General features: G+C 60.4%; 44 protein-coding genes. 16 read left to right on the top strand and 28 right to left on the bottom strand.

What is annotated here, in order from left to right; all coding sequences use genetic code 11:
* Positions 1–63 precede the first annotated feature (63 nt).
* Positions 64–582, top strand: a complete 519-nt coding sequence (locus ACOYXG_RS26860; protein WP_027610324.1) for a DUF3617 domain-containing protein — start codon at positions 64–66, stop codon at positions 580–582.
* Between the two features lie 82 nt (positions 583–664).
* On the opposite strand, the gene ACOYXG_RS26855 is transcribed toward ACOYXG_RS26860, so the two are convergent.
* The 6 genes from ACOYXG_RS26855 to folE2 are packed head-to-tail and all read right to left on the bottom strand — an operon-like array spanning position 665 to position 5871.
* Entirely contained in the window at positions 665–1996 is a 1332-nt protein-coding gene (locus ACOYXG_RS26855) for a dihydroorotase (RefSeq protein ID WP_183783338.1), read from the bottom strand.
* Positions 1997–1999: 3 nt separating this feature from the next.
* On the bottom strand, positions 2000–2560 hold the full coding sequence (locus ACOYXG_RS26850) for a gamma carbonic anhydrase family protein (protein WP_097090254.1): 561 nt from the start codon (positions 2558–2560) through the stop codon (positions 2000–2002).
* Positions 2557–3432 (bottom strand): metal ABC transporter substrate-binding protein, encoded by an 876-nt coding sequence (locus ACOYXG_RS26845; RefSeq protein ID WP_460354982.1) that lies wholly within the window; start codon positions 3430–3432, stop codon positions 2557–2559. The genes ACOYXG_RS26850 and ACOYXG_RS26845 overlap by 4 nt, the downstream gene beginning before the upstream one ends.
* Positions 3433–3443: 11 nt before the next feature.
* Entirely contained in the window at positions 3444–4310 is an 867-nt protein-coding gene (locus ACOYXG_RS26840; protein ID WP_460354979.1) for a metal ABC transporter permease, read from the bottom strand.
* Positions 4310–4978 carry a metal ABC transporter ATP-binding protein gene (locus tag ACOYXG_RS26835; RefSeq protein WP_285373456.1) on the bottom strand — a complete coding sequence of 223 codons (669 nt, stop codon included), beginning with the start codon at positions 4976–4978 and terminating at the stop codon, positions 4310–4312. Before ACOYXG_RS26835 ends, ACOYXG_RS26840 begins: the two co-directional genes overlap by 1 nt.
* The gene (folE2, locus tag ACOYXG_RS26830; RefSeq protein WP_097090257.1) at positions 4975–5871 is read right to left on the bottom strand and encodes a GTP cyclohydrolase FolE2; all 897 of its coding nucleotides are present in this window, start codon (positions 5869–5871) and stop codon (positions 4975–4977) included. Before folE2 ends, ACOYXG_RS26835 begins: the two co-directional genes overlap by 4 nt.
* An 84-nt stretch (positions 5872–5955) precedes the next feature.
* Here folE2 and ACOYXG_RS26825 point away from each other — a divergent pair, with 84 nt between their 5' ends.
* Positions 5956–7152, top strand: coding sequence for an N-acetylmuramoyl-L-alanine amidase (locus ACOYXG_RS26825; RefSeq protein ID WP_414888681.1), 1197 nt, complete (start codon positions 5956–5958; stop codon positions 7150–7152).
* Here ACOYXG_RS26825 and ACOYXG_RS26820 read toward each other — a convergent pair.
* Entirely contained in the window at positions 7149–7526 is a 378-nt protein-coding gene (locus ACOYXG_RS26820; protein ID WP_103369760.1) for a glutamine synthetase, read from the bottom strand. The genes ACOYXG_RS26825 and ACOYXG_RS26820 overlap by 4 nt on opposite strands.
* Before the next feature lie 233 nt (positions 7527–7759).
* On the opposite strand from ACOYXG_RS26820, the gene zigA reads away from it, so the two are divergent.
* Together zigA and ACOYXG_RS26810 are read left to right on the top strand one after the other, a co-directional pair.
* Positions 7760–8965 carry a zinc metallochaperone GTPase ZigA gene (gene zigA / locus ACOYXG_RS26815; RefSeq protein WP_096795433.1) on the top strand — a complete coding sequence of 402 codons (1206 nt, stop codon included), beginning with the start codon at positions 7760–7762 and terminating at the stop codon, positions 8963–8965.
* Complete coding sequence (locus ACOYXG_RS26810; protein ID WP_115988576.1) at positions 8965–9615, top strand: DUF1826 domain-containing protein; 651 nt, start codon at positions 8965–8967, stop codon at positions 9613–9615. Before zigA ends, ACOYXG_RS26810 begins: the two co-directional genes overlap by 1 nt.
* A gap of 4 nt (positions 9616–9619) precedes the next feature.
* Here the strand turns inward: ACOYXG_RS26810 and ACOYXG_RS26805 are convergent, their stop codons facing one another.
* Positions 9620–9976, bottom strand: coding sequence for an NADH:ubiquinone oxidoreductase (locus ACOYXG_RS26805; protein ID WP_096795431.1), 357 nt, complete (start codon positions 9974–9976; stop codon positions 9620–9622).
* Positions 9977–10004: 28 nt separating this feature from the next.
* On the opposite strand from ACOYXG_RS26805, the gene ACOYXG_RS26800 reads away from it, so the two are divergent.
* The gene (locus ACOYXG_RS26800; RefSeq protein ID WP_460354972.1) at positions 10005–10976 is read left to right on the top strand and encodes a CobW family GTP-binding protein; all 972 of its coding nucleotides are present in this window, start codon (positions 10005–10007) and stop codon (positions 10974–10976) included.
* Position 10977: 1 nt separating this feature from the next.
* Here ACOYXG_RS26800 and ACOYXG_RS26795 read toward each other — a convergent pair whose 3' ends face one another.
* The gene (locus ACOYXG_RS26795; protein ID WP_460354969.1) at positions 10978–11391 is read right to left on the bottom strand and encodes a DUF3301 domain-containing protein; all 414 of its coding nucleotides are present in this window, start codon (positions 11389–11391) and stop codon (positions 10978–10980) included.
* A 117-nt stretch (positions 11392–11508) separates the two neighbouring features.
* Between ACOYXG_RS26795 and pdxY the strand changes: the two genes are divergently transcribed.
* Positions 11509–12381, top strand: coding sequence for a pyridoxal kinase PdxY (gene pdxY, locus ACOYXG_RS26790; RefSeq protein WP_027610337.1), 873 nt, complete (start codon positions 11509–11511; stop codon positions 12379–12381).
* A 135-nt stretch (positions 12382–12516) separates the two neighbouring features.
* Here pdxY and ACOYXG_RS26785 read toward each other — a convergent pair whose 3' ends face one another.
* Positions 12517–12999 carry an acyl-CoA thioesterase gene (locus tag ACOYXG_RS26785; RefSeq protein ID WP_097089417.1) on the bottom strand — a complete coding sequence of 161 codons (483 nt, stop codon included), beginning with the start codon at positions 12997–12999 and terminating at the stop codon, positions 12517–12519.
* A 282-nt stretch (positions 13000–13281) separates the two neighbouring features.
* On the opposite strand from ACOYXG_RS26785, the gene ACOYXG_RS26780 reads away from it, so the two are divergent.
* Entirely contained in the window at positions 13282–15045 is a 1764-nt protein-coding gene (locus ACOYXG_RS26780; RefSeq protein WP_097089419.1) for a cation:proton antiporter, read from the top strand.
* A gap of 21 nt (positions 15046–15066) precedes the next feature.
* Here the strand turns inward: ACOYXG_RS26780 and ACOYXG_RS26775 are convergent, their stop codons facing one another.
* From ACOYXG_RS26775 to uvrD, 4 genes are all read right to left on the bottom strand, one after another.
* On the bottom strand, positions 15067–15474 hold the full coding sequence (locus ACOYXG_RS26775) for an SMI1/KNR4 family protein (protein WP_024164487.1): 408 nt from the start codon (positions 15472–15474) through the stop codon (positions 15067–15069).
* 137 nt (positions 15475–15611) lie between these two features.
* Positions 15612–16487 carry a Tim44 domain-containing protein gene (locus ACOYXG_RS26770; protein WP_064589882.1) on the bottom strand — a complete coding sequence of 292 codons (876 nt, stop codon included), beginning with the start codon at positions 16485–16487 and terminating at the stop codon, positions 15612–15614.
* A 176-nt stretch (positions 16488–16663) separates the two neighbouring features.
* Entirely contained in the window at positions 16664–17104 is a 441-nt protein-coding gene (locus ACOYXG_RS26765; RefSeq protein WP_460354963.1) for an EamA family transporter, read from the bottom strand.
* A gap of 141 nt (positions 17105–17245) precedes the next feature.
* Positions 17246–19429: a DNA helicase II gene (gene uvrD, locus ACOYXG_RS26760; protein ID WP_097089423.1), complete on the bottom strand. Its 2184-nt coding sequence runs from the start codon at positions 19427–19429 to the stop codon at positions 17246–17248.
* Positions 19430–19630: 201 nt separating this feature from the next.
* Here uvrD and ACOYXG_RS26755 point away from each other — a divergent pair, with 201 nt between their 5' ends.
* The 3 genes from ACOYXG_RS26755 to ACOYXG_RS26745 all read left to right on the top strand — a co-directional run bounded on the left by ACOYXG_RS26755 (position 19631) and on the right by ACOYXG_RS26745 (position 24006).
* Positions 19631–22561: a putative bifunctional diguanylate cyclase/phosphodiesterase gene (locus ACOYXG_RS26755; protein WP_460354961.1), complete on the top strand. Its 2931-nt coding sequence runs from the start codon at positions 19631–19633 to the stop codon at positions 22559–22561.
* Positions 22562–22688: 127 nt separating this feature from the next.
* Positions 22689–23555 (top strand): transcriptional regulator HexR, encoded by an 867-nt coding sequence (gene hexR, locus ACOYXG_RS26750; protein WP_007962240.1) that lies wholly within the window; start codon positions 22689–22691, stop codon positions 23553–23555.
* Between the two features lie 238 nt (positions 23556–23793).
* Positions 23794–24006, top strand: a complete 213-nt coding sequence (locus ACOYXG_RS26745; RefSeq protein WP_460354958.1) for a PA3496 family putative envelope integrity protein — start codon at positions 23794–23796, stop codon at positions 24004–24006.
* On the opposite strand, the gene ACOYXG_RS26740 is transcribed toward ACOYXG_RS26745, so the two are convergent.
* Complete coding sequence (locus tag ACOYXG_RS26740; protein ID WP_097089426.1) at positions 23948–24910, bottom strand: LysR family transcriptional regulator; 963 nt, start codon at positions 24908–24910, stop codon at positions 23948–23950. The two genes, ACOYXG_RS26745 and ACOYXG_RS26740, sit on opposite strands and share 59 nt — an antisense overlap.
* Before the next feature lie 190 nt (positions 24911–25100).
* On the opposite strand from ACOYXG_RS26740, the gene ACOYXG_RS26735 reads away from it, so the two are divergent.
* A complete protein-coding gene (locus tag ACOYXG_RS26735; protein WP_460354955.1) occupies positions 25101–26516 on the top strand; it encodes an acetyl-CoA carboxylase biotin carboxylase subunit in 1416 nt (471 codons plus the stop codon).
* 11 nt (positions 26517–26527) lie between these two features.
* A complete protein-coding gene (gene oadA, locus ACOYXG_RS26730; RefSeq protein ID WP_097089427.1) occupies positions 26528–28336 on the top strand; it encodes a sodium-extruding oxaloacetate decarboxylase subunit alpha in 1809 nt (602 codons plus the stop codon).
* A gap of 131 nt (positions 28337–28467) precedes the next feature.
* Here oadA and ACOYXG_RS26725 read toward each other — a convergent pair whose 3' ends face one another.
* Positions 28468–30567: an autotransporter domain-containing protein gene (locus ACOYXG_RS26725; protein ID WP_460354951.1), complete on the bottom strand. Its 2100-nt coding sequence runs from the start codon at positions 30565–30567 to the stop codon at positions 28468–28470.
* 588 nt (positions 30568–31155) lie between these two features.
* Here ACOYXG_RS26725 and ACOYXG_RS26720 point away from each other — a divergent pair.
* Together ACOYXG_RS26720 and ACOYXG_RS26715 are read left to right on the top strand one after the other, a co-directional pair.
* A complete protein-coding gene (locus ACOYXG_RS26720; protein WP_414888684.1) occupies positions 31156–32508 on the top strand; it encodes a HipA domain-containing protein in 1353 nt (450 codons plus the stop codon).
* A complete protein-coding gene (locus ACOYXG_RS26715; protein WP_027610348.1) occupies positions 32505–32783 on the top strand; it encodes a helix-turn-helix domain-containing protein in 279 nt (92 codons plus the stop codon). The genes ACOYXG_RS26720 and ACOYXG_RS26715 overlap by 4 nt, the downstream gene beginning before the upstream one ends.
* A gap of 31 nt (positions 32784–32814) precedes the next feature.
* Here ACOYXG_RS26715 and ACOYXG_RS26710 read toward each other — a convergent pair whose 3' ends face one another.
* Both ACOYXG_RS26710 and ACOYXG_RS26705 read right to left on the bottom strand, forming a co-directional pair.
* A complete protein-coding gene (locus tag ACOYXG_RS26710; RefSeq protein ID WP_095137758.1) occupies positions 32815–33651 on the bottom strand; it encodes an amino acid ABC transporter permease in 837 nt (278 codons plus the stop codon).
* Positions 33648–34469 carry an ABC transporter substrate-binding protein gene (locus ACOYXG_RS26705; RefSeq protein ID WP_027610350.1) on the bottom strand — a complete coding sequence of 274 codons (822 nt, stop codon included), beginning with the start codon at positions 34467–34469 and terminating at the stop codon, positions 33648–33650. The genes ACOYXG_RS26710 and ACOYXG_RS26705 overlap by 4 nt, the downstream gene beginning before the upstream one ends.
* Before the next feature lie 110 nt (positions 34470–34579).
* On the opposite strand from ACOYXG_RS26705, the gene ACOYXG_RS26700 reads away from it, so the two are divergent.
* Complete coding sequence (locus ACOYXG_RS26700) at positions 34580–35479, top strand: homocysteine S-methyltransferase family protein (protein WP_460354945.1); 900 nt, start codon at positions 34580–34582, stop codon at positions 35477–35479.
* 100 nt (positions 35480–35579) lie between these two features.
* Here the strand turns inward: ACOYXG_RS26700 and ACOYXG_RS26695 are convergent, their stop codons facing one another.
* The 3 genes from ACOYXG_RS26695 to ACOYXG_RS26685 are packed head-to-tail and all read right to left on the bottom strand — an operon-like array spanning position 35580 to position 37344.
* Positions 35580–36251: a GNAT family N-acetyltransferase gene (locus tag ACOYXG_RS26695; RefSeq protein ID WP_460354942.1), complete on the bottom strand. Its 672-nt coding sequence runs from the start codon at positions 36249–36251 to the stop codon at positions 35580–35582.
* Positions 36252–36263: 12 nt separating this feature from the next.
* Positions 36264–36710, bottom strand: a complete 447-nt coding sequence (locus ACOYXG_RS26690) for a GNAT family N-acetyltransferase (RefSeq protein WP_460354939.1) — start codon at positions 36708–36710, stop codon at positions 36264–36266.
* A 10-nt stretch (positions 36711–36720) separates the two neighbouring features.
* Complete coding sequence (locus ACOYXG_RS26685; RefSeq protein ID WP_027610354.1) at positions 36721–37344, bottom strand: FMN-binding negative transcriptional regulator; 624 nt, start codon at positions 37342–37344, stop codon at positions 36721–36723.
* A 92-nt stretch (positions 37345–37436) separates the two neighbouring features.
* On the opposite strand from ACOYXG_RS26685, the gene pdxR reads away from it, so the two are divergent.
* Positions 37437–38993: a MocR-like pyridoxine biosynthesis transcription factor PdxR gene (gene pdxR, locus ACOYXG_RS26680; RefSeq protein WP_097089437.1), complete on the top strand. Its 1557-nt coding sequence runs from the start codon at positions 37437–37439 to the stop codon at positions 38991–38993.
* Between the two features lie 33 nt (positions 38994–39026).
* Here the strand turns inward: pdxR and ACOYXG_RS26675 are convergent, their stop codons facing one another.
* The 7 genes from ACOYXG_RS26675 to ACOYXG_RS26645 form a co-directional block, all read right to left on the bottom strand.
* Entirely contained in the window at positions 39027–43580 is a 4554-nt protein-coding gene (locus ACOYXG_RS26675; RefSeq protein ID WP_103368511.1) for a hypothetical protein, read from the bottom strand.
* A 28-nt stretch (positions 43581–43608) separates the two neighbouring features.
* Positions 43609–48183, bottom strand: coding sequence for a hypothetical protein (locus ACOYXG_RS26670; RefSeq protein WP_460354934.1), 4575 nt, complete (start codon positions 48181–48183; stop codon positions 43609–43611).
* 152 nt (positions 48184–48335) lie between these two features.
* Positions 48336–49436 (bottom strand): polyamine ABC transporter substrate-binding protein, encoded by a 1101-nt coding sequence (locus tag ACOYXG_RS26665; RefSeq protein ID WP_096795420.1) that lies wholly within the window; start codon positions 49434–49436, stop codon positions 48336–48338.
* Positions 49433–50458, bottom strand: a complete 1026-nt coding sequence (locus ACOYXG_RS26660; RefSeq protein ID WP_460354932.1) for a histone deacetylase family protein — start codon at positions 50456–50458, stop codon at positions 49433–49435. The genes ACOYXG_RS26665 and ACOYXG_RS26660 overlap by 4 nt, the downstream gene beginning before the upstream one ends.
* A gap of 268 nt (positions 50459–50726) precedes the next feature.
* Positions 50727–51722 carry an AraC family transcriptional regulator gene (locus ACOYXG_RS26655; RefSeq protein WP_460354930.1) on the bottom strand — a complete coding sequence of 332 codons (996 nt, stop codon included), beginning with the start codon at positions 51720–51722 and terminating at the stop codon, positions 50727–50729.
* A gap of 103 nt (positions 51723–51825) precedes the next feature.
* Complete coding sequence (locus ACOYXG_RS26650; protein ID WP_460354928.1) at positions 51826–56442, bottom strand: hypothetical protein; 4617 nt, start codon at positions 56440–56442, stop codon at positions 51826–51828.
* 134 nt (positions 56443–56576) lie between these two features.
* Positions 56577–57581, bottom strand: coding sequence for an asparaginase (locus ACOYXG_RS26645; RefSeq protein ID WP_097089446.1), 1005 nt, complete (start codon positions 57579–57581; stop codon positions 56577–56579).
* Positions 57582–57671 lie beyond the last annotated feature (90 nt).

Genomic DNA, 57671 nt, shown 5'->3' with positions numbered 1-57671 from the left:
TTGGTGCATGAACCGAAGCAATCGGCCGACGTCTAACGGCCACTACTGATCAGGAGTTTTTCGATGAACGTTCGTCTGCTGGGTTTGGCGCTGGGCCTGGGTTTGGCAATGCCGGTGGTTGCGCAGGCGCAAATGCTGCAGCCGGGGCTATGGGAAATGACCTCAAGCAACGTCAAGGTCGATGACCAGCCCATGGATGTGCAATCGATCCTTGGCCAGTTGCAAGGCCAGATGACCCCGCAACAGCGCGCGGCGCTGGAGAAGAACGGCATCAACATCGGCGGCAAGGGCATTCGTGCCTGCCTGACGCCGCAGCAAGTGGCGACCAACGATATTCCGCTGGCCGATCCGCAATCGGGCTGCAAACAGCAGATCACCGAGCGCACCGGCAACCAGTGGAAATTCCGCTTCAGCTGCCCGAAAGCGCAAGGCACCGGGGTTGCCACGTTCCTCAGTGATCGTGAGTTCACCACGGTGGCCAACGGCACGTTCAACGCCATCGGGATCAACCAGAAGGGCAGTCTGGAAACCCGTGCGGTGTGGCTGGGTCAGGATTGCGGCACCGTGAAGCCAAGAGCTTAAAAGCTTCGCGAGCAAGCCCGCTCCCACAGGGGACAGCACAATCCTTGTGGGAGCGGGCTTGCTCGCGAAGGCGTCTTGGTTGTCACCGCATGAATCGCAGCGCCAGCCCCTGACATCCTTCGTTGATACGCTGCTCTCGCCAGGCAATCTGCCCCGACACCAACGTGGTATTCACCCGATAGCGAAAAGTCTTGTCAGCAAACGGCGTCCACCCGCATTGCGACAGAATCGGTTGCCGCGACACTTCAAGAGCCACAGGCTCAACCAGCACCAGATCCGCCCAATACCCCTCGCGCAAATAACCTCGATCCGGAATCGCAAACAGATCCGCCACCCGATGGCTGGTCTTCGCCACCAACGTGGTGATCGGCAGCACGCCATCGGCCACCAGCTCCAGCAGTGCCGGCAAAGCGTGTTGCACCAGCGGTAAACCGGACGGCGCATCGGCATACGGGCGCTGTTTTTCTGCCCAGGTATGTGGCGCGTGATCGCTGCCGATCACATCCAGTCGATTGCTCAACAAGGCCTGACGGAGCGCGTCTCGGTCGGCTTGTGTCTTGATCGCCGGGTTGCATTTGATCAGGTTGCCGAGGGCCGGATAGTCGCGGTCATCGAATAGCAGATGATGAAGGCAGACTTCGGCCGTGATGTGTTTCTGGGCGAGCGGCTTGTCCTCGAACAACTCGAGTTCGCGAGCGGTGGTCAGATGCAAAACGTGCAGGCGGGTGCCGTGACGTCTGGCCAGTTCCACTGCCAACGAAGAGGAGCGGTAGCAAGCCTCGGCATCGCGAATCAGTGCATGGATATTCGCGGGCAGGTGTTCGCCAAGACGTTCGCGCAGACGTGTTGCATTGGCCTCGATGCTCGGCGTGTGTTCGCAATGCGCCAGCAGTATCGTCGGCACTTCGGCGAATAAACGCTCAAGCGTTCTCGGATCGTCCACCAACATATTGCCGGTGGAGGCACCCATGAACACTTTGACCCCGGCCACTTCGCAGGGGTTGAGCGCGGCGACGGTGTCGAGGTTGTCCTGGCTCACGCCAAAGTGAAAGCCGTAGTTGGCCACGGAGTTAATTGCCGCCCGACGCTTTTTATCCGCCATTGCTTCGAGGGTGAGGGTGGGCGGCTGGGTGTTGGGCATGTCCATGAAACTGGTGATGCCGCCCGCCACCGCTGCGCGCGACTCGGTGTGGATGCAGCCCTTGGCCGGCGCCCCCGGCTCGCGAAAATGCACCTGGTCATCAATCATCCCCGGCAACAGCCATTGGCCATTGGCGTCGATTTCCACACGGGCATTTTCACCGTCGATGCTGCGCGCGATCTTGACGATGCGGCCATGGCTGACCAGCAGATCACCGTCGAACTCGCGTCCTTCATTGACCAGTCTGGCGTTGCGAATCAGCACGCTGCTCATGATTCAGAACTCGTTCTGCAAGGCTTTGTAGCCGCGTACCAGATCGACATTGGTGCGTGCCACGTCTTCGGAAAACTCCGAGGCGCTGACACTCACCGGCGGGAACTGCGAGAGGTCGGTATTGGGGCCGATGCGGGTGGTGGAGGGTACGTAGAACGCACCCGGCAAATCGCGGCCATCGACCACCGAGTTGTGCCGCACCACACAGCCGTCACCGACCACGCAATTGAACAGCACGCTGTTGAAGCCGATGAACACCCGGTCGCCGACTACGCACGGGCCGTGCACGATCGAGCGGTGAGCGATCGAGGTGAATTCGCCGATGGTCACCGCGGCGCCGGATTTGGAATGGATCACCACGCCGTCCTGGATGTTCGAATTGGCGCCGATGGTGATCGGCTCCATCGCACCTGAAGCGTCTACTTCATCGGCGCGGATCACTGCGTAGGGGCCGACGAAGACGTTCTCGCCAATGACCACCTTGCCGCAGATGATCGCGGTTTTGTCGACGTAGGCCGACTCGGCAATTTGCGGCAGATCGCCGGAAGGATTCTTGCGGATCATGGTTGGCTCAGTGCGTCGTAAAGGGTGTTGAGGTTGTATTCGAACAGTCCGGTAAAGGTGCTGGCCGGGCCGCTAGCGGCGAGGGCATCGGAGTAAAGGGTGCCGCCGATGTGTGCGCCGCTTTCGTCGGCGATCTGCTTGAGCAGGCGCGCGTCCTTGATGTTTTCCATGAACACCGCTTTGACCTTGGCCTGACGGATTTGGGTAATCAGTGCGGCGACTTCGGCGGCTGACGGTTCACGCTCTGTGGACAGACCTTGCGGCGCCATGAAGTCGATGCCGTAGGCCTGCCCGAGATAACCGAAGGCATCGTGGCTGGTGACGATCTTGCGATTGCCCGGTGGCAGCGAGCCGAGCTTGGCCTTGGCTTCGGCGAGCAGGGCGTAGATCTGTTTCAGGTAGGTCTGGCTGTTGCGTTGGTAGTCGGCCTTGTTCGCCGGATCAGCGGCGATCAGCGCCTTGGTGATGTTGGCGATGTACAGTTCGGTATTGGCCAGGTTGTGCCAGGCGTGCGGGTCGGGAATGGTCTCGCCGTCTTCCACCAGCGAGCGTGGAATTACGCCATGACTGGCACTGATGACGGGGGCTTTGGTCTCGGTGCTGGTCACCAGGCGATCGAGCCATGGCTCGAAACCCAGGCCATTCTTGATAATCAGTTTGGCTTTGAGCAGCGCTTTGGCATCATCAGGCGTCGGTTCATAGGTGTGTGCGTCGGCGTCCGGGCCGACCATGTTGGTGATCTGGATATGCTCGCCACCCACCTGGTGAACCATGTCGGCGAGGATGCTGAAGCTGGTGACCACCGGCAATTTTTCCGCCGCCGATAACGACATCGACAGCAGCAAGCTGAACAACACGAGTAGAGCGCGCATCGGGAAACACCTCATTGGGATGTGAGCAAAGGCGGGCGGCGCAACAAGCCGTGCACCGGCCCGAACACCACGGACAGCAGATAACCGATACCCGCGACCAGCACGATCGCCGGACCGCTCGGCAGCGAGTAGTAGAACGAGATCAACAATCCGCACCACACCGAGAGGCAGCCGATAAGCGCCGAGATGACAATCAGGCTCGGCAGGCGACGACTCCAGAACCGTGATGCGGCGGCGGGCAGCATCATCAGGCCGACCATCATCAAGGCGCCGATGGCCTGGAAACCGATTACCAGATTGAGCACCACCAAGGTCAGGAACACGCCGTGGGCGAGAGGGCCGAGTCGGCTGACGGTTTGCAGGAATAGAGGATCGAGGGTATCGAGCAGTAGTGGTTTGTAAATGAGTGCCATGGCAATCAGGCTAAAGGCCGAGACCCATAGCATGCCGTGAAGAGTAGGGCCGTCGACCGCCAGTGCCGAGCCGAACAAGAGGTGCAGCAAGTCGAGGCGTTTGCCGGCGATGCCAAGAATCAGCACGCCACTGGCGAGCGAGATCGGGTAGATCGCGGCGAGGCTGGCGTCTTCGCGCAGGCCGGTGCGACGGGTAATCCAGGCGGCGAGACCGGCCATGCCCAGGCCGGCGCCCAGACCACCGAAGGTCAACGCGGGCAGACTCAGACCGGCGAGCCAGAAGCCCAATGCCGCGCCGGGAAGGATACCGTGGGCAACGGCGTCACCGATCAGGCTCATGCGCCGCAGGATCAGAAACACGCCAAGTGGCGCTGTGCTGCAGGCCAATACCAGTCCGCCGAACAGCGCTCGGCGCATGAACACGAACTCGCTGAACGGTTGCCAGAGGTGGGCGACGGTGAGCATCAGGCCACCTGCATATTGGGTGTTTGCTGGATCAGTTCGGCACTGGGTCCGAACAGGCATTCGCGGTTTTTGATCAGCAGTGTCTGCGGGATGTGTTGGCGGACGGCGGCGAGGTCATGGCAGACCATCAGCAGTGTTCGTCCTTCGGAGTGCCAGGCATGGATGTGTTGCCAGAGTAACTGCTGGCCCAGTTCATCGAGTGCTGCGTGGGGTTCGTCGAGGAGTAGCAATGGGGCGTCGGTTAGACTCAAACGGGCGAGCAGGGCACGTTGCAACTCGCCACCGGAAAGAGCCATCAGCGGGCGCTTTTCCAATCCGCTCAAGTGCCAATTTTCCAGGGCGTTGACGAGTCGTTGTGCGCGCAGTTGCGTCGACAATCGACGCCCCCAGAAACCCGCGGCTACCAGTTCTTCGAGGCTGATGGGGAACTGCCGGTCGAGGTGTTGCTGTTGCGGCAGGAACGCAAAACCGCCCTGACGTGGAACACCCAGTGCGACCTTTCCCGATAACGGCTTCTGCAATCCGGCGATGACTTTCAACAGGCTGCTCTTACCGCAGCCGTTGGCGCCGATGATGGCGCCGAGGCTGCCGTGTTCCAGCGAGAGGGTCAGTGGCGAAGTCAGTGGTTGGCCGGGTGCGCCCCAACTCAGGGTGTGGCAACGGATCATTGGAGTTCTCGATGCCAGTGGCTTTCGGCGACCGCGTCGTGGGCGTGCAGGCTTTCGGCGTGGATCACTCGCAGGTGGAATCCGCTGACGCCGGGGGAGCGGCGCAGAGCCAGATTAAGTCGTCGCGCGGCGTCTTCGCAGAACATCAGGTTCTGTCCATTGGCCAACGCGAAGGCTTGCTCGTCGGCGCGTTTCACGGCGGTTTGCACGGCGGTGCCGAGCGCCGCTTCGGCGTCATTGATGATCACACTCAGGGGAAGCTCGTCGATGAACTCGTCGAGATACATATGCAATTGCGCGGTGCTGCGTTGGCTGTGCGGGGTGGCGACAATGCCTTGGCTTGATCCTAGCCAAGCCAACACTTCGGCATGTTGCAGTGGCTTGTTGGCGAAATCATCGATGAATTGCTGCTGAATCAACTGTCGCGCCAGCGCTGCTGAGCAGGGGCAAGTTGAGGAGTAGGGCACCTCGATTTTCAGTTCCACGTGGAACACTTGGTTTTTCAGACTCGCTGAAATGCTCACTGGGTAGCTCTTCCAACCCGCTATAGGGCTGACTAACGCAGGCCTTTTCAGCAGCACTTCGCAGTGGATTTTCAGGTAGGCGCTGTTGGATAAACCATCGTGGCTGACCAGAAATTCCTCGAGAACCTGCCGTAATAAGGAGGGTGATAGGTCCTGCCGCTCAAGTGCCGCCAGTGCGAGGTATAGCCGCGACATGTGAATGCCGCGCGCTTCGCCATCATCGAGACTCACGCCTGCATCTACTTTTGCGCTCAGACGTTGGCCTTGCAATAAAACTGGCAGAGCAATGCCGCACATTCCCACCCAATCAAGCGGTAACGCCTGCCGAGCGGCTTGAGTCGCAATATCCGGAAGTGTCAGCGAATTCATGTTCGGAACCGTCGTGTTGATTGAATTAGATGTTACATTATAACAATTCAAATCACGATGCCTTTTTCATGAACAGGCCTTCATATGTACCGACGTCATCTGCTCAACCTGCTTCTGGCCAGCACGGCCTTGGCTTTTCCCTTCACCGTTTCGGCTACGCAAATTCGCAATGCACGCCTCTGGCGTTCGGATGACAAGCTCAGATTGGTATTCGACCTTAGCGGTCCTATGCGCTACAAAACCTTTTCGCTGAGCGCTCCAGAACGCTTGATCATCGACCTTTCCGGGGCGAGTTTGAGTAGCGATCTCAGTCAATTGAAGCTTGCCAATACTGCGATTCGTTCGATTCGAACAGGGCACTTTGGTCAAGGTGATACACGGATCGTTCTCGACCTGCACCATCCGGTGCTATTGAACAGCTTCCTTTTGGCGCCTCAAGATGGTCAAGGACACCGCTTGGTGCTGGATCTGGTAAACGCCAAACAGGCATCCAGTCTGGCAATGGTTCCACGTGAAACACCTCAGACTCACCCCAAGCGCGACATCATCGTTGTCGTTGATCCTGGGCACGGAGGGAAAGATCCAGGTGCAGTCGGCGCCAAGGGTGAGCGGGAAAAAGATGTGGTTCTTGCCATCGCTCAGTTGCTCGCCAAACGCCTGAAAAGGGAGAAAGGCTTCGACGTAAAACTGGTGCGCAATGACGACTTCTTCGTGCCGCTGCGCAAGCGTGTGGACATCGCACGTCAGCACAAGGCCGACATGTTTATTTCGGTGCACGCCGATGCGGCGCCGCGTCTTACCGCGTCGGGAGGATCTGTATATTGCTTGTCTGAAGGTGGTGCGACGTCAGCAACTGCACGCTTCATGGCACAGCGAGAGAATGGCGCGGATCTGCTGGGCGCGACCAGTCTGCTCAACCTTAAGGACAAAGATCCGATGCTCGCCGGCGTGATTCTCGACATGTCGATGAACGCCACCATTGCCGCCAGTTTGCAACTCGGCAGCACCGTTCTCGGCAGTCTGGCGGGCATTACCACGCTGCATCAGAAGCGCGTGGAGCAGGCAGGGTTTGCCGTGCTGAAGTCGCCGGACGTGCCGTCGATTCTGGTGGAAACCGGCTTCATTTCCAACGCCCGTGACAGCCAGCGCCTGGTCACGCCTCGACATCAGCAGGCCGTGGCGGATGGTTTATTCGAAGGGCTGCAGCGTTACTTCCAGAAAAATCCGCCAGTAGATAGCTACATCGCCTGGCAGCAGGAGCAGCAAGAAGCGCAGGTTTAGCAGCCGGTGATCCGACTGCAGGTGAACTTGGCGCTGCTGCCGCCAGAGCTGGAAAAGCGATTGATCGTCGTCCAGCCAACGCGACGGGTGTAGCCAACCCAGGCTTCGCCGTCAGAGGTGAGCCCGGTGAAGAACGTCAGCTGGCCGAAACGACTGTTGGTCTGTGCCCAGTAGCGATTGCCGTGCTTTTCAAAGCCACGCAGGTAAATCGTGCTGCCCACCGTGTTTACGCTGTAGGTATTGCCCTGCGCATCGATGCAGGCCAGCAGATTGGCGCTGCGTGTGCAGTTGGCGGGCGGGGGAATTTTCCCCCAGGCATTGGCCATCGACAGCAATACGAGACTCAGCAGCGAGCATTTCAGGGCAATTTTCATCTCGGTATCCGATGGGCAGCTTGCGTGCAGCTTCCAGCGCTTTATCGGTTCGGGCAAGAGCGGGCTGGCTTATTTATATTGTTATACTATAACATAAATTTGAATTGAGCCTGAGCTCGCCGATTGCAAGCGTCTGCTTCTGCCAAAGCGCTGTTTTGAAGCCCAAGAACGCGGTGCGCTACGCCAAAACACGCCAAAACGCACATCGGCCACAACCTGATGAGGATTATCCAATGTCATCTCCACTTCCCGTGACCGTTCTATCGGGCTTTCTCGGCGCCGGAAAAAGTACACTTTTGAATTACGTACTACGTAATCGAGAGGGTTTGCGCGTTGCGGTCATCGTTAACGATATGAGCGAAATCAACATTGATGGCAGCGAAGTCCAGCGCGATGTCAGCCTTAACCGTGCGGAAGAAAAACTGGTGGAGATGAGCAACGGTTGTATCTGCTGTACGTTACGCGAGGACCTGCTCGAAGAAGTCAGCAAACTCGCCCGCGAAGGAAGATTCGATTACTTGCTCATCGAATCTACCGGTATTTCCGAACCACTGCCGGTAGCCGAGACGTTTACCTTCCGCGATGAACAGGGCCAGAGCCTGGCTGACGTCGCGCGGCTCGACACCATGGTGACGGTAGTCGACGGCGTGAATTTCCTCCTCGACTACCAGGCCGCCGAGAGTCTGGCTTCCCGAGGCGAGACCCTGGGTGATGAAGATGAACGCTCAATCACTGATCTGCTGATCGAACAAATCGAGTTCGCCGATGTACTGCTGATCAGCAAGATCGACCTCATCAGCCGCCAGGAGCGCGAAGAGCTGATGGCCATCCTCAAACGCCTCAACGCCGAGGCGGAGATCATCCCGATGGTGATGGGCGAGGTGCAGCTGGAGAAGATCCTCAACACCGGGCGTTTCGATTTCGAGAAAGCCGCTCAGGCCCCAGGCTGGTTGCAGGAATTGCGCGGTGAGCACGTGCCGGAAACCACGGAATACGGTATCGCCTCGACAGCCTACCGCGCACGCCGTCCGTTCCATCCGCAGCGCTTTTTCGACTTCATCGATCGCCCATGGCCGAACGGCAAACTGCTGCGCTCCAAAGGCTTCTTCTGGCTCGCCAGCAAACCCAGCGACGCGGGCAGTTGGTCGCAGGCCGGTGGTTTGATGCGCCATGGTTTCGCCGGTCGCTGGTGGCGTTTCGTGCCGAAAAACCAATGGCCGCAGGATCAGGAAAGTACAGCAGCGATCATGGAGAACTGGACACCGAGCGTTGGAGATTGTCGTCAGGAGCTGGTATTCATCGGCCAGAACATCGACTTCGTACAGCTCAAGTCGGAGCTCGACGCCTGCCTGCTGACTGATGAAGAAATGGCCATTGGCGCAGATGGTTGGCGCAGGCTGCCGGACCCGTTCGGCCCTTGGCACGAAGAGGCCGCCTGATGCTTGCGCTCAAACTGCAGCAAAACCGGGCGCGCCATCAGCATCAGGGGGTGACGCCGAAAACGCTGACGCGAATCCTCGAAGACGACGTCAATCTCGCGGTCTGGCAGCGCCAACTGCCGCTGCACATCGCCGATTTCGCAGAGTTGCTGCTGTCGCTCAACGAGCCTTTGGCGGAATCACTGTGCATCGAATTGCCGAATGAAGACGCCGACCCTGATCTGCAAGGACTGGCCGCCGGGTTCCGTGATCTGCAAGGCTACGAGGGCTTCATCGCGGACCTGCAATGGCTGGTGAGTGCCTTCGCCTGTCTGCTGAGCGCTCGCCGCATCGGTTTGCGCCTGCGGGTGTTGGACAAAGCCATGTGCCCACGCTTCCATGTCGATCATGTGCCGGTGCGCTTGATTACAACCTACGGCGGGATCGGCAGTCAGTGGCTCAAGGAAGGCGTGATGGATCGCGAGCAATTGGGCCAGGCAAACGCCGAACCACGGGACATCGCGAACATCCAGCAACTGCAGAGCGGTGACGTGGCGTTATTGAAAGGCGAGAAGTGGCACGGCAATGAAGGCTATGGCTTGATTCATCGCTCCCCGCAACCGGCGCCGGGTGAGCGACGTCTGCTGCTCACCCTCGATTGGCTCGGCTGACGGCTCAAGGCTTGAGCCACTTGCCCTGGCTCTGGCCTTCGCAGTACGGCTGCAAATACGCCGCGTCGGAGGCGACGCCGTAATAGTGGATATCCTGGCGATAGGGCATATTGGCGACTTGCGCGTTGCTGCACACGCCGAACGCGCCGCTCGGGCATTGATCGACGTACTGCACCTCGACTTTCTGCCCGGCCAGGGTCGGTTGGCAGAAGCCGTCGCTGAACAGCTTCTCGGGAATATTACGGTTCTGCTGGCAGACTTTGACGTCGAGTCGCTCGCCCTGGCTGTGTACCACGCAAGCCTGGGCCCATGCTTCGCTCGACAGCAGCATCAACAGCAACGACCATCCCATCCAACGCATGTCCAATCCCCTCAGAAAACGCCCAGTCATGTTGCAGAACATTCCTACCCATGTCATCGCCGGCCCTTTGGGCGCCGGCAAGACCAGCCTGATTCGCCAGCTCATGGCCCAACGGCCGGACGGCGAGCGCTGGGCGGTGCTGATCAACGAGTTCGGTCAGATCGGCCTCGATGCCGCGTTGCTGACCCGCGACGCCGATGGTATCGCACTGGGCGAAGTTGCCGGAGGGTGCCTTTGTTGCGTGAACGGTGCGCCGTTTCAAATCGGCCTCGGCCGTTTGCTGCGCAAGGCCAGGCCGGATCGGCTGCTCATCGAGCCGTCCGGACTGGGCCATCCGGCGCAATTGCTCAAGCAGTTGGGCGAGGCGCCGTGGTTGGGTGTGCTGGCGCTGCAGCCCTGCGTGTTAGTGCTGGATGCCCAGGCGCTGGCCGCCGGGAAAGCTTTGCCGACCGCTCAGCAGGAGGCTTTGGCCAGCGCCGGCCTGCTGTTGCTGAACAAGGCAGAAAGTCTGGATGAGGCTGCACGGCAGACCATCGTCGAGCGTTTGCCGGCAGTCAAAATGATCTGGACGCAGCAGGCGCAACTGCCGTTGAGCGAGTTGCCGGGTGTGGCTGCGCAAGCGGGGGCTGCGGTGGATAACCTTGTTGTGCCCGAGGGATCGGGACCGATTCCGGCGATCTGGAGCGACCCGGCATCGCCGATCTGCCTGAGTCAGGCACAGGAGGGCGGTTGGAGCATCGGCTGGCGTTGGCACCCTGGACAGACGTTCGATACGCAACGTCTGAGCCAATGGCTGCAGAGCCTGGACTGGCGGCGGGCCAAACTGGTTATGCACAGCGCCGAGGGCTGGGTGTCGGCCAATGCGGTGGATAACGCCGAACTGGATTGGCAACCGAGTGAGTGGCGACGGGATTCACGTATAGAGCTGATCTTTACCGATGCACAACGTATCGATGCTTTGCAGTCAGGCCTGACGCAATGCCGGGTGCAGGCGGGTTAGCTCAAGACTTCCACTTGTTGTGTTCCTGCCGCCACTGGCTCAGTTCGATCACTTCGGCCCGTGGGCGGGTAACTTCGACCATCGGCGGCGTATCGTCGAACGGCGCCGGGTAGGGCGCCAGTTCGATCTGTGCGCTGTGCGCGCCAAACTGGGTAATGGTGCCGTTGTGCCGGGTTTCGCCGGTCACGGTGAACTCGAAGTTATAGACCCGGGCCAGGCGCCGCCGCCCGCTGGCATCCTTGATCAAACCGATTTTTTTCAACGCGACGTTACCGTCCAGCAGTTCGACGCCGACGTTGATGCAATGCTGCTTGACCCGCTCCAGCGCCCGCTCGCGCAAGCCGTGGTTGTGCCATAACCATGCGCCGGCAGCGGCGAACAGCATCAGCACGAAGATGTTTTCGAGGGTCAGCATCAGCAGGAAACTCCAAAAGATAAGCTCAGCTTAACTGCGTCGCCGGTCTGTCGTACAGGCTGTGTTTCGTCGCATACTGCGCGGCTTGAATTTCAATCGTTTTACGGAATAACCCGAATGAAACGTACGCCTCATCTGCTCGCCATTCAGTCCCATGTGGTCTTCGGCCACGCCGGCAACAGCGCCGCCGTGTTTCCGATGCAGCGGGTCGGGGTGAATGTCTGGCCGCTCAACACCGTGCAGTTTTCCAATCACACCCAGTACGGGCAGTGGGCCGGTGAAGTGCTGGCGCCGCACCAGATCCCCGAACTGGTCGAAGGCATTGCCGCCATTGGCGAGCTGGGCAACTGCGACGCCGTGCTTTCCGGTTATCTGGGCAGCGCGGCGCAGGGCCGGGCGATTCTCAGTGGCGTCGAGCGCATCAAATCGGTCAATCCGAAGGCGTTGTACCTGTGCGACCCGGTGATGGGCCATCCGGAGAAGGGCTGCAGTGTGCCGGCCGAAGTCAGCGATTTCCTGCTGGAAGAAGCAGCAGCCGTGGCGGACATCATGTGCCCGAACCAACTGGAGCTGGACAGCTTCTCCGGGCGCAAGCCGCAGTCGCTGTTCGATTGCCTGGCGATGGCTCGGGCGTTGCTGGCACGTGGGCCGAAAGCGGTGCTGGTCAAGCATCTGGATTATCCGGGCAAGCCGGCGGACGGTTTCGAGATGTTGTTGGTGACCGCTGATGAAAGCTGGCACCTGCGTCGTCCGCTGCTGGCGTTTCCGCGTCAGCCGGTGGGTGTTGGCGATCTGACGTCTGGGCTGTTCCTCGCGCGGGTACTGCTCGGCGACAGTCTGGTGGCGGCGTTTGAGTTCACCGCAGCGGCGGTGCATGAGGTGCTGCTGGAAACCCAGGCGTGTGCCAGTTACGAGCTGCAACTGGTGCGAGCGCAGGACCGGATTGCGCATCCGCGGGTGAAGTTCGAGGCGACGGCGATCAGCCTGTAAGACCGCATTACGTCCATTCGCGAGCAAGCCCGCTCCCACGTTCGACTGCATTCCCATGGGAGGACTGCGATTCAATGTGGGAGCGGGCTTGCTCGCGAAGGCGATCTGTAAAGCGACATCATGCCAAAGGGCTGATCAGGCGTCGCCCTTGATCTCCTGATAACGCTTCTCCAGCTCCTGGCGAATCTGCCGGCGCTGCTGGGCCTGCATATAACGACGCTTGTCTTCGCTGTTCTGCGGTTGCAGCGGCGGCACGGTGGCCGGTTTGCGCTGGTCATCCACCGCGACCATGGTGAAGAAGCAGCTGTTGGTGTGACGCACCGAGCGCTCGCGGATGTTCTCGGTCACCACTTTGATGCCGACTTCCATCGAGGTGTTGCCGGTGTAGTTGACCGACGCGAGGAAGGTCACCAGTTCGCCGACATGGATCGGCTCGCGGAAAATCACCTGATCCACCGACAGCGTTACCACGTAGCGGCCGGCATAGCGGCTCGCACAGGCGTAGGCCACTTCGTCGAGGTATTTGAGCAGGGTACCGCCGTGGACATTGCCAGAGAAGTTGGCCATGTCGGGGGTCATCAATACCGTCATCGACAGTTGGGCGTTTCCGGGTTCCATAACGTTCTCACGGATCAAGGCTGGATGGCTGGACGCACCTCTGCGGGTGCCTGGTGGCTTTTTCAAAAGCACCGTTATCGGGACGCCAGACGACTGGCTGCCGTCACGCCGCGACCGATCTGTTTCCTTATATTGCACCGCCTTCCAGCCGGAAGTCGCGGTGTTAACCTGCAAAAGGCCCTGCCCAAGGGCAATTCCTACACGAAAAGCGGATTTTTACCCAACTCGCTCAGACCTTTCTGATGTCTGACGGCGGGTCACGTCATACAAGGAGCCCACACCATGCATGCCATCAGCTTTATTCAGGACCTGGCAGTGATCATGTTGGTCGCAGGTGTGGTCACCGTGCTGTTTCACCGCTTCAAGCAGCCGGTGGTGCTCGGCTACATCGTCGCCGGTTTCATCATTGGCCCGCACACACCGCCGTTCGGCCTGATCCACGACGAAGAAACCATCAAGACCCTCGCCGAACTGGGGGTGATCTTCCTGATGTTCTGTCTCGGCCTGGAATTTAGCCTGCGCAAGTTGTTCAAGGTCGGGGCCACGGCGTTTATTGCGGCGTTCCTCGAAATCGTCCTGATGATCTGGATCGGCTACGAAATCGGCCGCTGGTTCGACTGGAACACCATGGACTCGCTGTTCCTCGGCGCAATCCTCGCCATCTCCTCAACCACCATCATCGTCAAGGCGCTCAACGACCTGAAGATGAAGAACGAGCGCTTTGCGCAACTGATCTTCGGCGTACTGATCGTCGAGGACATCCTCGGCATCGGCATCATCGCCTTACTGTCGAGTATCGCCGTCAGCGGCACGGTCAGCTCCGGCGAAGTGTTCTCCACGGTCGGCAAACTGTCGCTGTTCATGATCGTCGCGCTGGTGGTCGGCATTCTGCTGGTGCCGCGTCTGCTGGCGTATGTCGCCAAATTCGAAAGCAACGAGATGCTGCTGATTACCGTGCTGGGCTTGTGTTTCGGTTTCTGCCTATTGGTGGTCAAGCTCGAATACAGCATGGTGCTCGGCGCCTTCCTGATCGGCGCGATCATGGCCGAGTCGCGACAGTTGCTGAAGATCGAACGCCTGATCGAACCGGTTCGCGACCTGTTCAGTGCAATCTTCTTCGTCGCCATCGGCCTGATGCTCGATCCGATGATCCTGCTGCAATACGCCTGGCCGATTGCAGTCATTACCGTGGCGGTGGTGCTCGGCAAGATGTTGTCCTGCGGCCTCGGGGCGTTTATCGCCGGCAATGACGGACGCACCTCACTGCGTGTGGGGATGGGGCTGTCACAGATTGGCGAATTTTCCTTCATCATCGCCGCGCTCGGGATGACGCTGCAGGTCACCAGCAACTTCCTTTATCCCGTTGCGGTGGCGGTGTCGGTGATCACCACGCTGCTGACGCCGTATCTGATCCGCGCGGCCGATCCGCTGTCGATCAAGCTCTCGGCAGCGGTGCCCAAACGCCTGGGCCGGGTATTCGGCATGTATGGAGAATGGCTGCGCAGCATTCAGCCGCAAGGCGAGGGCGCGATGCTGGCGGCGATGATCCGGCGGATCCTGTTGCAGGTCGGGGTCAATCTGGCGCTGGTGATCGCGATCTTCTTCAGCGGCGCGTTCTTCGCCGGACGGTTGTCGGTGTGGATGCAGGACTGGATCACTGATCCGAGCTGGCAGAAGGCGTTGATCTGGGGCGGGGCGCTGCTGCTGTCGCTGCCGTTCCTGATTGCGGCGTATCGCAAGCTCAAGGCGTTGTCGATGCTGTTGGCGGAGATGGGTGTGAAGCCGGAGATGGCCGGGCGTCACACGCAGCGAGTGCGTCGGGTGATCTCCGAAGTGATCCCGATCCTCTCGCTGCTGGTGATCTTCCTGCTGTTGGCAGCCTTGTCGGCCAGTATCCTGCCGACCAACAAGTTGCTGGTGCTGGTCGCCGTGGTCGCGGCCGCCGTGGCGGCGCTGCTCTGGCGCTGGTTCATCCGCGTGCACACGCGGATGCAGGTGGCCCTGCTGGAAACCCTCGACAACCACAAGGAGTCGTCGGGGCACTGACCGACCCGGGCGTCTGGCGAATCAGCTCTCCAGCCAGACATCCCGCGCCCAATGCCACACCGATTCCCAGGACTCTTCGGTGATCAGCTCTTCTTCGCCGGACCACAGCACCACGGTGCCGTCTTCTTCGACGCAGTAGTAGTTGTCGCCGTCCTGGCAGATCGGGATCAGGTCGCGCGGTACGCCAGCGTCCCAGGCATTGGCCGCGACATCCGGCAAGTAGGTGTGTGATTGCGGGTCGGTGACGGTCACCGGCTCGAGGCTGCCGTACACCACGTCGCTGACGGTCAGCAGAAACTCTTTGAAGACGAACGGGATGTTGATGAAGAGTTCTTCTTCGATCTCCACCAGTTGGTCTTCGTCGGGCAACTCCAGGGGAACCGGTACGGGTTCGTTGGCTTCGCGCAGTTGTTCGATGATTTCTTCCACGTCCGGGATCCTCTTGCTTGAATGGCGCGGTTTATATGGGCCGGTTTATACAGTAGCTCGCTATAGATGCAACTGCGAAATAGAAAACCCCGGCCGAGGCCGGGGTTTTTATTACCACATGCGTAACGCGATGGGGATCAGCCGTTCTGGCGGATACCGGCCACCAGCCAAGGCTGGTTTTCGCCCTGTGGACGTTCCATGTTCCAGCTTTCGCTGAACACTTCGCCCTGGTCGAAACGCGAGGTCTTCGACACACCGCTGAAGGTCAGGGTGGCGATGGTCTTGTCGGCACGATCATCCACGCCGTCCAGCTGTACCTGCAAGTTGTCGATGTAGGTCGACTGGAAGCCGTCGCCCAGGTCCGCACGCTCACGCTTGAGGAACTCGAGCATCTGCGGGGTCACGAACTCGGCGATCTTGTCCATTTCGTTGGCGTCCCAGTGCTGCTGCAGCGACTGGAAGTGGCTGCGCGCGGCGGCAAGGAAGTTCTGCTCGTTGAACCAGGCCGGTGCGTTGATCACCGGACGAGCGGCAACCGGCGCGGCCGAACCACCGAAGATCGAACCCATGGCGGCAGGCTTCTGCTCGAACACTTCACGCTGCATCGGCGCGCCGGCCGGAGCCAGGTGCTCCTGCTGCTTGCGTCGACGCGCAGCGATGAAGCGGAAGATCACGAACGCGATCACGGCCATGATCAGGATGTCGAAGATCTGCATGCCCTGGAAACCGCCGCCCATGAACATGGACGCGAGCAGGCCACCGGCGGCGATACCGGCCAGAGGGCCAAGCCATTTCGAAGCGCCGCCAGCCTTGGCCGCGGCACCGGCAGCGCCGGCAGCACCAGCGGTCGCTGCTGCGCCGCCCATGCCTGGGGAAGAAGGAGCCATCTGGCTGGTCTGGTGCGTCGGCGCAGCGCCGGCGCTTTTGCCACCACCAAAGCGCTTGGCGTTGGCGTCGAGGCTCATCGTCAGGCCGATGCACAACGCCATGGCGATGCTAAGAAAACGTTTCATAAAGGGAATTCCCGTTTGTGGAGACACGCGCGCCATGTTGCACAGCTGAAGTGTTACTGGCTAGCGAGAGAGTGTTTCGGGCTTTTGCCTGACAGCTTAGGTTCAGCTCCATCGAAGCAATAAGGCCATGTACTTTTGTCTGTAGGAAAATGGGATAGGTTCAGCGGGAAACCTGCTTATCGACGCAACGCCAGCATTACCACACCGGCGGTGATCAGGCCGATGCCGCCCCATTGGCGCAGGTCGAGTTTCTCGCCCAGCAGGATCACGCCGAGCACCGCCACCAGCACCACGCTGAGCTTGTCAACTGGCGCGACCAGCGAAGCCGGGCCGACTTTCAGCGCGCGGAAGTAACACAACCACGATGCGCCGGTACCCAGGCCAGATAACAGCAGGAACAAGTAGCTCTTGGCGGAAATTGATCCCAATGACTGATATTGGCCCGTCGCGTACAAAATCAAGGCCAGGCTGATCAGGACCACGATGGTGCGCAGCAGGGTAGCGAAGTCGGAATTGACGTTTTCGATGCCGATCTTGGCGAAGATCGCCGTCAGCGCGGCAAAAGTTGCCGAGAGCAGGGCCCAGAATGTCCAGGAAGAGAAGAAGCCTGAGCCCATGGAAATGTCCTTGTTAGATCATCCAACGCCGACCCCTGTGGGAGCGAGCCTGCTCGCGAAAGCCACACTGCGGTTTATCAGATCAACCACGGTGATGTCATTCGCGAGCAGGCTCGCTCCCACGGAAAAGCGAAACCGGCGTCAGATCGCTTCCAGCTTGGCGTATCCCAGCATCAGCCACTTGCTGCCTTCGCTGAAGTTCACCTGCACCCGCGCCTGCGCGCCGGAACCTTCGAAGTTGAGGATCACGCCGTCGCCGAAGATCGAATGTCGTACCGTCTGACCGAGGCTGAAGCCGGTTTCCGGGATCTCGCTACCGCTGAACAGGTTGCTGCCGCTCATCGACTGGTTGCCGCCGAACGGTCGGCTGACACTGTTCGACAGGCGCACTTCCTGAATCAGCCCCTTCGGCACTTCACGGACGAAACGCGAGACCTTGTTGTAGGTTTCGCTGCCGTACAGGCGCCGGGTTTCAGCATAGGTCATCACCAGATTCTGCATGGCACGGGTGATGCCCACATAGGCCAGGCGGCGCTCTTCTTCAAGGCGACCCGGTTCTTCCAGGCTCATCTTGTGCGGGAACAGGCCTTCTTCCATGCCCACCAGGAACACGTAAGGGAATTCCAGGCCCTTGGCGCTGTGCAGGGTCATCAGCTGAATGCTGTCTTCGTGCTCGTCGGCTTGAGTGTCGCCGGCTTCCAGCGACGCGTGGCCGAGGAATGCCGCCAGTGGCGTCAGCTCTTCGTCTTCTTCGGTGGTTTCGAAGTTGCGCGCGGCGCTGACCAGTTCCTCAAGGTTTTCCACCCGGGCCTGGCCTTTCTCGCCTTTTTCCGCTTCGTGATAGGCGATCAGCCCCGATTGCTCGATGACGGTCTGCGTCATCAAGTGCAGTGGCATCTCCATGCACTTGGCGGCAAGGTTTTCGATCAGCTCGATAAACGCACCCAAGGCACCCGCTGCACGACCGGTCAGGCCTTTATTGGCGACCAGTTGGCGCATCGCTTCCCACATCGACACATCGCTGTGACGTGCATGGTCGCGGATCGCTTCGACGGTTTTCTCGCCAATGCCACGGGCCGGGACGTTGATCACCCGCTCCAGCGCGGCGTCGTTGCCACGGCCTTCGAGCAGGCGCAGGTAGGCCATGGCGTTCTTGATTTCCGCGCGTTCGAAGAAGCGCTGGCCGCCATAGATGCGGTACGGAATGCGCTCGCGCAGCAAGGCTTCTTCGAGAACGCGCGATTGGGCGTTGGAGCGGTAGAGAATCGCGATATCGCTCCGAGCCAGGCCGGTTTTCAGCGCGCTTTCGATGGTTTCGACAACGTAGCGTGCTTCGTCGTGTTCGTTGAACGCGGCGTACAGGTTGATCGCTTCACCATCGCCACCGTCGGTCCACAGCTCTTTGCCGAGACGTCCGGTGTTGTTGGCGATCAGGGCGTTGGCCGCCTTGAGGATGCCGGCGGTGGAGCGGTAGTTCTGCTCCAGGCGAATGGTCACCGAATCCGGGAAGTCGGACGAGTACTGATGAATGTTCTCGATTTTCGCCCCGCGCCAGCCGTAGATCGACTGGTCGTCGTCGCCGACCACCATCAGGCTGTCGCCGCCCTTGCCGAGCAGACGCAACCAGGCGTACTGCACGGCGTTGGTGTCCTGGAACTCGTCCACCAGAATGTGGCGGAAGCGCTTCTGATAGTGCGCCAGTAGGCCGGGGTGATCGCGCCACAGGTCGAGGGCGCGCAGCAGCAGTTCGGAGAAGTCGATGACGCCGGCGCGCTGGCAGGCAGCCTCGTAGGCCTCATAGATGCCGCGCATGGTCGCCAGGTACAAGTCGCCGCTGGCCTGAATGTGTTGCGGACGCAGACCTTCGTCTTTCTGCCCGTTGATGAACCACTGGGCCTGACGGGCTGGCCAGCGTTGTTCGTCCAGTCCCAGCTCGCGGATCACCCGCTTGACCAGCCGCTGCTGGTCGTCGCTGTCGAGAATCTGGAAAGTCTGGCTCAACCCGGCTTCCTGCCAGTGCGCCCGCAGCAAGCGGTGCGCCAGGCCGTGGAAGGTGCCGACCCACATGCCGGCCGGGTTGATACCCAGCAACTGTTCGATGCGATGACGCATCTCGGCAGCGGCCTTGTTGGTGAAGGTCACCGACAGAATGGAGTGGGGCGAGGCGTTTTCGACCTGGATCAACCAGGCGATACGGTGCACCAGCACTCGGGTTTTACCGGAACCGGCACCGGCCAGGACCAACTGACGGCCAACGGGGGCTGCTACGGCCTGGCGTTGGGCATCGTTGAGGGAGTTCAGCAGAAGGGAGAGATCATCGCGCATCGGGGCATTCTAGGGTGCGCCGCAGGCCCGGGCAAACCGAGCTTTGCATTAGCCGATGAAAGTGCCGCCGATGACGACCGGTCGGTCACTGGCTACAGGCTTCGGCCCGCCTCACTCTGCGGGTTTTGCCGGTGATCGGACGGCGGAAAGTTTCCGGCAAATTATGATCTGGAGCAGTTTGGCAACGGGGTTGGCTTGTGTATGCTCCGTCCACGTTTCGGGCCCATGCTCACTCTTATAAGAACAACAACATTGCACAAGACCCTCAGCTCAGACCTGTCGGGCCCCTCTGTGGAACCCCGGGTCATCCGCAAGCATTACGCCGTCGAAATGGCGGTCGAACGCACGCGCCTGCTGTATCAGGGCTCGCTGCTGCCGACGATGTTCATGTTACTCAATGGTCTGGTCTGCGCCGCTTTGCTCTGGAGCCCGCAGCGCTATTTCGTGGTCAGCATCTGGCTGGTCTGGTTGTTGTCGCTGGTGGCACTGCGGGTGATTCAGGTCGCGGCGTTCGATTCGGCGATCCCGGATCGCCAGGCCCAGCCGATCTGGTTTCGCATGTTCCTGCTCGGCTCGACCATGACCGGTCTGACCCTGGCCGGTGCCGGCATCGCCCTGGTGCCCGCCGACAACTTCATGCAGCAAGCCTGGGTGTTCGGCCTGATCGGTGCCGCGACTTTATCGGCCAGCGTTGCCTACGCCGTCAGCCTGCCGGCGTTTCTGTCCTTTACCTTGCCGTGCCTGCTGCCGGCGATCGGCTACCTGTTCTGGGGCGGTGATGAGCAGGCGCGCGGTTGGGGCTGGCTCGGGCTGATTCTGCTCGGTTCGCTGAGCGTGGTGGCCTGGCAGGTCAATCGACTGATTGATCGCGGCTTGCTGCGGCGCTTTCAGAATCAGCACCTGATCAAACACCTGCAGCAAGCGCAGAACCGCAGCGAGCAGCTCAATCAGGCACTGGCCAAGGAGATCGAACAGCGGCGCTGTGCCGAGGGCCAATTGCGTGAGGCGCAGGTCGAGCTGGAAGATCGTGTGGCCCAGCGTAGCCGCGAGCTGGACGTGGCCAATCAGGCGCTGAGCAAAAGCGAAGCCCGGCTGGCCCTGGCGTTGAAGGCCAGTGAGCTGGGGCTGTGGGACTGGAACCTGCAGACCGACGAGGTCCACCACACGCAGATCCAGGAACTGTTCGGCCTCGCGCCGGAGTACGTCACGGCGATCCTGCGCGACCTCAAGCCACGCCTGCACCCGGAGGATGTGCCCGGGCTCAAGCAGGCGCTGATCGAACACCTGAAAGGCCGCACCGAGGACTATCAGATCGAATACCGCGTGCGTCACGGCGACGGCCATTGGGTGTGGATCGAGGATCGCGGGCGCGCCGTGGAGCGCAGTGACGCTGGCCGGGTGATCCGCATGGTTGGCACCCGGCGCGACATCAGCGTCAGTAAAAGCCTCGAAGAACAGCAGCGACTGGCGGCCACGGTGTTCGAAGCGGCCAGCGAAGGCATCGTCATTCTTGATCCGAACTACGCCTTGATCGCGATCAATCAGGCGTTCAGTCGCGTCACCGGTTATGACATTGAAGACATGCTCGGGCGCAATGTCGTCGAGCTGCCGTGCAGTCGTGATGCCCGTCGTCATTACGTTGCAATCCGCCACGCGCTGGAGCAGCACGGCAGTTGGCAGGGTGAATTGGTGGAAACCCGCAAGAACGGCGAGCTGTACCCGCAGTGGCTGCAACTCAACGCGGTGCGCGACAGTCGGGGAAATGTCAGCCATATCGTCGGCTTCTTCGCCGATCTGTCGGCGCGGCGCGAATCCGAGGAGCGCATGCGCTTCCTGACGCACTACGATGAGCTGACCGGGCTGGCCAACCGCTCGCTGTTCCGCGAACGCCTGCACGAAGCCCATCAGCGCGTGCGTCAGGGCGGGCGCCGCAGTCTGGCGCTGCTGCACATCAATCTCGATCGCTTCAAGCTGCTCAACGACAGCCTCGGCCACGAGGTGGCGGATCAGCTGTTGCAGAAAATGGCTCGACGCCTGGTCAACGCCTTGCCGGAGGCCGACACCATCGCCCGACTGTCCGGTGATGAATTTGCCGTGCTGTTCGATGCCTACGGCAACCTGTCGAGCCTGGCGCGGGTCGCTACGCGGCTGTCGAGCAAGCTGCGCCTGCCGTTGACGGTCGAAGGGCATGAACTGGTGGTCAGTGCCTCGATGGGCATCAGCATGCTGCCGGACAACGCCCGGGAAATCTCTGCGCTGGTCAGTCAGTCGAACATGGCCATGCAACACGCCAAGCATCTGGGCGGCAACAATTTCCAGTTTTACACCGATAGCCTGCAGGCCAGCACCCTTGAGCGCCTGCAGCTGGAAAACCAGCTGCGCAAAGCCATCGAAGACAAGCAGCTCAAGGTGTTCTACCAGCCGAAGCTGTGCCTGCAAACCGGGCGCCTGAATGCGGCGGAAGCGCTGGTGCGCTGGGATCATCCAGGCATGGGCCGGGTACCGCCGGGGGATTTTATTGGTCTGGCCGAGGAAACCGGACTGATCGGGCCGATCGGCGAATTTGTGCTGCGCCAGGCCTGCTGGCAGGCGTGCGAGTGGCAGCGTCAGGGGCTGGCGCCGATTCGGGTTTCGGTGAACCTGTCGGTGCATCAACTGCGTCAGGGCAAACTGGTCAGTCTGGTGCGCCAGGTGCTGGAAGAAACCGGTCTGGCCCCGCACTACCTCGAACTCGAACTCACCGAGAGTCAACTGCTCGACAGCGTCGAACACATCATCGCGACCTTCCAGCAGTTGCGCGATTTGGGAGTGAAGCTGGCGATCGATGACTTCGGCACCGGCTATTCGTCGCTGAGCTATCTCAAACGGATTCCGGTGGATTACGTGAAGATCGATCAGGCGTTCATTCGCGGGCTGGGGCAGGGCAGTGAGGATGCGGCGATTACCCGGGCGATCATCGCCATGGCTCACGGACTGTCGTTGAAAGTGGTGGCCGAAGGCGTCGAGCGGCAAGAGCAGCTGGAATTTTTACGTGCTGAGCGCTGCGACGAAGTTCAGGGGTATCTGATCAGTCGCCCTGTAGAGGCTGAGCGTCTGGCTGGGCTTTTGCGTGAACAGGGAAATCCGCTTTAAGGGCTACATGCACTCCATCGTGCCTGATATGGGGACATGGAGTTACGCATTGAGCAGGCAAAAAGCCAATTCATGTAGTATAACTACAAGCGTGCTACATCCTTGCCCATAAGAAGAGTCCAGCCCCTTGAATCTGCTGCAACACATCGCCCAGTCACGTCACCTGTTACGCAAGTCGGAGCTCAAGGTCGCCGACCACGTGCTGCTTGACCCTGCGGCCGTGATGCACAGTTCCATGGCCGACCTGGCCCACAGCGTCGGCATCAGCGAGCCGACCATTGTGCGTTTCTGCCGGGCCATTGGCTGCTCCGGGTTTCAGGATCTCAAGCTGAAACTGGCGCAAAGCCTGGCCGCTGGTGCCAGCTTCGGTCAGTTCGCGATCCATGAGGACGACTCGGTCGCCGACTACAGCCTGAAAATTTTCGACACTACCCTGCACACTCTGATGGAGGTTCGCGAGAAGCTCGATCCGGTGGAATTGCAGCGTGCGGTGACGTTGATGTCCCAGGCCCAGCGTGTCGAGTTCTATGGCTTTGGTGCGTCAGGCGCGGTGGCGGCGGATGCGCAGCACAAGTTCTTCCGTCTGCTGCTGACGGCGGCGGCGTATTCCGACCCGCACATGCAGGCGATGTCGGCGGTGACGTTGAAGCCGACCGATGTGGCGATCTGCATTTCCCAGTCCGGGCGCTCCAAGGATCTGCTGATCACCGCCAACCTCGTTCGCGAGAGCGGCGCGTCGCTGATCACCTTGTGCCCGAGCCAGACACCGCTGGCTGAGCTGTCGACCGTCAACCTGGCGATCGATGTGCACGAAGACACCGAGATTTATACGCCACTGACCTCGCGAATCGCGCATCTGGTGGTAATCGACGTGCTGGCGATGGGCGTGGCCATGGCGCGCGGGCCGAGTCTGGTCAACCACCTGAAGAGCGTGAAGCGCAGCCTGCGCAGCTTGCGGCTATCCCCCAAGGCCGTGAAAGCCCTGGATGACTGAAGTTATCTAAGGTCGTTCCGACCTTAATCGCGAGCAGGCTCGCTCCCACATTTGATCTCGGTGTGACACAAAATTTGTGCTCACAGAAGATCCACTGTGGGAGCGAGCCTGCTCGCGAAGGCGTCCTCAATAGCACCGCACTTTTCAAAACTTTCATCGCACTGTCATCCCCGCGCAGCCAAACCGTCATCCCTCCCGCCTATCGTGAAACTCCCGTACTCGCCTTGGGAGACTCGAAATGGCTCAGCCCTACGAAGAACGCAACAGCGCCGCGAAAACCCGTCGTCAGCAGGAAGACCAGCGCCGCATGGAATTCCGTCGCGCGATCGAAGATCGCTTCGAACTCCGTCAGCTTCAGGCTGAAATCGGTGGTTTTCCCGAGGAACTCGAAATTAATCACTGGCAGGCAGCGCCCGCAGCTTCCCGTCGAAGCGTTCAACCAGCGCGCTGATCTGCACCCGTTCGCTGCGGATAAACGCCAGGAAGGCGTGCGCCACCGGTGACAGGCGTTTGGCCTTGGCTTGCACCAGGCACCAGCTGCGAAACAGCGGCAACTCTTCGACCGGCAGCTCGACCAGGCCGCCGGTCGCCAGCTCCAGGTTCAGGGCGTGGCGCGTCAACAGCGCCAGGCCCAGACCCGCCACCACGCATTCGCGCTGGGCTTCGGCCGAGGCCACTTCCTGAGTCTGGGTGAAGTGCACGCGTTTCTCCTTGAAATACTCTTCACAGGCCAGCCGCGTACCCGAACCGGGTTCGCGGATCAGCAGTGTGTAAGGCTCAAGATCCTGCAGGCGCAGCGGCCCCATGTGTGCCAGCGGATGGTCCGGACGCGCGACAGCGACAATCGGATTATTGAGAAACGGCAGGAACTCCAGGCCCATGTCCTGCGGCACCATCGACATGATCACCAGATCATCGCGGTTGTCCGAGAGGCGACGAATTACCTGGCCGCGGTTGACCACGGTCAGTTGCAGGTTGACTTCCGGATGCTGGCGCTTGAACGCGGCGAACAGGTGCGGCACGAAGTATTTGGCGCTGGATTCCACTGCCAGTTTCAGCTGGCCTTGCAGCGAGCCCTGCATGTCCGACAGCTGCATGTCGAGGTTTTCCAGGCGCCCGAAGATGTCCCGGCTGGCACGCTGCAGGGCTTCGGCGGCCTCGGTCATGTAGAGTTTTTTGCCGACATAATCGAATAATGGTTGCCCGATCAGCTCTTCCAGCTGACGAATCTGTAGGCTGACGGCCGGTTGTGTCAGAGACATTTCATCGGCTGCGCGGCTGTAGGAACGTAAATCACACACTTCGTTGAAAATCTGCAATTGGCGTAATGTCATACGCATCAAGGACTTACGCATTTTTTATGGGCTCTGACGGCAGGCTGATGGTTTAACTATAAGTCTTTGCTTATGCCTGACCCAATTTTTATTCATTTTTGTTAATCCCTTGTGAGGGCTAGTGTGGGGCTGCGACTAAATTGAAACATTTAGTCACGCGTCGACCTGGGTCTAGCAGGTCGTGGTGCCACCGGCTCAAGGGAATTTCCAAGTGATAAAAAAGATCCTGATCGCCAACCGTGGTGAGATTGCCGTACGAATCGTGCGGGCCTGCGCCGAGATGGGCATTCGCTCGGTAGCGATTTTTTCCGACGCCGATCGCCATGCCCTGCATGTGAAGCGTGCGGACGAAGCCTACAGCATCGGTGCCGAGCCACTGGCCGGCTACCTCAACCCGCGCAAGCTGGTGAACCTGGCGGTGGAAACCGGTTGCGATGCCTTGCATCCCGGTTACGGCTTCCTTTCGGAAAACGCTGAGCTGGCAGACATCTGCGCCGAACGCGGAATCAAATTCATTGGCCCGTCGGCGGAAGTCATTCGCCGCATGGGCGACAAGACCGAAGCCCGGCGCAGCATGATCAAGGCCGGTGTGCCGGTCACCCCGGGCACCGAAGGCAACGTGTCGGGCATCGAAGAAGCCCTGACCGAGGGCGACCGCATCGGTTACCCGGTGATGCTCAAGGCCACCTCCGGTGGTGGCGGTCGCGGTATCCGTCGCTGCAACAGCCGCGAAGAACTCGAACAGAACTTCCCTCGGGTGATCTCCGAAGCGACCAAGGCTTTCGGTTCGGCGGAAGTGTTCCTGGAAAAATGCATCGTTAACCCGAAACACATCGAAGCGCAGATCCTCGGCGACAGCTTCGGCAATGTCGTGCACCTGTTCGAGCGTGACTGCTCGATCCAGCGCCGCAACCAGAAGCTGATCGAAATCGCCCCGAGCCCGCAACTGACCCCGGAACAGCGCGCCTACATCGGCGACCTGTCGGTGCGTGCGGCCAAGGCCGTGGGTTACGAGAATGCCGGCACCGTGGAGTTCCTGCTCGCCGAGGGCGAGGTGTACTTCATGGAGATGAACACCCGGGTGCAAGTGGAGCACACCATCACCGAAGAAATCACCGGGATCGACATCGTTCGCGAGCAGATCCGCATTGCCTCGGGCCTGCCGCTGTCGGTGAAGCAGGAAGACATTCAGCACCGTGGTTTTGCGTTGCAGTTCCGCATCAACGCCGAAGACCCGAAAAACAACTTCCTGCCGAGCTTCGGCAAGATCACTCGTTACTACGCCCCTGGCGGCCCGGGCGTGCGTACCGACACAGCGATTTACACCGGGTACACCATTCCGCCGTTCTACGACTCGATGTGCCTGAAGCTGGTGGTCTGGGCGTTGACCTGGGAAGAGGCGATGGACCGGGGCCTGCGCGCCCTCGACGACATGCGTCTGCAAGGCGTGAAAACCACCGCCGCGTACTACCAGGAAATCCTGCGCAACCCGGAATTCCGTAGCGGCCAGTTCAATACCAGCTTCGTGGAAAGCCACCCTGAACTGACCAACTACTCGATCAAGCGCAAACCCGAAGAGCTGGCCCTGGCCATCGCCGCCGCCATCGCCGCCCACGCAGGCCTGTGAGGAATACAACAATGTCCAAGAAAATTTTCGTAACCGACACCATCCTGCGCGACGCTCACCAATCGCTGCTCGCCACCCGCATGCGCACTGAAGACATGCTGCCGATCTGCGACAAGCTAGACAAAGTCGGCTACTGGTCGCTGGAGTGCTGGGGCGGCGCGACGTTCGACGCCTGCGTACGTTTCCTCAAAGAAGATCCGTGGGAACGCCTGCGCCAACTGCGCGCCGCGCTGCCTAACACTCGTCTGCAAATGCTCCTGCGTGGGCAGAACCTGCTCGGCTATCGCCACTACAGCGACGACGTGGTCAAAGCTTTCGTTGCCAAGGCAGCGGTCAACGGCATCGACGTGTTCCGCATCTTCGACGCAATGAACGACGTGCGTAACCTGCGCGTAGCGATCGAAGCGGTGAAGGCTGCCGGCAAACACGCTCAGGGCACCATCGCCTATACCACCAGCCCGGTGCACACCATCGACGCGTTCGTGGCGCAGGCCAAGCAGATGGAAGCCATGGGTTGCGACTCGGTGGCGATCAAAGACATGGCCGGTCTGCTCACGCCATACGCCACCGGTGAACTGGTCCGTGCGTTGAAAGCCGAGCAGTCGCTGCCGGTGTTCATCCACTCGCATGACACGGCGGGTCTGGCGGCGATGTGCCAATTGAAAGCCATCGAAAACGGTGCCGATCACATTGATACCGCGATCTCCAGCTTCGCCTCGGGCACCAGTCATCCGGGCACCGAGTCGATGGTTGCTGCGCTCAAAGGCACCGAGTACGACACCGGTCTGAACCTGGAGCTGCTGCAGGAAATCGGTCTGTACTTCTACGCCGTGCGCAAGAAGTACCACCAGTTCGAAAGCGAGTTCACCGCGGTCGATACCCGCGTGCAAGTCAACCAGGTACCGGGCGGGATGATCTCCAACCTCGCCAACCAGCTGAAAGAGCAGGGCGCACTGAACCGCATGGCCGAAGTGCTGGCGGAAATCCCGCGTGTACGGGAAGACCTCGGTTTCCCGCCACTGGTGACCCCGACTTCGCAGATCGTCGGCACCCAGGCGTTCTTCAACGTGCTGGCCGGCGAGCGTTACAAGACCATCACCAACGAAGTGAAGCTGTACCTGCAGGGCGGTTACGGCAAGGCGCCGGGCGTGGTCAACGAAAAACTGCGTCGTCAGGCCATCGGCAGCGAAGAGGTGATCGACGTACGTCCGGCCGATCTGCTCAAGCCGGAGATGACCAAGCTGCGTGCCGATATCGGTGCACTGGCCAAGTCCGAAGAGGACGTGCTGACTTTCGCCATGTTCCCGGACATCGGCCGCAAATTCCTCGAAGAGCGTGCCGCCGGCACTCTCGTTCCGGAAGTGCTGTTGCCGATCCCTGAGGCCGGTGGTGTGGCGAAGGCCGGCGGCGAAGGCGTGCCGACCGAGTTTGTCATCGACGTCCACGGCGAAACCTACCGCGTCGACATCACCGGTGTCGGCGTGAAGGCCGAAGGCAAGCGTCACTTCTACCTGTCCATCGATGGCATGCCGGAAGAAGTGGTGTTCGAACCGCTCAACGAATTTGTCGGCGGTGGCAGCAGCAAACGCAAACAAGCATCGGCACCGGGCCACGTCAGCACCACCATGCCGGGCAACATCGTCGATGTGCTGGTGAAGGAAGGCGACACCGTCAAGGCTGGCCAGTCGGTGCTGATCACCGAAGCGATGAAGATGGAAACCGAAGTCCAGGCAGCGATTGCCGGCAAGGTCACCGCCATTCATGTGGCCAAGGGTGACCGGGTGAATCCGGGTGAAATCCTGATCGAGATCGAAGGCTGAGATAACTGCCGCGATTCAACGTTTTAAACCTCGGGGGGGCATGTGCTCCCCTTTTTTTTCGCCTGCAATATGCTGTTCTTTGTAGGGGCTGCCGCAGGCCCGAGCCAGCGGCAGCTACACGTCGCTTTGTGTCAGAACGCCACGCGCCACTGGCCCATCACGCCGTAACTGCGGCTGTCGCTACCGGCCTCGCCAGTGAGCCCAACGCCCAGAGTGTTACGGGCGGACAGGGTCAGATCCAGACCGGCGTCCAGCGTGAAGCTGTTGCGATCCATCTCGGCCCCGGCGACTGCAAAGCTTTTGCCACCCTTGACCAGTTGCTGGCGCGTTTCGTTATCGAGCTCGCCGTAGGTATGTTTCACGCTGGCGCTGAGACGTGGCGTGAACTGCATGCCGTTGGCCAGGTGACTGGTTTTCGCCAGGCGCAGGCCGACGGTGCTGCTCGGGTTCGCCCGGGTCTGCCCCTGAACCTTGAGCGCCGCATCGCCACCTTTCTCGGTGTAACCATCACGCTGGTAGCGTTGATAACCGACGCTGGCGAACGGTTCGAAGCTGACGTTGCCACGTCCCAGGTTGTAGCCGACTTCGGCAAACACCTGCTGGGTGCTGGCGTCATAGCTGCTCTTGAGGCGATCACTGAAACCATTGAAGGCAACGCGACGTTTGCCACTGCCGTCATGACTGCCGTACGAGGCGCCCAGGCGCAGGGCGAACGGGCCGTCCTGTCGCTGGGCGTAGGCGCCGAGGTACCAGCTGTCGAGATCGCCGTCAAACTGTTGGGCATCGAGCCGGGTTTGCGCTTTCGCCCCCATCAGGCCGACATGCCATTGCTCGTCGATTCGCCAGTCGGCCCCCATGATCAGACCTTGAGTGGAATGCTTCAGGACACTGTCGGCGTCCCGGTCGACCTTGCCGCCATGTCCCAGAGCTTGCAGCCAGACCCGTCCATTGCCTTCGTCGGAAGCAGCCAGACGTGGTGCATTCCCTGAGCTCCGCGCTCCATTGGCGCTGTCCAGTTGATGCATGGCCGAAAGCATGCTGGCGCTGAGCGGATTGACGCTGCTCAGTGTGGCTTTGGCGAGGTTGGCGTTGCTGCCGGCGGCGAGTTGTTCGAGAGCCACGCTGGCCGTTGGCTTGCTGGCGCCGAGCAGGGCCGTGACGGCAGTATTTTGAGGTGTGGCCGCGCCCATGGCTGTGCTTGGTTGGCGAGATACCGCAGGTTCTTGAGGTTGCTGAGGTTGCTGAGGTTGCTGAGGTTGCTGAGGGGTGGAGGGTGTCTCGTCAATGCTTTGCGCGAGCGCCTGACTATTCTGCGTGGTCGCAAGGTTTTCGAGCGGCACATCGTTACGGGCATAGAGCAAGCCCACTCGTTGTGTTTCGTAGTGCAGCGTCGGGGTCATGTATGCCAGATCGTTTTCAACGGTGCCGAACTGTCCCTCAATCTTTCCCGCTTCCAGAACGGTGTGCTGACTGCTTTGCGGGTAGTCGCCGGCGGTGACGAGTTTCAGGGTGGCGTCACCCAAATGAGCGGTTCCCTTGACGATCACGGTGGGACTGTTGCCGGAGGCATCCACGGCATAGGCCAGCACGGCAGAACGGGTCAGGCGCAGATCTCCCGCGACCTTGGGGGCGCCGTAGACATCGTCGACGGTCATGCGTCCGTACACGTTCAAATGATTAACCGCACCATTCCCGGCTATATGGCCGTTTTCCTCAACCTCCACCATGCCGTCAATCAGGCCCTGGTTGGTGAGGTCGCCGCCAGACGCGACAGTGGCGCCGCCATTGATCGCCCCTTTGTTGATCAAGATGCCCTCGGTCACTGCCGTACCCAGAATTTGCCCTTCATTGACCAGCAATGCCTTTGGATGAACCAGTACACCGAGGCTGAAATCACCCGGTCCGCTGCGGGTCCAGCTCCCGCGCCTGACCTCCAGCCCACTGAAGTTACGGGTTTCACCCAGCACGCCTTTCCTGTTCGCGTCGAGTTGCAGCAGGTTGTCGCCCCCGCCACCGTCGACCAGGCCGGCGAAGCTGCCCCGAGATTGCACGGTGACAAGGTCATTGCGCTCATCAAGCGCCAGCGCCACACCCTCCTGTGCCGGATAGGCTTTGCTGACCTTCAGTTGGACGGTTTTCGGATGATTGGTGAAAGCGTTGATCGCTGATTTGAATGCTTCAGGGGATGCGCGAGAGATGCCTTGAGTGTCGGGCGGTGCGTCCTGAGCCATGGACAGATCGGCACATCCCATGGTCAAAGCAATGGCTAATGTCAGGTGTTTTGGTCGAAAGTGGAATTGAACGGGCATCGAGTTCAGCCTCTCGTGGAAGGAGGCCAAACTCTAAGTTGGAGCCGGCAGGCGCCGATGTCAGCCGGATCGCTCGGTGCTGCGGGCTGCGTCTGTTTGATCTTCGGAAAAGAGCGGCTCGACAAAAATTGGCGGATTACGTCGTGCCGTCGCGTTGTCTTTTTCCTACAAATTGAATTGCCATTAGCCGCTTGTAATGATCAGAAATTCATTTGCCAGTGCCGATCAACCCGTGGTTGCGACTGTTGCTTCCAATCTCGCCGCTGCAGGGCGAGAAAGGCATGGATGGAGGGCCTTTTGTTACTAGCGGGCGGTCCGTAAATTGAGGGGTTCTTACAGAATGAAGTCGGAGGATGACCTGCATTATTTTGCGTTCAGATGATCTTAAGCTCAGTCGTATCTGCATTTTGTTGCAGATTGCAACGCCCCATCATCCGTCGAAATGCACTATATTGCATCTGCGGGCAATAAATCGCCTGTTTGAATGCAATTAAATGCAGGTGTCGAGACATGTACGACCTGACATTACAGATATTCAGTGCTGGAAAATGGCACGACGCAATGATTCTCAGGTTCGACAATCCTGAAAAGGGGTTCGAAAGTCGCTGCAGCTTCGGCTACGAGACGCCATACCTTGTCGAAAATATTGAAGCCACAGGCTCTCCGTTTTCCAAGGCCGTCAGTGCGTTGTATCCATTGGATTGGGAAGGGCGACGCTCCAGTACGCCCGCATTTGTCTATGACACTGCCCCCGCAGGAGCGGCAAAAAGATTTCTGCTTGCGCGTCTGGGGCAGGAGAAACCGGCGCATATCGGTGCCGATCTGTATCTGCTCGGCCAGAGCACTCCAGCTCCCATTGGCAATATGCGCATAAAAGAGTCGGCCGAGGCTGTCGATGAGCGTGAGCCCATCGGATTCAAGCGTGAGGATGTTGTTCACCGCGACAGTCGCTTTCTGGAATATGCCTATGAGCAAGGTGCGGCAATTGGTGGTGCTACAGGGGCAGGCGGTGAAGCACCGAAGCTATTGTTGACTGAAAACAAGGCCGGCCTTTTGTACCCCGATGCGGTATTGGGCGATGAAGAGGTCAGGCAGCATTGGTTTATAAAATTTGCCAGAAACAAAGGAAGTCTGGTCGATCAAGATATCCTGCGCAGCGAGTTCCATTACTACAAGGCGCTTCAGAAACTCGGCATTGAAACGATCGCGGTAGAAGGTTTGGCACTAGAAGAGGCGAGTAAGCCGAGCTTGTGGATGCAGCGCTTTGATCGAGAAGTAACGAACGGTGAAGTCAGTCGTTTTGCTGTCGAGTCGATTTATTCACTGGCTCAAGTAACGGCGCCGGGAAGTGCAATGAACCATATGGATGTCATCCGCATGCTCGCCGGGCTCTGGCGAAAAGCAGGACAGGCCAGTCAGATTCCCGCACTGGTGACGGATTACTTACGTCGGGACCTGATCAACAAGATCCTCGGTAACTCGGATAACCATGGTCGTAACACCGCGATAATTCGCCAGGAAAGTTCGTTTCGTCTGGCGCCGATCTATGACTTGGCCCCGATGGTCATGGATGACGAGGGTGTGACCCGTACAACCAAATGGCCAAAAGATCTGGAGAGGGCGGGAGAGGTCGATTGGCGGGGAGTGTGCCGCGCATTGGCTGATATCACCGATCCTAAAGACCCTTTGGCAGGTTTGACCGACGCATCAGATCCTTTCGAACGCTTGCGTGAAGATGCCCAGCGTCTGTCGGCGCTCCCCGACATATTGACGGCGAGTGGTTTGCCCGACAGAACGATGAACCACCCGGGAATCCATCTGAAAAATCTGGAGCAACGCTTGAAAGAGTGGGATCTGAAATGAGCATGACAGTAGCCGAGCGCACGGTGCTCATCGAAAACATTCAAGAGGCGCTGGCCCAAGGGACACTGGAGATCGGTGAAGCGGTTCGTCGTCTACGCGTGGAAGTGACCGGTCTGCATCAAACCCAGTTTGCCAGGATGTGCAAAATATCGGTTCGCACGCTGGTGCATATCGAGCATGGCGAGGGCAATCAGACATTGAAATCGTTGAATGCGGTGTTTCGTCCGTTTGGACTGAAAATGGGCGTGGTGCGGATCCGACGAGAGATCAATTAAAAACCGACGCTGGCGCAAGGTGCTGATTAACCTAGCTACGCCGCACATAAGCCTTGCCGTAATACCGCTCCATGCGCGCCTGGATCAGCTCCAGACCGATCGACATCAGCCAGTAGATGATCGCCGCCGTGGTCAGCATCTCGATATAGCGGTAGCTCGAGCGTCCGTAAGACTGCGCCAGAAACATCACTTCCCAGACGCCCATCACCGAGATCAGTGACGAGTCCTTGAGCATCGAGATGAACTGGTTGGTGGTCGGCGGGATGATCGTGCGCATCGCCTGGGGCAGGGTGATGCGCCAGAAGATCACGCTCTCGCGCATGCCCAGCGCCAGCGAAGCTTCGCGTTGGCCGTAGGGCACGCCGAGGATACCGGCGCGGAAAATTTCGCTGAGGTAGGCGCCGTAGTTAAGTGACAGGGCAATGATCCCCGCCACCACCGCGCCGGGCACCACACCCAGTTGCGGCAGGCCGAGGTAGATCAGCAGGATCTGGATCAGCAGCGGCGTGCCGCGAAAGAACGAGGTGTAGAAACTGGCGATCCCGAATGCCACGGCGCTTTTCGACAGGCGCGCCAGAGCGGTGACGAAGCCCAGCAAGGACGAGGCGACGATCGCGCAGGCGCAGAGAAACAGGGTCAGTGCCGCGCCCTGCAGAAAGCCGTTGGGCGCCAGGTGCACGCCGAGCAGATTCGGCAGCTTGTCGAGGATGATCGAGAGCTTCAGGTCGAAGCTGAGGAAAAAACCGGCAAACAGGCTGAACATCGCCGCCCAGGTCAGGTACAGGCGCGTGCGGAAACCAAGCAGCCGTTGCAGGCGCGATTCAGCTACCGGTTGTGGTGGCTGTGGAGGTGTCGGGAAGGCAGTCATTGGCTGATATCGGCGCCGATCCATTTCTGCGACAGCTTGCTCAGCGTGCCGTCCTGCTTGAGTTGCGCAAACACCTCGCGCACTTTGGCGTCCCACTCGGCATCACCCTTTTCGATGGCCACCGAGTTAGGTTCCGAGTACAGCGGCGCGCCCGCCAGTTTGAAACGCTGATCCTGATTCAGGCGCGGCTGCGCGGTCACCAGATTGGTGAGGATGGCGTCCAGGCGCACACCGGCGCCCAGGCCCAGATCCTGGAAGGCGACATTGTCGGTATCGTACGGAGCGATCTGCACATCCTCGAACGGGTACTCCAGACGCGTGTCTTCGGCGCCTTCGATGACCAGATTCTTGTTCAGATAACTTTCGTAGCTGCTGGCGCTGGTCAGGCCGACCTTTTTGCCGCTCAGGTCCTTGGCGCCGTGGATGCGATCGTCCTTGGCGTTGACCACGATCACGGCGGGCGAGGCGTAGTACTCGACCGGGAAATCGAACACTTCGGCGCGCGCCTTGCTCGGGGTCATGGAGCAGATGCAGATGTCATAGCGCCCGCTCCAGCGGCCGGCAGCGATCACGTCCCAGGATGGTGTTTCGAGGCGCAGCTTGACCCCCAGCTTGTCCGCAACGGCTTTGGCGACGTCCACGTCGAAGCCGTCGAGCTGATTCTGCTCATTGAGAAACGAGAAGGGTGGGTAGCTTTCCATCAGCACGCCGACCAGTTGTTTTTTCTGTTCGACGCGATCGAGTGTGGCGCCGCCGAAGGCTTGAGTGGACGCGGCCAGAATCGTCAGGCCCAGGGCCAGTAGCGGTTGAAGTTTCACAGTCGACACCTGAAAAAAGGGGTTGTTATTAACCGAATGGTGCGTATTAAATAGTTATAAGAACTACTCTGGTAGTGAGTAATTTTCATAAGCATATGAGCGAAAAGCATATGGGCACAGCAAGCACGGTAATTCTCGATGGCGGCATGGGCCGTGAGTTGCAACGCGCCGGGGCGCCGTTTCGGCAGCCCGAGTGGTCGGCGCTGGCCCTGATCGAAGCACCGCAAGCGGTCGAAGCGGTGCACGCCGCCTACATCGCCAGCGGCGCCAATGTGATCACCAGCAACAGCTATGCGGTCGTGCCGTTTCACATCGGCGAGTCGCGGTTTGCCGCTGAAGGTCAGACACTGGCGGCGTTGGCCGGAGAGCTGGCGCAGCGTGCGGTGCAGGCCTCGGGCAAAGCGGTGCGAGTGGCCGGTTCGTTGCCGCCGCTGTTCGGCTCCTATCGCCCGGATCTGTTCGAAGCGGCGCGGGTGAACGAATTGCTGACGCCACTGGTGACCGGCCTGGCGCCACATGTCGACCTGTGGCTCGCGGAAACCCAGAGCTCGATCATCGAGGCGCGTTCCATTCGCGCCGGTCTGCCGCAGGACGGCAAACCGTTCTGGCTGTCGTTTACTTTGAAGGATGAAGACACCGATGAGGTGCCGCGTCTGCGTTCCGGCGAACCGGTGGCCGAAGCAGCGGCGGTGGCGGCGGAATTGGGCGTCGAGACGCTGCTGTTCAACTGCAGCCAGCCGGAAGTGATCGGTGCGGCGATTGATGCGGCGCGCGATACCTTCGAACGCCTGGGTGTGCAGATTCATATCGGCGCGTATGCCAATGCGTTTCCACCGCAACCGAAAGAGGCGACCGCTAACGACGGTCTCGACCCGCTGCGCGACGATCTGGATCCGCCAGGGTATCTGCACTGGGCGAAGGATTGGCAGCAGCGTGGTGCCAGTCACCTGGGCGGTTGCTGCGGGATCGGCCCGGAACACATCGCGGTGCTGGCGCAAAAGTTGGGGTAAACAACAGATCAAAAGATCGCAGCCTGCGGCAGCTCCTACATGGGATTGACGTTCACCCTGTAGGAGTTGCCGCAGGCTGCGATCTTTTACATTTACAGACTCAGGAACGGCACTCGACCAAACCTTTCACCTGCCCGGTCGGCGTCTGGTTGGCATCGCTCAACCACTGCTCGAACCCTGTCGCAATCGCCGGCCACTCCGAATCCACAATCGAATACCACGCGGTATCGCGGTTCTGGCCCTTGACCACCATGTGCTGACGGAACACGCCTTCGAAGCTGAAACCCAGACGTTCGGCGGCGTATTTGGAGCGGGCGTTGCTGTTGTTGCACTTCCACTCCAGGCGACGATAGCCCTGTTCGAAGGCGTATTTGGCCAACAGGTAAACCGCTTCGGTACTCTTCGGTGAACGTTGCATCGGCGCACCGAAGGTGACGTGGCCGATCTCGATGCGCCCCTGCGCCGGGACGATCGACATCAGGCTCAGAATGCCTTGCACCTGGCCCGTGACGCGGTCGATCACGCTGAAGAAATACGGATCGCTGCTGGCCGCATGGTTGTTCAGCCAGTCATTGAAAACGCTGCGCTCGGGGAACGGCCCATAGGGCAAGTAATCCCACAGCTTCGGGTCGGCGCCGGGGCCTTCGAGGGCGTTGAACAACTCGTCGCCGTGGCGCGCCGGGTCGAGGCGTTCCAGGCGGATGAAGCGGCCTTCGAGCAAGGTGGCGGTGGGGGCGGGGACGCCTTTCCAGTCGGCAAGTGCAGTGGTCATGTACGCGGCTCCTTAAATGGCTTTGCGAAACTGGATGAATCCCGGGCGCTCGGCGATGCGCTCGTAGAGCTGAATCGCGGTGGCATTGGTTTCGTGGGTCAGCCAATGCACTTTGCAGCAACCGTCGGCCTTGGCAGTGGCGTAGACGTGTTCGATCAGCAAGCGACCGACGCCGGTGCCACGAGTCTCCGGTGCCACCAGCAGATCCTGCAAGTAGCAGGAGTTTTCGATGCTCCAATTGGAGCGGTGATAAATGAAATGCACCATGCCCACTGCTTTGCCGTCAGCCCAGGCGAGGGCGGCGTGGGCCGGCTCACTCGCGTCGAGGAAACGCTGCCAGGTGCTGTGCGTGACGGCGTCCGGCAACTCGGTATTGTAGAAGCGCAGGTAGGCCTGCCACAGCGGCAACCAGGCGGCGTGATCACCGGCGGTCACCGGGCGGATCTGGATCTGACTCATGCTGATTTCCTTAACGCATCAAGTGGGCGAGGGTTCGGTCGGCGATGTCGGGGCTGGCAGCCAGGCCTTCGCGCACGCCGGCAATGTCTTCGGCGCTGCGGTTCTGGCTGAGCTTGCGCTTGCCTTCGAGGCGGTCGATGGGAATGGCGAAACCGACGATGGCCTTGAGCATGCCGTCGATGTAGTCGGCCGGCGCATCGTCGACCTTCCACGGTTGTGCGCGACCGGCTTCATGGCGATCAGTCAGCGTGCTGACGATGTCGAGCAGGCGCCCGCCGTCGCTGAAGGTTTCGGCGTGGCCGTAGGCGTGCACGGCGACGTAGTTCCAGGTCGGCACGACTTTGCCGTGCTCGGCCTTGCTCGGGTAAAACCCCGGGCTGACGTAGGCGTCGGGGCCGGCAAAAATCAGCATCGCTTCAGCGCCGTCGCGCAGGTCTTTCCATTGCGGATTGGCTTTGGCCAGGTGCCCGTACAGCGTGCCGTTCGGACCCTGTTCGCGGTGCAGCAGCACTGGCACGTGGCTGGCTTGAAGGCCGTTTTCACCGTGGCTCACCAGAATCGCGAGGCGAGTGGCGAGGATCAGTTCGTGCAGTTGCGACAGTTCGTCGATGGCAAAGGCGCGGGGCGTGTACATGGATAGATTTTCCTTGGCGAATGCCTGCATCCTAGGCAGGCTATTGGTCTGTTGTAAGAGCCATTGATGACCAATTTCATAGGTCCATTGTCATGCCCGAATCGCCCACGCTGTCCATGCCGTTTAATCCGGCCGGTATCGAGCTCGACCGCCGTCAGGGTTTGAGCCGCCAGCTCTATCAGGCGCTGCGCCTGCGGGTGCTGGACGGGCGTCTGGCCAGTGGCACGCGGCTGCCGGCCAGCCGTGATCTGGCGGCGGCATTGGCGATTTCCCGCAACAGCGTGGTGCGCGCCTACGATCAGTTGTACGCCGAAGGCTTCATCGAGGGCCGCGTCGGGGACGGCACGTATGTGGCGCAATTGCCGCAAAGCGCATTGCCCACAAAAAAACTATCCACAAAAGTATCCACAGGGTTTTCAACAAGCTTACCCACAGCCTTATCCACAAATTGGCTGGATTTACCTGTGGTTCCATCCAGTAAAGTTATCCACAGCGATGCATTGCGGCGGGTTGAAAACAATCATCTGGCCCTGCCACCCAGTGGTCCGCCGCGTGCTTTTCGGGTCGGCGTTCCAGCCTTCGATCTGTTCCCGTTTGACGTCTGGGCCAAGCTGAACGCGGCTTTCTGGCGCAAGCCGGATTTGCAGCAGTTGTGTTATGGCGATCCGGCGGGCGATGCGCGGTTGCGCGGGATGATCGCGGCCTATTTGCGCAGCTCACGGGGCATGCAGTGCACGGCTGAGCAAATTGTGATCACCAGTGGCGCACAGCAGGGCATAAGCCTTTGTGCACAGTTGCTGGTAGCGCCGGGCGACGGCGTAGCGATTGAAAATCCCGGGTATCGAGCGGCCGGTCATGCCTTCGCCGTGGCCGGTGCCCGGTTGCACGGGGTGGCGGTGGACAGCGAGGGAATCGACTGTCAGCAACTGGCAGGACTGACCGATTGCCGCCTTATCTATGTCACGCCATCCCACCAGTACCCCACGGGGGTGGTAATGAGTCTGGCCCGCCGCCTCGAATTGCTGGCCTGGGCCGAGCGCACGCAGGGCTGGATCGTCGAGGATGATTACGATGGCGAGTATCGTTACAGCGGCGCGCCGCTGGCGCCTTTGGCCGCTCTCGATCGACAGGGGCGAGTGCTGTATGTCGGCACGTTCGGCAAGGTCGCGTTCCCGGCGTTGCGCCTGGGGTATCTGGTGTTGCCGCCGGGGTTGGTGGAGGCATTTGCGCAAAGGCGTGCGGTGGATGTGCGTCACTCCGAAGTCAGTACCCAGGCGGTGATGGCCGAGTTCATGGCCGCCGGGCATTTCCAGCGGCACATCCGACGCATGCGCCGCGCGGCGCTGAGCCGACGCAATGTCCTGCTCGGTGGCTGGCCGCAGAAAATTCCGGGCGTCGGCCAGTTGCCCGGCGTTGCCGCCGGGCTGCACCTGACCGTGCCGGTCGCCAGTGTGGCGCGTGAAAGCCAACTGATCGAACTGGCGCGTAGCGTTGACGTCGAGATCAATGGTCTGAGCAGCTATTGGCTGCCTGATTCCACGACCCCGGTCGACCAGCGCGCCGGACTGGTGCTGGGCTTTGCCGCGGTGCCTGAGCGCGCAATCGAAGCGGCGCTCGAGCGTTTGCGAACCGTGTGGCACACCCTCTGAAGCGGGCGCGGATCGACGCGCCCGACGGCGGTATCACGGTTGTGCTTCGAGTTGCAGGAACAGGCTCGGATCGCCAATCCGGCGCAGCACGTAATCGATTGGCGTCAGACTTGTCAGAGCCTGTCGACGTTCTGCGCTGAGGGTCTTCAAATGCGCATCGGCGATTTTCAGGTGCGCCGCGGTGAATTGTTCCGGCGCGGCTTCGGGCGAGTCGTAGTGAAAATGCGCGAGCCATAACGGCTGATCATGCTGGGTGCTGTCGAGTATCTGATACTCCTGAAAATAATCCTGGCGCTTTTTGGTCTTGATCCGGCCCTGGACGTTTCTGACGATCCGTACCTGATGATTGTCCAGCAACCATTGCAAATAGGCTTGTCGAGGTTGGCGGTCCTTGAGCAGACTGGCGCGCACGGCGATGCCTTGAGCACGTAACCGGATCGCGGCGCTGTTGAGTTCCGCACTCAAGTTGCCCACCGGCAACCGCGTGCCTCCAGAGGCGACAATGCGTGCCTGCGCCTGTTCGACGCTGGCAGCAATCTGTTCCAGTCGCCGAGCCTGCTGATCGAACAGATCCTGCATGTCTGCCGGTATGCGGTTGGGCCTCAGAGCGTCACGCCGGGTCCGGTCAATGAACGCCTGCACTCGCTCATTCTGGTTCAGGGCATCGGCAATGAACTCGATGTCGCCCACCTGCGTCGTCGGGGAGGCGGTGGGTCTGACGGGAAGCATTTCTTCCAGAGGTGATTCGCTGGCGGCTGCGGGCCTGGCGGGCGCAGGGTCACGAGGCCGGCTTTTGGTGACCTTGCCAACCGGTCGGGACGGTCCTGCGACAGAGGGGCCCGGTGTGGCCGGCGTGCTGCGGGCTCCGGTTTCCGGCAGCAGTTCGCTCAGTTGCTCCTGCGCCAGTTGTCTGAATTCGCCGAGCAAGCTTCTTAGCCGCGTCAGTTCTGCCGCAACCACCATGCCCGGATATTCGCCTGGCAAGTCCCCCAGACGCTGATCGGCATCGACATAGACATCAATCAGTCGGCTCAGACGATCAATGCGCAGCGCAGTGCTGTCGCCGTTGTCGGGTTTCCTGATCAGGGCGGCATGGCGGTGTGTGGCGGTGGCGGCTTCGATTATCAGCCAACCGGTGGCTTCCCGCGCCGCTTCGGTGGCTGTTTCCTGCATGCACAACTCGTGAGACATGCCGATGGCATTGGATTTCAGGTCCCACTGGTTAAACGCCGGGAGCAGTTGGCGCAAGCGTTGCGCGGTGGTCATGCCTGCACTGCCGATGGTGTCGAGGGTTTCCAAGGAGGTACGGGAAAGCTGCAGGCGGGCGATCATGTCCTGGCTCAACGCCAGAGCCTGGTGCAGTTCCTCGTTGTAACTTTGCAGCGCTTGCGGTGTATCGATGACCGTGTGTTGAGCCAATTTACGGGTCAATACTGCGTAAGCGTTGCGTTTGAGAACGAACCAGAGGCTGAGGTTTTTTTGCAGCAAAGTGGTCATGCGCTGCAATTCGACGAAATAGCCATCGCTCCCCCCTTTGAGGCGCCATTGGCCGAGTATTTTCAAGGCCTCGTCGTAATCCCCGATCAGCTTTTCGACGTGTTCAAGGTAACGCCGGGTCGCCTCTTCGTGGGCTTGTCCGGAGGCGCCAAGCATGGCTGACTGGGCTTGTTCCAGAGCAGCGTTGCCGACGGCTTCCTGATTTCTGAATGCTTCCAGAGCCGTACCGAGCTGGTTCCTCTGGGTTTCCTTTTCCTTGCGCTGGGCCTTGAGCTGACTTTGCAGGCTGGTGCCCCCGGCGCCACCGCGCAGACGCAGTCGGGTATCCACGAACCATTGGCCTTGCTGGTTGTGAATCAGCAGCGGACCGGTTTTTGACGGTGTCTGCGGATCAACGATTTGCACCTGCTGGTCATCGTTTTCAATCACGCGGAACCAGCGATCGCCCGCCTGCGCATAGGTGCTGGTAGCGAGGCGATACAGGGTCGCCTTGCCGCGCAGCAGGGTTTCCACGGCGGCTGCCGTGAGGTCGGGAGCCGGCACGGCCAGAGTATTCAGAAACGTTGCCAAGGCACCGGGCGAACGCCGGGGCACCGAGCCGTAGGCTTCAAGCGAGGAGTAATGGCTGGCCGGGAGTTGGTCCTTCAGCAGCGTGGTGACGTGTGTAACCGTGGGCGGGACAGGCGCTTGTGCAGGGGCGGTCTGGATCCGGGGCAGTCCTTCGCTTTCGATATCGCTTGCGCCTTCGCTGCGCAACGCTGTGCGGGGGCCGGTTGTGCGTTGGGTGGCCGCATGATGGGCCAGGATCATGCCCAGGTTCAGCAACATATCGGCAACCGCGCTCCACTGGGCGTGGGTATCGCCACGGTTGTGGGCATCCACGACCTGATCGATTTCGCTGATGCTTTGCCAGACCCAGATCGCCGCGCCTGCCGGGCCGCAGAGAAAGTTCGCGGCAACGTTGAACAACGCCCACCCGCTGTCTCGCAGCAAGGCCCAGCGGCGTTGCGCATTGGACAACGACTGTCGGTCGGCGAGTTCGGCCATCGCCAGTGCATGGGTCTTGAACAGCACCGGGAACACGTCGCCAGTCAGCGCCGTGGAGGCAAGCCCGACCGGCCCGGCCCACTTGACGCTGGTCCAGGGCTCGGCGAGCAATTGCGCGCCCAGCCACGGACTGGGCAGACCGATGGGGAAGGTGTATTGGGCATATTTGAAGCTGGTTTGGGAATCCGCCAGCCACGCCAGCACCGAATCTCTCAGTTCGCCTGGCTGATGGACGGCGTACAGCAGGTTTTGCGTTGAAGGGAATTGCAGCAATGGCTGCTCAAGCAACGGACGATACAGCAGGCATGGCCCGGCTCCAGGCAGACGCGGAGCAATGATGAACATGTTGGTGACAACATCGCCAACAGTCTCCCCGGCATGGATAAACGTCAGCGGACGAATGACCACAGTGTGTGGATGACCGGGTATCGGTTTGAGCCACTCCTGGACACAGCGATAACCCTGCTCATCCACGCCGCCGAGGCGACGCAGCTTGGATTCCAGTGCAATCAGCGGCAGCAGTGCGTGCAACTGGCGGATGTAAAAGCGCTGCTGCAGGGGGGCCTGCTGCGGATCGTTGATCAGTCTGTCCCTGATCAAGCCGGGGTATACCTCACCCATGTCGATCTTGTTTGCCATCTTCGTCAGGTAGGCGACAGTCAGCCACTGCGGCAGCGCTTGTGGCGGGTCGAATTGCAGAGTCGCCAGATACGGCGTGCGGTTTTGCAAGGCGTACTCGCCCAGGGTTTCGACATGGGTGTCATGCGGATCGGGCAGTGTCACGCCTCCCGATTCGAAGCTGTTGGTGATGCGGATTTGCAATTTGTCCAAAGGCAGCCCGGCCGCCGATGGCTGATCGGCAATGATCGCCTCACGCATGCAATTGCGCGCATAGGTATCGATCGGCGGGATTGGCAACAGCGCCTTGTCTGCCTGCCGGTACAACTGGCCCAGCGCATTGATCGATTGGCTGTATTGATCGAGCTCGGAAGCCGAAGCGTCGAGCAACCAGTCGGGTATCGAATCATCGAGGTCGATGAGGGTGTTTTTCTGCGGTTCGCTGGCTTGCTCGATCAGGGGCAGAAGGGAGGAGCCGTCCTCGCTTTCCTCGTCGAGACTTTGTCGGGTGATTGCCCGGATGGCATCGAGCTGGTTGGCAATCAGGACCCACGCCATGTGGTCGAAAAAATTGCCCTCGGGTTCGAACAACTGCCACTGCAGATTCTGTCCGGCCGGCAACAGTTCGATACGCTGCGGCAGTGATTCACCCAGTTGCTGCAGAGAGTCGAATGTCTCGTAACCATCTTCCACGGTGTACATCATGACCAGATCGCGCAGGCCATAGCGTCCGAAAATCACCACGGCGCCGCCCAGAATCAGGTGCCGGGCAGCGCCTTGAGCATCGACCGAGTCGATGTCGATCAGGCACACCCGGATGTCCGACAGTGTTATGTCGTGACGCTGGCGCTCCTGTTTGTCCGGGCGCCGCGAAATCGCCCGGGCGACCAGGCACTGTTCATCGTCCCAGCCCTCGGCGTTATGGACGTTCAGGGCTTCGCGCAGGGCATCGGAGAGTTCTTGCCAGCGCGGCAACTGGCGTCGGGTGCTGTTCCAGTAATCCAGCTGTCGCTCGGCGAAGGCAACAAACAACAGGGGCGCATAATCGTTGAGCAGATCGGCAATGGCCTCGATATCGACATCCATATGCACCACTGGCGTGGCCTGGTGGTTCAAGGTCAGAAAGTGTTCACCCTCGAGATAGTTGGCGCTGGAGCCGTTGAAAAATTGCCGGACGAGTGCCTCTGTCAGTGATTCAAATCGGGTCGGCAGGGCCACTCGTTCCGCGTTCAGCCATTGCCATTGTGGCGTGCCGATCATGGCCTGCTCGGGATCGATCTTGCGTTGTGGATACAGCGCTTCGAGCGCCTGACGCAGCACTGCGCTGGCGACTTCATCGACTGTGGGTCCGCGACTGGTCTGATGGACGATCTGGCTCTTTTGCAGCAATGCATGGGTTTCGGTGTTCGCTGAATGCTCAGTCATTGTCATTGTCCTTTTTGACGTTTGGGGCTTATGAGAAAAACAGCGAACGCGCCAGCTGCGGGCTGATCGCGCTGCGATAGATAGCGATGATTTGCGGGCTGCTGGTGGCTGAGTCCAGGTCGAAGGCGCCGGCCATCCGCCGTTGCTCCTGCAGTTTCAAATGGGCGGCGGTGAAGGCGTCGGCCGGTGCATCGAGGCTGTTGTAATGGAAGTGCGCGTACCACAACGTCTTGCCGCTGCGCCGCTCGCGAATTTCGTACTCCTGCAGATAATCCCTGCGCGGGCCTTTGAGGCGACGCCGGGCACCGCCAGACACAATGTCGATCTCATTTTTGTGCAATAACCATTCGACCCGGGCGGCGGTTGGCGGTTGTTGCTTGGTCATCTCGACCCGTATCCGGTAGCCCTCGGCGTACAGGCGTTCACCCGCCTGGTTCAATTGGGCGATCAGGGCTGGCGGCTCCTCGGTGCTGTTCGCCCGCAGCCGGGCCTGTTCAAGGCTTTTCGCGCTTTCGTCGAGCTGTTCGGCCTTGCGCTGGAACTGCTCTTCGATCTCCACCGGAATCCGACCGGGTTTTTTGGCATGGGCTTCGGTTTGCCGGATGAAGCTTTCTACGCCATCGAGCAGCGTCTGGCCCTGGCTGATCTGGGTGGCGAGATCCGCTACCGGAGCAGGCGGGCGGCGCCGTCCGGGCTGAATGCGTTCGACCCAGACACCGGGCGTTTTCTCGTGAAACGTGGCGATGACGTTCCCGGTCATGGGCGCTTTCACGTCAAGCAGAACCGGTTGCCCTGGCGCCGAGGAACGCAACTCGCCGACCACTGTGCCCTTGAAGCGGGTTTTGATAATCCGTTTACGTGAGGCTGGCGCTGGCCTTGAAGGACCGGGCCGAGGCTCCACCGGCCGGTGTTCGAGGAGCAATTGCGCCAGTTGCTCTTCGGTCTGGCGCTGGAACTCGTTGATTCGTTTACGCGTATGGCTGAAGGGCTCGTCAAGCAGCACATCCTTGTGGTTGAGGGCGAAATCCTCGAACGACTGATCGATGGCGGCAAACTGTTCGAGCATGCCGTTGAGGCCTTCGATCCGCTCGTTGGCCCCCAGGCTGGTGTGGTCGAGCAGCAGTTCCTGTGAGGTCTGAATCACCAGGTTGGTTGTGTCGAGCAGGCGTACCAGATCGCCTTGCGCCTGAGTCAGCGCTGGCGAAGCCTGCTCTTGCAGGCAGATGTCGCGAGCCAGCGACACCTGAAGTGCCTTGAGATCATTGAGACTGAACACAGGCAGCTTTGCGCGATAGGTATTGGCGACTTCAGCGGCACGTTTGCCCAGTCGGCTCAACTCCTGGAAACGTGACTGGGCAAACTCGATCTTGCTGATCATGCCCTCGGTCAAATCGTACATTCTGCGGTAGGTGACAGGGTCACCGGTGCCTGCCGCCGTTTCTTCGGCCTCGAGCAGCACCAGGGTTTCCTTGAGGGTTCTGGCGAAGAGGGGATCACGTTGAGCGAGCCATGTCTGGTTGAAGAACAACTGGGTACCGAGCATCTCGGTCATGGCGGTGCGGAAATGGGGTACGGTCTCAAGCAGGTTCAGCGATTTCAGCTGGTCGATGGGAGCCGCGTATTCCTCGGTGCGGCGTTCAAGTGCTGCAAGAAACGTGGTCTGCTGCGCCACCAGAGTGTCATCGCTGGCCGTGGTCATGGCGGTGTGAGCGGCTGTCAGCTCTGCGCGGGCCTGCTCGCGGGTGTTATCGAACTCGGTCAGTTGTTTCTTGAGTTCGGCGATGCGTTCATTGTTTTCCCGTCGTTTGGCCTTGCGCCGACTCGACAGACCACCACCGCGCAGACGCAGGCGAGTGTCGACGAACCACTCGCCCCGTCGATTGCGGATCAACCCGGGGCCCTGACGTCCGGGCTGTCGCTGCGAATTGATGATCGAAACCTCACCGGTGTCGGCGACCGCCACTTCGAACCAGCGCTCACCCACGGCTGCGTAGTACCCGCTGGCATGTCGATAAAGGTGACGATAAAGGCCGGCGTCGCTGGCGGGCGGGGTGAGCGCTTCGGGGCGCGTAACGGCAAACCGATCCAGGGTTTGGGTCAGGCTCAGGGCGGTGTCGGTCATCAGCGAAGTCTGATGTTGCGCCGGATATTCACCGATCACATCAGGGCGTTGCACGATGTTTACCGGCGTTGGTGGCACCGGCTCCCTGGGCTCGGTCTCGACGGTCACCGGCTTCTTTTCAGTGATGTCCCGAGGCGTTGCGTTACGGGTGCTGGCGTGATGGGCGAGCACCATGGCCAGGGTCAGCAACAGATCGGTCATCGCGGTTTTCTGCTGCCCGGTGTCGCCTGTGGCAGCGGCGTCGAAGGTTTGTTGCAGATCGTCCAGCACTTGCCAGATCCAGGCGGCGGTACCGACGGTTCGACCGAAAAACGGCAGTGCGGCGCTGAGGATCATCCAGCTCGCATGCTTGAAGCTCTCCCAGCGACTTTCGCTATTGGACACCGATTGCCGATTCGCCAGTTCGACCATTGCACTGACGTTGGCCTTGAACAGAACAGCCAGGTAATTGGTAGCGATGACTGCTGTCCCCAAGGTCAGCGTGCCGCTCATCTGCAAGGAAGTCAGGGGATCGGCGAGCAGTTGTGAGAGCGACCATACCGAGGGTCGATCATCGCTGAATACGTAATTGGCATAGTTGGCGCGCGCACTGTCCGGCAACCAGGCGAGGACCGACTGACGCAATGTCGGTGAATGCTTGATGGCGTACACCAGGTTGGCCGGCGACGGGTACTGGAGCAAGGCATGATCGGACAGCGGCCGGTACAGCAGGCAGGGTCCCTTGTCCATCTGTCGGGGGCCGATCACGAACATGTTGGCCACTTCATCGGTGGTTGTCCCCGGGCGCCACGCGGGATTGAAGGCCAGCGGCCGAATGACGATCTCCTGACCGTCCACCCGGCGATTGTCATCCAGCAATTGAACCACGGCCGCGACATAGCGATAGCCCGCCTCGTCGACCCCGCCCTGTGCGCGAATCTTCTGCTGCAAGGCCAGTAACGGCAATTCGACACGCAGCCGACTGGTGAACAGGTTCTGCCGTCGCAGGCTTTCCAGCGGGTCATCGCGCAGTTTTTGCCTGATCAGCGCAGGATAGGTCTGGCCGATGTCGACACTGATGATCAACCTCTCCAGATAATCAGCCGTCATCCATGCCGGCACCGCAGTGCTGCCGATACTGCTCACGGTCTTGTTGCCCAGCGGCAAGGCAATCAGGTTCTGCAACGCCAGGTCGACCAGGCTGAAGGTGCTGCGTTCTGGCTCCAGCAACGGTGTGAAACTGCCCCACACCACCACGCTGTCGACCACGATGCGAATCTCGGCCAGATTCAGTTCAGTGGCTTCGGGATGCTCCTTGAGCAGGGCCGCCTCCAGTTGCTCCAGCGCGAACTCGCGAATCGGTTTGATGCCGTCGTCAAAGGACTGCTCGGCGTTCTGACTTTGCACCTGCGCCAGATCCATCAGATGACGGCTGTAGGCAGTCAGGTCGCTGGGCGAGGCGTCGACCATCCACTCTGGCAACGCTTGCTCGACCAGGTTGAAGCGTGAAGACGACTGCTTGTCCGTGGGATCGAGTTCGTTGGTCGTGCGGCTGACGTGGGGCGTCAGATTGGTTGTCGCCGGTTCGTTTGCCAGCTCGCCAATCGCGTCGGCCTGCAGGGCGATCAGATTGCACGCCAGATGATCGAAGTAGTCACCGTCAGGTTCGATCAGCCGCCATTGCAGGGTTGCAGGCGGCGGTCCCTCCGTCTGGGTCTGCAGTGAGGCACCCAGTTCCTGCAGGGTATCGAAGGCCTGGAAACCGCGAGTGATGGTGTGGGTGAGAATCAGCGTGCGGCTGCCGAGCGTGCCGATCAGTACGGCCATGTCGAGGACGTGCAGGTGACTGGAAGTACCATCGCGCGTGGTGTCCAGATCGATCAGGCAGGCGCGGGACTGATAGCGATCATCGGTACTGCGGGCAGTTTTTTGCGGATGGTCGAAAAGACTCCGGGCCATGGCGCGCTGGTCGTCGTCCCACGCCGGGTTCGTCCCGACGTTCCACAGTTCGCGCAGGGACCTGGACAATCCCTGCCAGCGCGGGGCGGAGGCGCGGGTGAACTGGTTCCAGTAATCGACCTGTTGTTCCTCGAAGGCAACAAACAGCAGCGGCGCCAGTTCATTGAGCAGCCTGGCGATAGCCTCGATGTTGACGGGCAGTTGTACCGGTGTCTCGTGCGCAGGATGCAAGGTGAGGTAGTGCTCGCCATCCAGGTAGGTCACTGGCTTGTTGGCGACGCCATGCCGCACCAGCGCATCGGTCAGCGATTCGAAGTGTCGCGGCCCGGGGACGACACGCTGGTCACGCAAGGTCCAGCCAGGTGTCACCACCATTGCCAGTCGCGGGTCGATCTGTAACTTGGGGTATAGCGTCTTCAGTGCCGGTTGCAGGGCGCGGGTGGCGACTTCCCTGATTGAGGGGCCGGCGATCAGTTGGGTGAGCAGGGCGTCTTGATCATCCGGCAGCTTGTGGTCGGCGGGAGAGTTGAGGGTTTCTGGCATGGTCACATCCTTGGTCAGAACAGCAGGCACCGCGAAAGTGGCGGCGAGCGATGCGTTGCAAGGTAGTGACGGGCCGAGCACCGAAGGTGGTAGATAAATATCGCAGACAAAAAAAGACCCGCACGGCGGCGGGTCTTGTCGTCAGCGTCGGCTCAGGTGCCGGACTTGATCTTGGTCCAGGCCCGGGTGCGTGCCCGCTCGGCATCCCGCGGCAGCGGTTGCAGGGTGTAAAGCGTGCCCATCGCCGCATCGGTCGGGTACAGGTTGGGGTTGTTGCGGATCGCCGGGTCGACCAGTTGGGTGGCGTCCTTGTTCGGGTTCGGATACCCGACGAAGTCGCTGACCGGCGCGATCACCGTCGGTTGCAGCAGGTAGTTGATGAAGGTGTAGGCGTCCTCCGGGTTCTTCGCGCCCTTGGGAATAGCGAGCATGTCGAACCAGATCGGTGCGCCTTCCTTGGGCAGGCGCATGTCGACCACTACACCGTTCTTCGCTTCTTTGGCGCGATTGGCCGCTTGCGAGAAGCTGCCGGAATAACCGACCGCGACGCAGATGTCACCGTTGGCGATGTCGGCCATGTACTTGGACGAATGGAAGTAGGTCACGTACGGCCGGATCTTCATCAGCAGCGCTTCGGCCTTGGCATAGTCCGCCGGATTTTTGCTGTTGGGATCCAGACCCAGGTGTTGCAGGGCCAGCGGCAGAATCTCCGACGGCGAGTCGAGCAGGGCGACGCCGCACTGCTTGAGCTTGCTGAGATTCTCTTCCTTGAAGATCAGGTCCCAGCTGTCCACCGGCGCGTTATCGCCCAGCGCGGCTTTGACCTTGGCCGGGTTGAAGCCGATCAGGATGGTGCCGTACATGTACGGCACGGCGAATTTGTTGCCCGGGTCGTTGGCTTCGATCAGCTTCATCAGTTTCGGATCGAGATGATTCCAGTTCGGCAGCTTGCTGCGATCCAGCGGCTGGAACACCCCGGCTTCAATCTGCTTGGCGAGGAACACGTTGGACGGCACCACCACGTCATAGCCGGAGTTGCCGGTCAGCAGTTTGGCTTCCAGTGCTTCGTTGGTGTCGAAGATGTCGTAGACCAGTCTGGTCTGGGTGTTCTGTGCCTTGAAGTCTTCCAACGCCTTGGGCGTGATGTAGTCGAACCAGTTGTAGACGCGCAGGGTACGTTCTTCGGCGTGGGCGCCGACGCTGAGCAGCGCGGCGCACAGGGCTGGCGCAATGCAGTGCTTGAGTCGGTTCATTGTTCAAAACCTTCCAGCACGTTCACCGCGTTGATGCCGATTTCTTCCACCGCGTAACCCCCTTCCATGACGAACAGGGTTGGTTTGCCGAGGGCGGCGATGCGTTTGCCCATGGCCAGGTAATCCGGGCTGTCGAGCTTGAACTGCGAGATCGGATCGTCCTTGAAGGTGTCGACGCCCAGCGACACGACGATGATGTCGGCACCGTAGCTGTCGATCTCGTTGCAGGCCTGTTCCAGCGCCGCACTCCACACATCCCAGCCGGAACCGGCCGGCAGCGGATAGTTGAAATTGAAACCTTCACCGGCGCCTTCACCGCGTTCATCCTCGTAGCCGAGGAAGAACGGAAACTCGGCTTCCGGGTGGCCGTGGATCGAGGTGAACAGCACGTCGCTGCGCGCGTAGAAAATCGACTGGGTGCCGTTGCCGTGGTGATAGTCGACGTCGAGGATCGCGACCTTCTTGTGGCCGGCATCAAGGAATGCCTGAGCGGCAATGGCGGCGTTGTTGAGGTAGCAATAACCGCCCATCAAGTCGCTGGCGGCGTGGTGTCCCGGTGGTCGGCACAGGGCGAAGGCACTGTGCGCGCCGCGCTGGATTTGCGCCTGGGCAGTCAGCGCCACTTGCGCTGCACTGTAGGCTGCTTGCCAAGTGCCGGCGGTGATTGGCGCGCCGCCGTCGAAGCTGTAGTAACCGAGCTGGCCGTGCAGGCTGGTCGGTTTGATCTGCCGCAGAGTGCGGGCGGGCCAGGTGTAGGGCAGCAAGTCGCCGTCGGTGTTGAATTCGGTCCAGCGTGCCCACGCACCTTTGAAGAAGTCGAGGTAATCGCGGCTGTGGATGCGCGCGATCGGTTCGAGGCCAAAATCCGTTGGCGCTTCTACCGGGCCGAGGTTCTGGTGCTGTACCCGTTGCAGCACATGGTCGGCACGCGAAGGCATCTCGAAGCACGGCTTGAGCTGGCCGTCGATGAGTTCGCAGCGGCCGTGGTGCAGGTGGTGATCGTCCGAGTAGATCGTCAGCATTTGTTGTTCTCCGCAGGGGGCTGATTCGGTTGCCCCCAGTGTTGCGGCGCGCGACGAAACGGAGAACGGCAGGAAAGGCCAAAAGGGGATCGATATGGCCAAAAACTCTGACCGCAATTCGCCCCTCTTTTCAGTACAGCCTTGCTTAGATTCAGGCATGCAATGCATTCCGGTGGGAGCGGGCTTGCTCGCGAATACGGTATGTCAGATAAATTGATCGCGACTGACACTGCGAATTCGCGAGCAAGCCCGCTCCCACATTGGAACATCAATGAGGGCGAAACTGGCTCGGCGCCACCCCGCTCCAGCGCACGAACGCATGGCGGAAACTCGCGGTCTCGCTGAAGCCCAGGGTCTCGGCGATGCGGTAGATCGGCAGTTGATCCTCACACAGCATCTGCTTGGCCCGCTCGAAGCGCAGTTCGTCGAGCAGTTCCTGATAACTGCTGCCCATGTCCTTCAAATGGCGGCGCAAGGTGCGCGGCGAGCACTTCATTTGCTGGGCCAGCCCCTCCAGCCCAGGTGCTGCATTGAGCTGGGCACTGAGCAACTGGCGAATCCGCCCCAGCCACGCCTGACGTCCGGTGAACTCGATGTTCTGTTTGCGGCAGCGGTCGGCCATGGCCTGGTGGGTGATGCTGTCGGCCAAAGGCAACGGCTGATCGAGCCAGCGCCGGTCAAAGGCGAAAGCATTGTCCTTGGCGCCGAAGTGCAGAGGGCTGTTGAAGTGCTCAGCGTAGCTGTCGCGGTAATCCGGCGCGGCATGTTCAAAACGTGTCGCCAGTAGCGGCAGCGGATGCCCAAGCAAATCGTCGCAGATGACCTTCAATGACACCAGGCAGAACTCCGCGTTGAACACCGCCATCGACGGGCTCTCGCGGTAATCGGCGGCGACGAACCAGACCCGCTCGCCGTCGTCTTCCAGGCTCAGTTCGAAAAGTGTTCCCAGCAGCGCCGGATAGCGAATCGCCAGGCGCAAAGCGTCACCTAAGGTGGCACTGGTGAGCAGGGCGTAACCGAGGATGCCGTAGCAGGAAACGTGCATCCGTCGGCCCAGTTCCAGGCCGATGTCATGCTTGAGCGCGACCGCATTGACGCAGACCTGCATTTCCTGATTGGTGGTGATGCGTGTGTCGGCACGGGCCAGATCCGCCGCACTGATGCCGCTGCCGGCCAGCAGCGCTTCGCTCGACAGGCCTTCGGTCTTGAAGGTGTTGAGTACCAGTGAGACGGCATTGAGCGTCGTGAGGTGGGAGTGGAGCATGAGGCGGCATCCGCTGGTTTTTGGCAAAAGAGGCAGCAAGTAGCGTGCCGTGCACGACGCCCACAGGCAGGGGCGACGTCGTGCACGGTCATCAGCGTATGCCTTAGCTCGCGCTGAAAAACAGCTGTCGGGCCTGCTCCACGCCGATCATGCTGCGGTAGTACGCCAGCCGTTCGGCCCGGCTCAACCCGCGAGTGCTGTCGGCATCGGATCCCAGTTGCCGCTCCGCGGGGGTTTTCAAACGTGCAGAGAGGAAGGCCTTGTCCGGCACCCATGAGGTGGAGTACAGAAAATGCGCGTACCACAGCACCTTGCGCGTGGTCTGGTCAGTGATGCTGTATTCGTCCAGGTAGAGCGCCTTGCCGCCCTTGAGGCGGCGTCGACTGACAGTTTTTGCAATACGGATGCTGTCATTGGTCTGAAGCCAGGCGACACCTGATGGTGTGGGTGATTGTGCCCTGGTCATCATCGACATGGCGGTTTTGGCCTGCTGATATAGGCTGTCGACGGCATCGCTCAGCGCCTTGTTCAGCACCGCAGCCGAGCGCTGGCTGCTGTCCGTGGCGTTGCTGTCGGTCAGGGCCTGTTCAATGGCCGCGCTGACGTGTTCCAGTTGCAGGGCGTGCTGGTGAAACAGGTACTCGATACCGACCGCCGAGCGTCCGGCCTGCTTCATGAGTTCGTTCATGCGCAGGGTGAACGCCGGCAGGCCGTCGAGCAGGTCCTGCCCCTTGTTCAGGCTGGTTTCGAGCGCTGGCGTCGGCGTCGGCAAGGCAGTGCTGATACGTTCGACCCACACCCCGGGAGTTTTTTGATGAAAGGTCGAGATGACCTTGTCCGTGAGCGGTGACTTGATGTCGACCAGGTCGGTTTCCAGGCCCTGTGCCGTCAGGCGCGGCTCGCCGATCAGCACGCCGTTGTAGCGGGTGCGGATGAACTTCTTTTTCGGCCTTGGCGGTTGCACGGGGAGCGCCGGGCGGCTGCGCAGGGTGTCGCGCTCTTCGAGCAACAGCACCAGGTTGTGGCGGGCGCTGCGGTTGAATTGCTCGAGCTGTTGGCGAAGGTTTGCCAGCGGTGCCTCTTGCACACTTTCAGCGAACGCGGACTTGAAGTCTGCCAGGCGCTCGTCGAGTACGTTGAATTGTTCGATCAGATCGTTGAGGCAGTCGATGCGTTCGTCGAGCCGGGAAACGCTGCGCTCTTCGAGGGTGTCGCGCAGCGCCTGAATGGCGATATCGGCGGTATCGACAATCCGGTCGAGACTGAGCCAGGCATCCGCGGCTGTCGCCACCGAGTGTTCGGGCAGACAGACATTGCGCGCCAGTGTCACTTGCAGTGCCTTGAGATCGTCGATCGAGTACGCCGGGAGTGCCTTGCGGGTCAGTTGAATCAGGCGCAAGCCGTCTCTCTCGAACTCTTTGAGTTGCTCCAGCCTTACCTGGATCTGCTCCAGACGCGTGATCATGTCCTGATTGAGTTCAAGCATCTGTCGCGTCTCGGCGATTTGCCGAAGCTGCGGTTGTTCGGCCTGGCGTTCGAGGTTGTTCAGCGTGCTGCGCAATTTCGGCGTGAACACGGTCAGCGCCTCGCGAACCCCGGCATGGGTGAGTTCGAGCTGAGCCTTGAGATAACCCAGAGAACGCTGCTGATAATCAGCTGTCGGCGAGAACACATGCAGCGCTTTGAGATCGCTCAACGCTCGGGTATAGGCATCGCGTTGCGTTTCCAGAGCCTGAAGAAACACATGGCGTTTGTCCGCAGCGGTTTCAGCAGTGGCAGCACTCATTGCCTGGCGCGCCTGTTCCAGCTCGCCTTGGGCTAACGCCTTACGGCTTTCGAAAGCGGTCAGGCGAGTGCGCAGTTTTTCCGCTTCGATCTGGCGTTGTGTTTCAGCCAGCCTGGTCAGGCCGGTCGAGCCGCCTCCGCGCAGACGCATCCGGGTATCGATAAACCATTCGCCGCGCAAGTTGCCGATCAGGGCAGGACCGGTGTGTGCGGGATTCTGTGAATCGATGATCATGACCGTGGCGTTTTCGTCCACCGCCACCTGGAACCAGTCAGCACCGACCGGGGCGTACCATTTGTCGCCATGGCGGTAGAGGTGACGATGGCGTCCGGCCCCGGCGTCGCTGCGGCTCAGACCTTGTGGACGCTGGATCCGGAAGCGGCTCAATACGATGCGCAGGCTTGCCGGCGTGCGGTTTGCGGCGCCACTGATGTTTAAGGTCTGCTGCAGGTTCGAGGTTTCATGGGGAGCGCTTTTTTCGAGCTGGTGCAGGATGACGTGTGGCGTCGTGGGCTCAGGTTTTGACGCTATGTCGACGGCATCTGTCTCATGCGCCAATCGTTGCGGGGAGCGCGCGGCGATGTGTAGCGTAATCGCCATCCCCAGATTGAGCAGCACCTCGGTGAACGCTGACCATTGCGCGGAAGAGTCATCCTGCTCCCGGGCTTCCTTCAGGGCTTGCAGTTGCTCCATCACCTGCCAGATCCACGTCGCGACACCCACCGTGCGTCCGAGGAACGGCAAGACGGCATTGAACAGGGTCCATCCGGCCTGTTTGAAACTGGCCCAGCGACTTTCCGCATTTGACACCGACTGGCGGTCGGCCAGCTCGACCAGCGCCGACGCGTTGGCTTTGTACAGAACGCCTGGCAGATCGCCCTCCACGGTCTTTCTACCGAGGCTGATCGGCCCACTCATGACCCTCATTTTTTCCGCATCCACCAGAAACTCGGTGACGGTCCAGGGGGAGGGCAACGTGCCTGGAAACACATAGTTGGCGTAGTCGCTGCGCACGCGGTCCGGGAGCCAGGCGAGCACCGAGTCACGCAGACTGGCGGATTGCTGGATGGCGTACAGCAAGTTGCTGGGGGAAGGGTATTGGGTCAACGGCTGGTCGAGCATCGGTCGATACAGCAGGCACGGCCCGGCGCTCGGGTCCTCAGGACCGATCACGAACATGTTGGCGACTTCGTCATGGCTGCCGTCTGTTCTGCGTTGAGGTACGAAAGCCAGAGGCCGCATGACGATGGTCTGGTCCTCGACCATGCGATGGTTGCTGTCGGGATCCAGCACCGCGACGACATAGCGGTAACCGCGTGCGTCGATACCGGCCTTGCCGCGAATTTTCGATTGCAGGGCTAGCAGCGGCAACTGGATGCGCAAGTGTTGAGTGAACAGTGCCTGTCTCCCGGCGGAAGCTGGCGTGGTGTCGACCAACTGACGCTTGATCAGCGCCGGGTAGGTCGTACCGATATCCGCGCGGGTTACCAGGTCTTCCAGATAGCTTACGGTCAGCCATGTCGGCAATGGCTTGCCACGGGTGGAGTGCAGGGTCTTGTTGCCTACCGGCACTGCAATCAGATTCTGCAAGGCCAGATCGGTGACGCTGAAATTGTAAGTCTCGATTTTTCCCGGAACAGTAAAGGTGCCCCAGATCACCGGACTTTTGACCCGCAACTGGATCGACTCCAGAGCTGTTTCAAGATCGGTACGCTGCGCATCGGCGTGCGCGCGAAGGGTCTCGGCATGCAAGGCGTTCATTTCGCTCAGCGCGTATTCGCTGATTGGCAGGATGCCATCCAGATAGGACTTGCCGGTGTTCTGGTTATGCAGTGCAGCCAGATCCTTCAAGTGCCGGGAATAGTTGTTCAGATCCGGCAGTGATGCAGCAATGAGCCAGTCAGGCAAGGCATTCTGAAACCAGCTCAATGGCGGGCCGGGCTTTTTCGCCGTGGCGTCGACTTCGGGGGTGGCCGTGGACAATGGCTTGTCGAGCGGGGCAGGTGTGGCAGGAGAAAAATCCAGCGCGCCGATCACATCGATCTGAATCGAGACCAGTGCACACGCCTGATAATCGAAGATGCTGCCCGAGGGTTCCAGCAATCGCCAGTTCAACTGCTGGTACGGCTGAAGATTGCCCACGTGCGCAGGCAAGGATTTGCCCAGTTGGTCAAGAGAGTCGAACTTCTGATAACCCTTGAGCAGTGAGTGGGCGAGGATGACCGTCTTTCCCTGTTGTGTGCCGATCAGCACGGCCATCGATACTTCGTTCAAATGCTTTACGGTTGTGCCATCGATCAGATCAATGGCGATCAGGCAGGCGCTGTTCTGGTCATCGATTTTCCTGCCGGCCAGACCGGCAGTGCGATACAGCGCGCGGGCCATTGCGCAGTCACTCTCGCTCCAGCCTTGTACCTGATTGACGTTCCAGATCTCGCGCAGGGTGTTCGACAATGTATGCCAACGCGGGCCGTTGCTGTCGTCGGCGTTGTTCCAGTACGCCAGCTGTTGCTCCTGAAACGCCGTGAGCATGACCGGTGCCAGCAGGTTGAGCAGGCTGGCGATTTCGTCGATCCGTACCGGCAGGTGGACGGCCGGATCGCTGATCGGTTGTTGCGTCAGAAAGTGTTCACCTTCGATATACAGCGTCGGCGTGCCCTGCACGACCTGGGCGGCGAGGATTTCGGTCAAGGCCTGGTAGGTCGGATTTCCGGCAACGATCTGTTCGTCGACGATGGACCATTGCGGCGTGCCGATCATGGTAATGCTCGGCTCCAGATCAAGCGTGGGGTACAGCTTGCGCAAATGTTCGCGCAACAGCACGGCGGCCACGTCGCGCAAGTCGGGGCCGACACTCAATTGGGTGATCAGGGCTTCGGTGGGATTGGTGCCGGCAGCCGTCTGCCGGGTGGAGCTTGTGGTTGCTGAACTCATCGTGCGTCCCTGCGTTCTGGTGATGGAGGCGATCCCGAGGACAAGTCTCGGGATCGCTCCATGCTAGGGAGGCACGATGCAGCGTGGGTGGTAGATATGTAGGGCGTCGGACTATCGCCGGCGCCGGACCAGGCTCAGCGCAATTCGCCACACAGGTCGAGTTCGATCAGACGCCGCACTTCGGCGTTGTCCAGACCCGCACCGAGCAAGCCGTGCAGCTTGCCGAACGCCGCTTCTCGGGTCATGCCGCCACCGGACAACACGCCAACGCCGCGCAAACGGCTGCCGGCTTCATACACATCCAGCTCGACCCCGCCTTCATGGCACTGCGTGACCGCAACCACCACCACACCGTTGTCCCGTGCGCGGCCGAGGCTGGCAAGGAACTCGGGATTGTCGCTCGGTCCGGTGCCGCTGCCGTAGCACTCCAGCACCAGACCTTTGATACCGCTGGCCAGCAGGCCATCAACCACCTCGGCGCCGATGCCGGGGAACAGTGGCAGCACAGCAACCTTGGCCAGTTGTTTCGGCTGGTTGTAGTTCAGTGCGGCCGGAATCGACGGCGCTTTCACCCCGCCGCCCTGACGCTCCAGGCGCTTGAACGGATGCCGGCCGAAGCTGCGCACTTTCGCGCAACGGGTCGGCGCCAGCAGCTCGCCATGGAAATACAGGTGCACGCCCGGCGCCAGACCCTGACCCAGAGCAACGAGCGCGCCACCGAGGTTTTCCCAGGCATCGCTGTCGGTGACGCCGGCCGGCAGCATCGAGCCGGTGAAACACACCCGGGCATGCAGGCCGAGCAACTGGAAACTCATCGCCGCAGCGCTGTAGGCCAGGGTGTCGGTGCCATGCAGGATCAGCACGCTGTCGCAGCCTTGCACGTCCACCGCATCGACCACCGCTTCGCGCAGTTGCTGCCAGTAGGCCGGGGTCATGTTGGCGCTGTCGATCAGCGGCGACATTTCCCGGAAGCGCCACTGCGGCACAACGAGTTCAGGCTGGCTGTGCAGGTAGTCGCGCATCCGCGCTTCGAAACCGGACGCCGGGGCCAGACCGTTGGCACTGGCCTGCATGCCGATGGTGCCACCGGTGTAGAGCACCATGACGTGTTGGGCGGCGGGAAAGGAATTGGCAATCATCTGAGGGTCTCCACAAGAGATGACATTGTAGGAGTGAGCCTGCTCGCGATAGCGGTTCATCATTCAACATTGATGTTGGCTGAAAGACAG

Source organism: Pseudomonas sp. G3-39, assembly GCF_054790485.1.
The sequence above is the reverse complement of the archived record's forward strand: the minus strand, read 5'-3'. Positions and strand labels throughout refer to the sequence as shown.

Excerpts from the sequence above, each read along its gene's own strand:
- pdxY (WP_027610337.1), top strand. The coding sequence starts at position 11,509 with ATGAAACGTACGCCTCATCTGCTCGCCATTCAGTCCCATGTGGTCTTC.
- ACOYXG_RS26825 (WP_414888681.1), top strand. The coding sequence starts at position 5,956 with ATGTACCGACGTCATCTGCTCAACCTGCTTCTGGCCAGCACGGCCTTG.
- ACOYXG_RS26795 (WP_460354969.1), bottom strand. The coding sequence starts at position 11,391 with ATGCTGACCCTCGAAAACATCTTCGTGCTGATGCTGTTCGCCGCTGCC.
- ACOYXG_RS26770 (WP_064589882.1), bottom strand. The coding sequence starts at position 16,487 with ATGAAACGTTTTCTTAGCATCGCCATGGCGTTGTGCATCGGCCTGACG.
- ACOYXG_RS26675 (WP_103368511.1), bottom strand. The coding sequence starts at position 43,580 with ATGACTGAGCATTCAGCGAACACCGAAACCCATGCATTGCTGCAAAAG.
- ACOYXG_RS26755 (WP_460354961.1), top strand. The coding sequence starts at position 19,631 with ATGCTCCGTCCACGTTTCGGGCCCATGCTCACTCTTATAAGAACAACA.
- ACOYXG_RS26740 (WP_097089426.1), bottom strand. The coding sequence starts at position 24,910 with ATGCGTAAGTCCTTGATGCGTATGACATTACGCCAATTGCAGATTTTC.
- ACOYXG_RS26850 (WP_097090254.1), bottom strand. The coding sequence starts at position 2,560 with ATGATCCGCAAGAATCCTTCCGGCGATCTGCCGCAAATTGCCGAGTCG.
- ACOYXG_RS26660 (WP_460354932.1), bottom strand. The coding sequence starts at position 50,458 with ATGCTGACGATCTACTCGGACGATCACCACCTGCACCACGGCCGCTGC.
- ACOYXG_RS26645 (WP_097089446.1), bottom strand. The coding sequence starts at position 57,581 with ATGATTGCCAATTCCTTTCCCGCCGCCCAACACGTCATGGTGCTCTAC.
- ACOYXG_RS26805 (WP_096795431.1), bottom strand. The coding sequence starts at position 9,976 with ATGCGTTGGATGGGATGGTCGTTGCTGTTGATGCTGCTGTCGAGCGAA.
- ACOYXG_RS26840 (WP_460354979.1), bottom strand. The coding sequence starts at position 4,310 with ATGCTCACCGTCGCCCACCTCTGGCAACCGTTCAGCGAGTTCGTGTTC.
- ACOYXG_RS26655 (WP_460354930.1), bottom strand. The coding sequence starts at position 51,722 with ATGCTCCACTCCCACCTCACGACGCTCAATGCCGTCTCACTGGTACTC.
- ACOYXG_RS26835 (WP_285373456.1), bottom strand. The coding sequence starts at position 4,978 with ATGATCCGTTGCCACACCCTGAGTTGGGGCGCACCCGGCCAACCACTG.
- ACOYXG_RS26720 (WP_414888684.1), top strand. The coding sequence starts at position 31,156 with ATGTACGACCTGACATTACAGATATTCAGTGCTGGAAAATGGCACGAC.
- ACOYXG_RS26780 (WP_097089419.1), top strand. The coding sequence starts at position 13,282 with ATGCATGCCATCAGCTTTATTCAGGACCTGGCAGTGATCATGTTGGTC.
- ACOYXG_RS26800 (WP_460354972.1), top strand. The coding sequence starts at position 10,005 with ATGTTGCAGAACATTCCTACCCATGTCATCGCCGGCCCTTTGGGCGCC.
- ACOYXG_RS26845 (WP_460354982.1), bottom strand. The coding sequence starts at position 3,432 with ATGCGCGCTCTACTCGTGTTGTTCAGCTTGCTGCTGTCGATGTCGTTA.
- ACOYXG_RS26715 (WP_027610348.1), top strand. The coding sequence starts at position 32,505 with ATGAGCATGACAGTAGCCGAGCGCACGGTGCTCATCGAAAACATTCAA.
- folE2 (WP_097090257.1), bottom strand. The coding sequence starts at position 5,871 with ATGAATTCGCTGACACTTCCGGATATTGCGACTCAAGCCGCTCGGCAG.
- ACOYXG_RS26725 (WP_460354951.1), bottom strand. The coding sequence starts at position 30,567 with ATGGCTCAGGACGCACCGCCCGACACTCAAGGCATCTCTCGCGCATCC.
- ACOYXG_RS26745 (WP_460354958.1), top strand. The coding sequence starts at position 23,794 with ATGGCTCAGCCCTACGAAGAACGCAACAGCGCCGCGAAAACCCGTCGT.
- ACOYXG_RS26665 (WP_096795420.1), bottom strand. The coding sequence starts at position 49,436 with ATGAACCGACTCAAGCACTGCATTGCGCCAGCCCTGTGCGCCGCGCTG.
- ACOYXG_RS26855 (WP_183783338.1), bottom strand. The coding sequence starts at position 1,996 with ATGAGCAGCGTGCTGATTCGCAACGCCAGACTGGTCAATGAAGGACGC.
- ACOYXG_RS26765 (WP_460354963.1), bottom strand. The coding sequence starts at position 17,104 with ATGGGCTCAGGCTTCTTCTCTTCCTGGACATTCTGGGCCCTGCTCTCG.
- ACOYXG_RS26820 (WP_103369760.1), bottom strand. The coding sequence starts at position 7,526 with ATGAAAATTGCCCTGAAATGCTCGCTGCTGAGTCTCGTATTGCTGTCG.
- ACOYXG_RS26670 (WP_460354934.1), bottom strand. The coding sequence starts at position 48,183 with ATGCCAGAAACCCTCAACTCTCCCGCCGACCACAAGCTGCCGGATGAT.
- oadA (WP_097089427.1), top strand. The coding sequence starts at position 26,528 with ATGTCCAAGAAAATTTTCGTAACCGACACCATCCTGCGCGACGCTCAC.
- zigA (WP_096795433.1), top strand. The coding sequence starts at position 7,760 with ATGTCATCTCCACTTCCCGTGACCGTTCTATCGGGCTTTCTCGGCGCC.
- ACOYXG_RS26690 (WP_460354939.1), bottom strand. The coding sequence starts at position 36,710 with ATGAGTCAGATCCAGATCCGCCCGGTGACCGCCGGTGATCACGCCGCC.
- pdxR (WP_097089437.1), top strand. The coding sequence starts at position 37,437 with ATGCCCGAATCGCCCACGCTGTCCATGCCGTTTAATCCGGCCGGTATC.
- ACOYXG_RS26710 (WP_095137758.1), bottom strand. The coding sequence starts at position 33,651 with ATGACTGCCTTCCCGACACCTCCACAGCCACCACAACCGGTAGCTGAA.
- ACOYXG_RS26700 (WP_460354945.1), top strand. The coding sequence starts at position 34,580 with ATGGGCACAGCAAGCACGGTAATTCTCGATGGCGGCATGGGCCGTGAG.
- ACOYXG_RS26650 (WP_460354928.1), bottom strand. The coding sequence starts at position 56,442 with ATGAGTTCAGCAACCACAAGCTCCACCCGGCAGACGGCTGCCGGCACC.
- ACOYXG_RS26695 (WP_460354942.1), bottom strand. The coding sequence starts at position 36,251 with ATGACCACTGCACTTGCCGACTGGAAAGGCGTCCCCGCCCCCACCGCC.
- ACOYXG_RS26810 (WP_115988576.1), top strand. The coding sequence starts at position 8,965 with ATGCTTGCGCTCAAACTGCAGCAAAACCGGGCGCGCCATCAGCATCAG.
- ACOYXG_RS26685 (WP_027610354.1), bottom strand. The coding sequence starts at position 37,344 with ATGTACACGCCCCGCGCCTTTGCCATCGACGAACTGTCGCAACTGCAC.
- uvrD (WP_097089423.1), bottom strand. The coding sequence starts at position 19,429 with ATGCGCGATGATCTCTCCCTTCTGCTGAACTCCCTCAACGATGCCCAA.
- ACOYXG_RS26785 (WP_097089417.1), bottom strand. The coding sequence starts at position 12,999 with ATGGAACCCGGAAACGCCCAACTGTCGATGACGGTATTGATGACCCCC.
- ACOYXG_RS26860 (WP_027610324.1), top strand. The coding sequence starts at position 64 with ATGAACGTTCGTCTGCTGGGTTTGGCGCTGGGCCTGGGTTTGGCAATG.